Source organism: Cohnella sp. 56 (assembly GCF_037963805.1).
Lineage (GTDB): Bacteria > Bacillota > Bacilli > Paenibacillales > Paenibacillaceae > Cohnella.
The window spans coordinates 57,672-115,342 of sequence record NZ_JAZDQE010000020.1 but is presented as its reverse complement, the minus strand read 5'-3'; the positions used below and the strand labels follow the sequence as shown (position 1 = coordinate 115,342).

At 57.3% G+C, this 57,671-nt stretch carries 43 protein-coding genes and 1 tRNA gene (2 of these 44 cut by a window edge); 33 read left to right on the top strand and 11 right to left on the bottom strand.

All coding sequences use genetic code 11. The features are described 5' to 3' along the window. Positions 1–1,281 carry the 5' end (the start) of an S-layer homology domain-containing protein gene (locus VQ071_RS25885; protein WP_340517273.1) on the bottom strand. 2,589 nt of this gene lie to the left of the window's left edge, so the window shows 1,281 of its 3,870 coding nt (coding positions 1–1,281); the start codon lies at positions 1,279–1,281; the stop codon falls past the left edge of the window. 173 nt (positions 1,282–1,454) lie between these two features. Between VQ071_RS25885 and VQ071_RS25880 the strand changes: the two genes are divergently transcribed. Both VQ071_RS25880 and VQ071_RS25875 read left to right on the top strand, forming a co-directional pair. Further along, positions 1,455–2,627: a response regulator gene (locus tag VQ071_RS25880; protein ID WP_340517272.1), complete on the top strand. Its 1,173-nt coding sequence runs from the start codon at positions 1,455–1,457 to the stop codon at positions 2,625–2,627. Between the two features lie 161 nt (positions 2,628–2,788). Next, positions 2,789–5,719, top strand: coding sequence for a hybrid sensor histidine kinase/response regulator (locus tag VQ071_RS25875; RefSeq protein WP_340517271.1), 2,931 nt, complete (start codon positions 2,789–2,791; stop codon positions 5,717–5,719). Between the two features lie 85 nt (positions 5,720–5,804). Here VQ071_RS25875 and VQ071_RS25870 read toward each other — a convergent pair whose 3' ends face one another. The 10 genes from VQ071_RS25870 to VQ071_RS25825 form a co-directional block, all read right to left on the bottom strand. Continuing rightward, the gene (locus VQ071_RS25870) at positions 5,805–6,818 is read right to left on the bottom strand and encodes a LacI family DNA-binding transcriptional regulator (protein ID WP_340517270.1); all 1,014 of its coding nucleotides are present in this window, start codon (positions 6,816–6,818) and stop codon (positions 5,805–5,807) included. Positions 6,819–7,314: 496 nt separating this feature from the next. After that, on the bottom strand, positions 7,315–8,148 hold the full coding sequence (locus tag VQ071_RS25865; RefSeq protein ID WP_445293338.1) for a carbohydrate ABC transporter permease: 834 nt from the start codon (positions 8,146–8,148) through the stop codon (positions 7,315–7,317). Beyond that, positions 8,145–9,023, bottom strand: coding sequence for a carbohydrate ABC transporter permease (locus VQ071_RS25860; protein ID WP_340517267.1), 879 nt, complete (start codon positions 9,021–9,023; stop codon positions 8,145–8,147). Before VQ071_RS25860 ends, VQ071_RS25865 begins: the two co-directional genes overlap by 4 nt. Positions 9,024–9,090: 67 nt before the next feature. Further along, positions 9,091–10,383 (bottom strand): ABC transporter substrate-binding protein, encoded by a 1,293-nt coding sequence (locus tag VQ071_RS25855; protein WP_340517265.1) that lies wholly within the window; start codon positions 10,381–10,383, stop codon positions 9,091–9,093. Positions 10,384–10,489: 106 nt separating this feature from the next. Then, positions 10,490–11,584 carry a response regulator transcription factor gene (locus VQ071_RS25850; RefSeq protein WP_340517263.1) on the bottom strand — a complete coding sequence of 365 codons (1,095 nt, stop codon included), beginning with the start codon at positions 11,582–11,584 and terminating at the stop codon, positions 10,490–10,492. After that, the gene (locus VQ071_RS25845; RefSeq protein WP_340517261.1) at positions 11,581–13,452 is read right to left on the bottom strand and encodes a sensor histidine kinase; all 1,872 of its coding nucleotides are present in this window, start codon (positions 13,450–13,452) and stop codon (positions 11,581–11,583) included. Before VQ071_RS25845 ends, VQ071_RS25850 begins: the two co-directional genes overlap by 4 nt. Positions 13,453–13,559: 107 nt before the next feature. After that, complete coding sequence (locus tag VQ071_RS25840; protein WP_340517259.1) at positions 13,560–14,294, bottom strand: 6-phosphogluconolactonase; 735 nt, start codon at positions 14,292–14,294, stop codon at positions 13,560–13,562. A gap of 13 nt (positions 14,295–14,307) precedes the next feature. Then, the gene (locus VQ071_RS25835) at positions 14,308–15,612 is read right to left on the bottom strand and encodes a family 4 glycosyl hydrolase (protein ID WP_340517258.1); all 1,305 of its coding nucleotides are present in this window, start codon (positions 15,610–15,612) and stop codon (positions 14,308–14,310) included. A gap of 27 nt (positions 15,613–15,639) precedes the next feature. After that, entirely contained in the window at positions 15,640–16,626 is a 987-nt protein-coding gene (locus VQ071_RS25830) for an N-acetylglucosamine kinase (RefSeq protein WP_340517255.1), read from the bottom strand. Between the two features lie 98 nt (positions 16,627–16,724). Beyond that, positions 16,725–17,576, bottom strand: coding sequence for an AraC family transcriptional regulator (locus VQ071_RS25825; RefSeq protein WP_340517254.1), 852 nt, complete (start codon positions 17,574–17,576; stop codon positions 16,725–16,727). Positions 17,577–17,812: 236 nt separating this feature from the next. Here VQ071_RS25825 and VQ071_RS25820 point away from each other — a divergent pair. The 31 genes from VQ071_RS25820 to VQ071_RS25670 form a co-directional block, all read left to right on the top strand. Continuing rightward, positions 17,813–17,887, top strand: a tRNA-Arg gene (locus tag VQ071_RS25820). 297 nt (positions 17,888–18,184) lie between these two features. After that, entirely contained in the window at positions 18,185–19,519 is a 1,335-nt protein-coding gene (locus VQ071_RS25815) for a hypothetical protein (protein ID WP_340517252.1), read from the top strand. 167 nt (positions 19,520–19,686) lie between these two features. Beyond that, positions 19,687–20,394, top strand: coding sequence for a GntR family transcriptional regulator (locus VQ071_RS25810; protein ID WP_340517250.1), 708 nt, complete (start codon positions 19,687–19,689; stop codon positions 20,392–20,394). A gap of 218 nt (positions 20,395–20,612) precedes the next feature. Continuing rightward, on the top strand, positions 20,613–21,761 hold the full coding sequence (locus VQ071_RS25805) for an ABC transporter substrate-binding protein (protein ID WP_340517248.1): 1,149 nt from the start codon (positions 20,613–20,615) through the stop codon (positions 21,759–21,761). A 139-nt stretch (positions 21,762–21,900) separates the two neighbouring features. Further along, on the top strand, positions 21,901–23,544 hold the full coding sequence (locus VQ071_RS25800; RefSeq protein ID WP_340517246.1) for an ABC transporter permease: 1,644 nt from the start codon (positions 21,901–21,903) through the stop codon (positions 23,542–23,544). Continuing rightward, positions 23,541–24,728, top strand: a complete 1,188-nt coding sequence (locus tag VQ071_RS25795) for an ABC transporter ATP-binding protein (RefSeq protein ID WP_340517243.1) — start codon at positions 23,541–23,543, stop codon at positions 24,726–24,728. The genes VQ071_RS25800 and VQ071_RS25795 overlap by 4 nt, the downstream gene beginning before the upstream one ends. Before the next feature lie 22 nt (positions 24,729–24,750). After that, positions 24,751–25,719 carry a ComEC/Rec2 family competence protein gene (locus tag VQ071_RS25790; protein WP_340517241.1) on the top strand — a complete coding sequence of 323 codons (969 nt, stop codon included), beginning with the start codon at positions 24,751–24,753 and terminating at the stop codon, positions 25,717–25,719. A 30-nt stretch (positions 25,720–25,749) separates the two neighbouring features. Continuing rightward, positions 25,750–26,193, top strand: coding sequence for a DMT family transporter (locus VQ071_RS25785; RefSeq protein WP_340517239.1), 444 nt, complete (start codon positions 25,750–25,752; stop codon positions 26,191–26,193). 15 nt (positions 26,194–26,208) lie between these two features. After that, positions 26,209–27,033 carry an inositol monophosphatase family protein gene (locus VQ071_RS25780; protein WP_340517237.1) on the top strand — a complete coding sequence of 275 codons (825 nt, stop codon included), beginning with the start codon at positions 26,209–26,211 and terminating at the stop codon, positions 27,031–27,033. Between the two features lie 357 nt (positions 27,034–27,390). Then, on the top strand, positions 27,391–28,677 hold the full coding sequence (locus tag VQ071_RS25775) for a hypothetical protein (RefSeq protein ID WP_340517235.1): 1,287 nt from the start codon (positions 27,391–27,393) through the stop codon (positions 28,675–28,677). 443 nt (positions 28,678–29,120) lie between these two features. Next, entirely contained in the window at positions 29,121–36,536 is a 7,416-nt protein-coding gene (locus VQ071_RS25770) for an S-layer homology domain-containing protein (RefSeq protein ID WP_340517233.1), read from the top strand. Positions 36,537–36,574: 38 nt separating this feature from the next. Beyond that, positions 36,575–37,639 carry a hypothetical protein gene (locus tag VQ071_RS25765; protein ID WP_340517232.1) on the top strand — a complete coding sequence of 355 codons (1,065 nt, stop codon included), beginning with the start codon at positions 36,575–36,577 and terminating at the stop codon, positions 37,637–37,639. A 188-nt stretch (positions 37,640–37,827) separates the two neighbouring features. Beyond that, entirely contained in the window at positions 37,828–38,409 is a 582-nt protein-coding gene (locus VQ071_RS25760; RefSeq protein WP_340517230.1) for a TetR/AcrR family transcriptional regulator, read from the top strand. Positions 38,410–38,428: 19 nt separating this feature from the next. Then, positions 38,429–39,061 (top strand): VC0807 family protein, encoded by a 633-nt coding sequence (locus VQ071_RS25755; RefSeq protein ID WP_340517229.1) that lies wholly within the window; start codon positions 38,429–38,431, stop codon positions 39,059–39,061. Beyond that, a complete protein-coding gene (locus VQ071_RS25750; RefSeq protein WP_340517225.1) occupies positions 39,058–39,552 on the top strand; it encodes a GNAT family N-acetyltransferase in 495 nt (164 codons plus the stop codon). The genes VQ071_RS25755 and VQ071_RS25750 overlap by 4 nt, the downstream gene beginning before the upstream one ends. A 34-nt stretch (positions 39,553–39,586) precedes the next feature. Then, positions 39,587–40,246 carry a DUF2306 domain-containing protein gene (locus VQ071_RS25745; protein WP_340517223.1) on the top strand — a complete coding sequence of 220 codons (660 nt, stop codon included), beginning with the start codon at positions 39,587–39,589 and terminating at the stop codon, positions 40,244–40,246. Then, entirely contained in the window at positions 40,243–41,325 is a 1,083-nt protein-coding gene (locus tag VQ071_RS25740; RefSeq protein ID WP_340517221.1) for a YhgE/Pip domain-containing protein, read from the top strand. The genes VQ071_RS25745 and VQ071_RS25740 overlap by 4 nt, the downstream gene beginning before the upstream one ends. Positions 41,326–41,871: 546 nt before the next feature. Continuing rightward, positions 41,872–42,690, top strand: coding sequence for a phosphotransferase family protein (locus tag VQ071_RS25735; RefSeq protein ID WP_340517285.1), 819 nt, complete (start codon positions 41,872–41,874; stop codon positions 42,688–42,690). Between the two features lie 282 nt (positions 42,691–42,972). Continuing rightward, a complete protein-coding gene (locus VQ071_RS25730; protein WP_340517219.1) occupies positions 42,973–43,395 on the top strand; it encodes a hypothetical protein in 423 nt (140 codons plus the stop codon). Then, positions 43,392–43,982: a histidine phosphatase family protein gene (locus VQ071_RS25725; RefSeq protein WP_340517217.1), complete on the top strand. Its 591-nt coding sequence runs from the start codon at positions 43,392–43,394 to the stop codon at positions 43,980–43,982. The genes VQ071_RS25730 and VQ071_RS25725 overlap by 4 nt, the downstream gene beginning before the upstream one ends. Positions 43,983–44,158: 176 nt before the next feature. Continuing rightward, the gene (locus VQ071_RS25720; RefSeq protein ID WP_340517216.1) at positions 44,159–44,866 is read left to right on the top strand and encodes a hypothetical protein; all 708 of its coding nucleotides are present in this window, start codon (positions 44,159–44,161) and stop codon (positions 44,864–44,866) included. 333 nt (positions 44,867–45,199) lie between these two features. Further along, entirely contained in the window at positions 45,200–46,648 is a 1,449-nt protein-coding gene (locus tag VQ071_RS25715; protein ID WP_340517214.1) for a DNRLRE domain-containing protein, read from the top strand. 54 nt (positions 46,649–46,702) lie between these two features. Beyond that, positions 46,703–51,337 carry an RHS repeat domain-containing protein gene (locus tag VQ071_RS25710; RefSeq protein WP_340517212.1) on the top strand — a complete coding sequence of 1,545 codons (4,635 nt, stop codon included), beginning with the start codon at positions 46,703–46,705 and terminating at the stop codon, positions 51,335–51,337. Between the two features lie 5 nt (positions 51,338–51,342). Beyond that, positions 51,343–51,636 (top strand): hypothetical protein, encoded by a 294-nt coding sequence (locus VQ071_RS25705; RefSeq protein WP_340517210.1) that lies wholly within the window; start codon positions 51,343–51,345, stop codon positions 51,634–51,636. Between the two features lie 816 nt (positions 51,637–52,452). Then, positions 52,453–53,235: a tetratricopeptide repeat protein gene (locus VQ071_RS25700; protein ID WP_340517209.1), complete on the top strand. Its 783-nt coding sequence runs from the start codon at positions 52,453–52,455 to the stop codon at positions 53,233–53,235. 208 nt (positions 53,236–53,443) lie between these two features. Continuing rightward, the gene (locus VQ071_RS25695; protein ID WP_340517207.1) at positions 53,444–54,595 is read left to right on the top strand and encodes a hypothetical protein; all 1,152 of its coding nucleotides are present in this window, start codon (positions 53,444–53,446) and stop codon (positions 54,593–54,595) included. Positions 54,596–54,833: 238 nt separating this feature from the next. Continuing rightward, positions 54,834–55,643, top strand: a complete 810-nt coding sequence (locus VQ071_RS25690) for an Imm26 family immunity protein (RefSeq protein ID WP_340517205.1) — start codon at positions 54,834–54,836, stop codon at positions 55,641–55,643. A gap of 154 nt (positions 55,644–55,797) precedes the next feature. Continuing rightward, a complete protein-coding gene (locus VQ071_RS25685) occupies positions 55,798–56,274 on the top strand; it encodes a hypothetical protein (protein ID WP_340517203.1) in 477 nt (158 codons plus the stop codon). Between the two features lie 193 nt (positions 56,275–56,467). Then, positions 56,468–56,704: a hypothetical protein gene (locus VQ071_RS25680; protein WP_340517201.1), complete on the top strand. Its 237-nt coding sequence runs from the start codon at positions 56,468–56,470 to the stop codon at positions 56,702–56,704. Positions 56,705–56,809: 105 nt separating this feature from the next. Then, positions 56,810–57,343, top strand: coding sequence for a hypothetical protein (locus VQ071_RS25675; protein WP_340517199.1), 534 nt, complete (start codon positions 56,810–56,812; stop codon positions 57,341–57,343). Between the two features lie 39 nt (positions 57,344–57,382). Then, positions 57,383–57,671: the 5' portion of a DUF5412 family protein gene (locus VQ071_RS25670; protein WP_340517197.1), read on the top strand. 89 nt of this gene lie beyond the right edge of the window; only the first 289 of its 378 coding nucleotides appear in the window; the start codon lies at positions 57,383–57,385; its stop codon lies beyond the right edge, outside the window.

Here is a 57,671-nt window from a genome sequence, read left to right as displayed (position 1 = left end):
GGCTTGGCCTACGGTCTTCCATGCTTGTCCGTCGAATTTGCGTACGGTCAGCAGGTCGTCCGCTGACGCCGTATAAGCAATATAGGGATATCCGTCGCTGTCGAGCGCCAGCGAGACGCTGGACGCCTGCTCGTCGGACGCCTCCGCGCCAACGGACGTCCATGTCGCTCCCGTGAACTTTTTAACGACGATCTTGCCGGTCATTGCTTGGTCCACATAAGCGATATACGGAATGCCGTCCGCTCCGATGGCGAGCTCGGTGTCTCTCACCAGTTGGCCGCTGAAGCCCTGCTCGCCGACCAGACGCCAGCCGGGATCGCTCTTGGTCATCACAGTCGCGATATTGGAGAGGCCCCCTCTGTATCCGTCTTTGACGGCAAGGCGGAATTGATAGGAGGTCCCGGGCTTAAGTCCCTTTACGGTTGCGTCGTTGGAATATTTACTAAGCTCGTCCCCGTACGCAGATGTCCACGTGAGGCCGCCGTCTTCGGACTGCTCCAGCTTCACCTCGGTCGCATCTGCCGGACTGGTGAAGTGGAGCGATACTTGCGTATCGCTGGCCATGTATGCCGACAGATTGGTGATCGGCTCCGACAGCCAACCTCCCAGGGCAAACGGCACAATCTGCCCTTCCGTCCGTCCGGCTGCGCTCCAGTCGATCGACGCGATGTCGCCGCCTGCGCCTTGAACGCTGTAGATGACAAGGTCGCCCTCATCGATCTTGTCCCTGTCCCCGTACTTGACATTGGATGGCTGCGGGGCGTCATCGATGCCGACGAGCGCGGTGCGGCTGCCGTCAGCGTCCGTATTGCCGATGACGAGCCAATAACGCTGGTCTCTGTACAGCTTGACCGGACTGTCCAGCGAGAAGCTCCGGGCGCCGAAGTTATTGACGGCGCTGCCGCCGTCCAGGGCATCGGCCAACTGAATGGTTCCTTTGGCGCTGCCGACCAGCGTGCCCGGCTTGCCGCCGTTGTCGCTGTAAATGGCTGCCGACAGGGCTACGTCAGTATAGGTCGGACGCTGTGTGTTGTCATATTTTACGTTGATGAAGAGAACGTCGGATTCGGCATACGCGTTTTTCATCTCGAACGGCGTCGCAATATAAGAGGCCGGGGCAAGCGCCTTGAAGGGAGGCGTCTGAGGCTCGCTCCCCCAGCCCATCGTATCGTAGATTGCGCTGAGCTCGGCGTTGGCTGCGGGAAGGCGAATAAATGGCAATATGAGCGTTAAAGTCAGCAGCATCGCCAACGATCTTTTCAAGCTTGCGTTATTTCCCATGTTAAATATAGATGCCTCCTGTTAGATCAAATGTCGCACCCAAATTATATCAGCCGATTCTGGACATTCTCTGAACATTTTTCGACGAAATTCTTGATTAGCCGTCGAAAAGAGGGATTGAGTGTGGTAAAAAGAAGGTACGCATTTTTCTTTATGAATGGGGCTTTCACACAATGAGAGCGATAATTATAGACGATGAGCAGCCTGCGATCGATCTATTGAAAATACTGCTGGCTGAGGATGGGCGGACCGAGATCGTCGCCGCTTTTCGACGCCCGTCCGAAGCGCTGGAGCGGGTAGGCGAGCTGGCGCCGGATGCTGTATTTCTGGACGTCCATATGCCGGGCATGAGCGGCCTGGAGCTGGCCGAACGTCTGTACGAGCGATATCCCGGACTCGAAGCCGAGATCGTCTTCGTTACGGGCTACGAGCATTATGCCATTGAGGCGTTCCGCCTGAATGCAATCGATTATTTGCTCAAGCCGGCGGACGAGGACCGAGTCAGGCAGACGGTAGACCGCGTGCTAAGGCGCAAACCCGGCCTGTCCCGCAGCATGGGAAGCAGTCCCGCTCAAAAGCAATCGGCACAGGACCAGCAAGGCGAATGCGTAACGGTCAAAGGATTCGGGGGCTTCAGGATCACATCCGGGAACGTTCAGCAAATGAAGTGGCGGACGGTCAAATGCGAGGAGCTTGTTGCCTGTCTGGCTTTGAACAAAGATCAGCCGATGTCCAAGTGGGAGATTATCGAACAGCTGTGGCCGGGTCTTGACGCGGAACGGGCGCTGACGATGCTCCACACGACCGTATATCAGACGCGCAAGGCGCTCAGAGGCTCGGGGATGCATGTCGACCTCACGTTTTCCGCCGGCCGTTATCGTCTCGCGTGGTCCGGAGAGCCTGCGGACTTCACGCGCTTCGAGGATTATTTCGGGAAAAATGTCCGGGTCGACGACCGCAACGCCCGGCAATTCGACGTCATGCTCGCTATGTACGAAGGAGAGCTTTATGGCGATATGGACGCCCCCTGGTGCATCAACAAGCGGGAGAGTCTGCTCATGCTGTTCCTCGAGCGCTCCCGGCAATATTGCGGTTATCTGTTGAGCGCCGGCCACGAGAACCAGGCAGAGCAGCGGCTGAGAGCGCTGCTGCGGCAGTATCCGTTCGACGAAGGCCTGCATGAGTTGATGCTGCGCCTGCTGGAGGGACGGGGAGATCGCACCGGGTTCATCCAGCACTACCATCGCCTGACCGCGATTCTGGATCAGGAGTTCGGTCTGCAGCCGGGGGACGGGGTCAATCAGCTGTATCAACGTGTCCTGAACGCCGGCAAAGCCTCGCGCTGAAAATTTTTGTGCCCTCCGGGAGGTCGCCCATCATTAACTATACCTTGCGTGCCATTCGTGCCAACAAGCCCCGCCTTGTTTTTATAATGGCGGTGCTCGTTTATGCGGCTACTTTTATTATCCCCATCTATCAGCATCAGAAAGCCTACAAGCCGGTTGCCGTGGCAGGCTCGATCGATCTGCGGGATTGGGACTGCGCTTCCGACATCACGGTCCCGCTCAACGGGGAGTGGGCGTTCTACTGGTCCAGACTGCTGTCTCCCTCCGATCTGGCCCGGGGAGAGATACAGCCGGACACTTATATGAAGGTGCCCGGCCATTGGGACGGCCAGCGGATCGGAGCTGCCAAGCTGCCGATTAACGGCTATGCCACCTACCGTCTTCAGGCACAGCTGTCGTGCGGCCAAGGCACGCTCGCGCTCAAGACGTCCAACATCCGGGCGTCCAACCGGATCTTCGTCAACGGAGACGAGATCGGACACAGCGGATCGCCGGCCGCGACAGCCTCGACCATCATCCACCGCAATACGCCTTACGCCGGTTATTTTCAACTGCAAGGACGCCACGAGCTCGATATCCTCGTCCAGGTGGCGAGCTTCAAGAGCTTCAACTCCGGGATGGTGCAGACGATCACGCTCGGCAAGCAGGATGTTATTGCGCACCTGGGCGAGTACAACGTGCTGCTGGACGGGATTGTCTCTTCGGGCTTCCTGTTTATCGGGCTATACTTCTTTGTCTTGTATTTCCAGCGCAGCAACAGCAAGGAGCTCATCTACTTCGCGTTGGTCAGCTTCTTCGGCGGCATCTACCAGATGACCCATTCGGAGCGCCTGCTCATGAAGCTGGTGCCTTCGCTCGATGTCATGCCGCAGCTGTGGATCGAGAACTTGTCCGCTCTCGGGGTGCTGTTCTTCTTCTCCAGGTTCACCTACTATCTGTTGCCGGGCGTATTCTCACGCCGGGCGCTGCGGGTGCTGGAGATCATTCTGACGGTGTGCGCAGTGCTCGTGATCTTCACCAAAGCGACCTACTATGCGCCATATATTTATTCGATTCTGCCGATGTCCGCCTTTGTCATGGGGCTGAACGGCTATTACATGTACAAGGCTTCGCTCAGACGCAGACCCGGCGCCGTTTATCTGACGCTATCCGCCATCAGCTGCTTCATCATGATGTTCACCTCTGCGCTCAACACGCTGTGGCAGCTCGACGGACATTTTTTCTTGCCGATTGCCCAGCCGATTCTCGTCATCTCCCAGGCGCTGTACATGTCGCTGCAATTCACCAACGACTACAATCAAGTCAGGCGCTTGACCGACAAGCTGTCGGCGGCGGACAAGCTGAAGGATGAATTCCTGGCCAACACTTCGCATGAGTTCAAGTCGCCGCTCAACGGCATCATCAACATCTCGCAGTCCCTGATCGAAGGCGCACGCGGCCAGCTCAGCCGCGAACAGTCCGATGATCTCCAGCTGGTGAGGGACATCGGCCGCAGATTGACGATACTGGTCAATGACATCCTGGACTACTCGCGCATGAAGCATCGCGATCTCGTGCTGAATATCGCGCCGGTAGATCTGTCGGCGGTCGTGGGAGCGGTCATCGGCCTCTACAGCTATGCGATCAAGAGCAAGCCGCTGCTGCTCGACAATCGGATTGCCCCCGCAGAGTTCTATGTGCTGGCGGACGAGAACAGATTGTATCAGATCATCCGCAATCTGATCGACAATGCCATCAAGTATACAGACCGCGGCAGCGTCACCGTCTCTGCGCGCAGCACGGCCGGCCATGTCAAGATTACCGTCTCGGATACCGGCAGAGGAATCCCGCCGGACCGGCTGGAATCCGTCTTCATGTCCTATGAGCAAGCGGCGGGCGCGGATCCCCAGCTCTCCGGCGGTGTCGGTCTCGGCTTGTTCATCGCCCGGCAGTTAGCCGAGCTGCAGGGAGGAACGCTCGTCGCAGCTTCGGCGCCGGGCAACGGTACGCAGATGGAGCTGACCCTGCCGGCTACGCAGTCTCCGGCCGAAGCCGCATCTGCCGTCAAGGCAGAGCCGCCGGCGGAGCTGGATGTATTCTCCGCCACCGAAGGCTGCGGCCCCATGAACGTGCTGATCGTGGACGACGACTATAGCAATCTGCGTACTTTGCTGAATGTGCTCGCGCTGGACGGCTACACAGTGACGGCCGTAGGCAGCGGGGAAGAAGCGCTCCGCCAAATCGACGCGCAAGCCTACGAGCTGTGCATCATGGACATCATGATGCCGGGCATGAGCGGCTACGAGCTGTGCAGGAGGATCAGAGAACGCTACACGCTGCCCGAATTGCCTGTCCTGCTCGTGACTGCGGGCTCCAGCCGGGAAGGGATGGCATACGGCTTCGAGGCCGGCGCCAACGACTTCTTGTTTAAGCCTTATGATATGTCGGAGCTGCGCACCCGCGTCAGGACGCTCGTCTCCCTGAAGCAGACGATGGGGCAAGTCGTTCAGAAGGAATTGGCTTTTCTACAGGCCCAGATCAAGCCTCACTTTTTGTTCAACACGCTCAACACGATATTATCGTTAAGCCACACGGATCACGCCAAGTCGCGTACAGTGCTGCGGAACTTCAGCGTATATCTGCGCTACAGCTTCGAATTCAGAGGCGAAGCCGAGCTGTCCGAGGTGCGTCAGGAGCTGAATTTAATCAAGGCTTATGTGGATATCGAGCTGGCGCGGTTCGGCAGCGAGCTGCGGGTGGACTATAGCATCGATCCCGAAGCCAACACCTGCAATATGCCTCCGCTGATGCTCCAGCCGATCGTAGAGAACGCGATCCATCATGGCGTCATGTGCAGGGAGGAAGGCGGGACCGTCCGCATCTCTATCCGTCTGCGCAGCGGCCGGCTGCATGTGAACGTACAGGATGACGGCGTGGGCTTTTCCGCACACCCGATGACGGTCAACAGCGGCCGCAGAGCGAGTGTCGGTCTGGACAATATTCGAAAAAGGCTCAAGCACCTTTACAATGAGGAGCTGATCATTGAGAGCAGTCCGTCCACAGGCACATCCGTATCGTTTGCCATTCCGGCCAGAACCGATTCGCAAGGATGACAAATAACTGCATGTGACCCAAGGTCCCGTCTCCCGGCTGGCCGGCCGGCGAAGGCCGCCCCTCCGCGGACGCCGCCCGGCGGCCCTACCCGCCGTCCCGCGCCGGGCCCGTCGTCGCCCGCACGATCAGCTCCGTCGGCACGATGACGGCCGGGGCCGGACTGTCCGGCTCGGTGATGAGCCGGTCGAGCAGCTCGATCGCGCGGCGCCCGAGCAGCGGCATGTCCTGCCGCACCGTCGTCAGCGGCGGATGCACGACGCGCGCTTCGTCGATGTCGTCGAAGCCGACGATCGACAGCTCGTCCGGCACTGCGACGCCCGCCTCGCGGGCTGCCTGCAGGGCGCCGATCGCGCACTTGTCGGAGCTGCAGATGATGGCGGTCGGCCGCTCGGATAGCGCCAGCAGCCGATGCATCCCGCGATAGCCCGCCTCCTGCGTGAAGTCGCCGGCCACGATATCGTCCGGGCGCACGGACAAGCCTGCAGCGGTCATCGCCGCATGATAGCCCGCCATACGCCGCTCGCCGACGTAGGAGCCCGGCAGGCCGGCGAAGTAGGCGATTCGCCGATGCCCCAGCTCGTACAGGTAACGTACGGTGCCCTCTATCGCCTCCTTGTTGTCCGAGGAGATATAGCCCGCGCGCTTGCCCTTCAGGTTCAGATCGATGAACAGCGTCGGGATGCCCGATGCAACCAGCTTGTCCGCATCGAGCTCACCGAGCTGGAAGCCGAAGGCAAGCACGCCCTCGACGTTGCGGCTGCGGCAGTGCTGCACGAAGTTGTACTCGGGATGCGCGGACAGCTGCGCCAGATAGATGAGATCGTAGCCGCGCTCCTTGAGCGCTTCGTCGATGCCGCCGAGCAGATGCACGAAGAAGGGGTTCGACAGCCCCGCCGTGAGCAGGATGCCGATCGTCATCGAGCGCCGACCGACGAGCGACCTGGCCGCCTCGTTCGGCCGGAACTGCATCTCGGCCACGAGCGCGAGCACCTTCTCCCGCGTGGCCCGGCTGACCGTCGTATAGTCGTTGAGCACCTTCGACACCGTCGCGACCGACACCCCGGCCGCCTTTGCGATATCGCGTATTGTAGCAGTCATCGCGGGAACCCGCCTCCGTCTTGCCCGGCCGTGAGCGCCGGCGTTATATTGTTCCTACCATAACGCGAAGCGGGGCCGCATTGCAATGCGAGAGAAGCAGAACCCCGCGGGGACCGATCTGCCTGCCGTCCGATTCCCCTCTCTGTCGCGCCTCCGTCGTTATTCCGTCGTGCGCCGCATTGCCTGCAAATATACATCTCCTTTCGCCGCTGGCTATCCTTTTGAGAAGAAAAGATGCAAATGCGCAGGTATTTTCCTCCATCAGCCCCATTTCCGGATTATGCTTTGAATTTACCTGCACATTTGCAGGTATCTCATCAAATGTAGCGCGTCGGCAGAAAATACATGTACAAATACAGGTTTTTCAGCACGCCACCCATCCGAAAAACGTCTGCATGCCGAAAGCGCGCGCTCCCTTTCCCGCAATTCGCCGCTGCACGCAAAAAAAGGCACAACCCGCGAACAATCCGCGGCCTATGCCCTTTTCGACACCTTATTATCCCTTCAACGCACCGTCCGCCAGCCCCTGCAATATAAAGCGCTGGAAGGCGACGAAGAAGGCGACGACCGGCAGCGCCGTCAGGACGAGCGAGGCGAGGATGCTGCCCCAGTCCTTGGTGTACTGGCCGAAGAAGCTGTTGGTCGTCAGGATGAGCGTGTACTTCTTCACATCCGTCAGCACGAGCAGCGGCAGCAGGAAGTCGTTCCATATCCACAGAATATTGATGATGGCAAGCGTGACCGTGATCGGCTTGAGCAGCGGCAGAATGATGCGGAAGAATGTATAGATCTCCCCCGCCCCGTCGATCTTCGCCGCCTCCTCCAGCTCTCTGGGGATGCCTTTGACGAAGCCGTGGTAGAAAAAGACGACCATGTTCAGCCCCATGCCGATGTAGATCAGCCCGAGTCCGAGCGTCGAGCCCTGGAGCGACAGATGCTTGACCAGCTGCGTCAAGGTGATCATGATGACGTTGAACGGGATCATCATGGAGGCGAGGAACAGGAAGAATACGCTCCCGCTCAGCTTGCCCGGCGTCCGCGACAGCTTGTAGCCGGCCATGGCGCCGAGAATCAGCATGCCCGCGAGTCCGACGACCGTCACGATCAGGGAGTTGAAGAAGCTCTGGACGATGTCGACGTTGTGAATGACGTAGTCGTAGTTCTTGAAGCTGAAGCTCGTCGGCCACGAGAGCACGGAGTGGAAGATCTCCTTCTGGCTCTTGAACGAGTTGACGACGGCCATGTAGACCGGCAGCGCGAAGAAGACCGCCATGACGAGCAGGACGAGATTGGACAGCACGGACCGGGGTGCGGAGCTGCGCTCTATCATGCCTCGATCTCCCTCCTCTTCATGACCTTGACCTGGATCAGCGTGAAGATCAGCACGATCACGAACAGGATCATGGCCTTCGCATTGGCGAAGCCGAACCGGTAATTATAATTGAACGCTTCCTGGAAAATATGCATCGCCACGACCTCTGTCTTGCGCCCCGGACCGCCGCCGGTGAGGCCATAGACGACGTCGAACGTGTTGAACGCCGCGTTCAGCGTCAGGAAGATGCAGATCGTCAGCGCCTGCGTGATCATCGGCAGCGTGATCGAGCGGAACATCTGCCAGCCGTTCGCCCCGTCGATGCGGGCGGCCTCCTTCATATCCTGCGGCACGCCCTGGAGCGCGGCGACGTAGATGATCATCATGTAGCCGGCGCCCTGCCAGAGCGACACGATGATGATGGCGAAGAACGAGATCTTCGGATCGCTCGTCCACGCCTGATCGAGGAAGGGCAGCGACGCCTTCTCGGCGAGCTCCGGCAGCAGCTTCGTGAAGATAAACGTCCACATGAAGGCGCCGATGATCATACTCATCAGATTGGGCATGAAGAAGACCGTCCGGTAGGCGCCCTTCGCCCGTCTGCGCGACTCGATGAGCAGCGCCAGCCCGAGGGCGATGGCGTTCTGGAGCAGCACCATCAGCACGACATACTTGAGCGTGAACAGCAGCGCCTGCATGAACGCGGGGTCCCGCAGCGCCTCCGTATAGTTGGCGATGCCGATGAACGAATAGGTGCGGGCGAGCCCGTTCCAGTTGGTGAAGCTGTAGGCCGCGCCTCCGAGCATGGGGAGCAGGGTGAACACGGCGAAGAACAGCAGCGCCGGAGCGACGAAGATCGTGAACATGGTGTAATGGCGAAGCGCGCGCGGCATTTTAAATCACCCTCCCTTCAATCCGAAGGCAGCTTCGGATCGAAGCTGCCTTCTCGTGTGCTGCGGACTATTGCTTGTTCAGCGCGTTCGCGTCGGCCCAAGCCTTATCCAGCGCCTTGACGACGTCTTCCTTGGACGAGTCCTTGGCGTAGTAGCTCTGGAACAGCGTCTCGGATACGTTCTTGACGCCCGAGGGAATGCGGGGATCGTCGTAGGCTTTGCCGGCCTTCACGTATTCCGTCACGTCCGCGACCCACGGGTACGGGGTGAACGTATGGCTCTTGGCGACGGGATTGAACATCAGGCTCTCGTAGAACGCGCTCGAATCTTTGGCGTCGAGCATATAGTTGACGAGATCGAGGGCCACTTCCTTCACCTTGGAGTCCGGGGAGACCGCGATCGACGTCGAGGTCGACAGATTGAGCAGCGTCGAAGCCGGGTCGTCGTTGATCGGCATCGCCGCGACGCCGAGCTCGAACGACGGATCGTTCTTCAGGATCGCCTCCGCGAACCACGGACCCTGCGCCGGCCACATCGCGATGTTGCCCTCCGCGAATTGCGCGGTCGCCTGGTCGCCGTCCAGCTCGAACACCTTTTTGTCTCCGAACTCGCGCAGCATGTCCATCGCGTCCGTCAGGCCGTTCAGCTCCGCATACGACGCCTTGCCCTCGTCCATTCTTTCTACGAAGCCTTGGTTGGCCGAGCTGTTGAGCGCACCCGCGGCCAGCGTCGGGAAGCTCTCTGCCATCCACGATTCCTTGAGCGCGATCATGAACGGCTGAATGTTCTTCGCCTTGAGCGTGTCGCCCAGTTGCTTCATCTCCGACACCGTCTCCGGCAGCTTCAGGTTGTTTTCGCGGAAAATCTTCTTGTTGTACAGCATGCCCCAGCCGACGCTCTCAAGCGGTACTGCGAGGATCTTGTCGTCATAGGTGACGCCCGACTTGACGCCGTCCAGCAGCTCCGAGACGAACGGCTGGTCGCTCAGATCGGTCAGATAGCCGGCACGGTAAAAGCTCGGGATGTCGTTGACGGCATGCAGCGTGAACACGTCGGGGCTGTCGCCGCTGGCCATGCGCGACTTCAGGATCTGGTCGGCCGTATCGGAGCTCGGCATCTCCAGGCTGATGTTCACCTTGATGTTTTTGTCCGCCAGCTCTTTCTTCTTGAACTGCTCGAAGTAGCTCTCGAACTGGGTCTTGAATCTCGGCAGGCTGACGAACACCTTGAGATTGACGGTCTTCGCGGCTGCGCCGGTGCCGCCCGCGTCCGCGCCGGATGTATCGTTATCGGACCCGCAGGCGGCGAGCGCGCCGCCCAGCAATGTCAACGTCAGCAATGCAGGAATTTTCTTGTTCATAGGGGCCTGTCCCTCCTGATGGATATCGATCGATCGTCTGCACTCAGTATAGCAAGCGCTGCCACGGCCGGGATCAGACGATATTGGCTCCTGGGATAGGACAATATTAAGGTGCCGGCCGCTCCCGCATCCGCCCCGGCGTCTCGCCGAACTGCTGCTTGAACAGCCGGTTGAAGTAGGTCACGTCCTCGTACCCGACGGACAGGGCGATATCCTTGATCTTCAGCTCGCTGCCGCATACCAGGCTCCGGGCCTTGTCCATCCGCAGCCGGATGACGTATTCGGTCAGATTGACGCCGGTCTGCGCCTTGAACGCCTTGCTGAGATATTCCTTGGTCACATAAAAAGCCTCCGCCACCGACTCCAGGCTGATCTGGCGTTCGTAATTGCGGTCGATGTAGCTCTTGATCTCGCCCATGTCGAGCTTCTCCTTGTTTTTGCGCTTGGCGGCGATATGGCCGATGGCCGCGCCGTACAGCTCGGACAGGCCGTCGACCAGCGCCTCGGGAGATGCCGCCGCGCCGGACGGCCGGGACACGCTCGGCCCCTCGGTCCGCTCCGCGATGTCCTGCATGGAGCCGTCCGACCGGACGACGAAGTCCTCCAGCAGCAGGTACAGCTCCATATACAGCTTGCGCAAGCCGGCCTCGCTCGCATAGGCCCGCTGCGTCAGCGCCGACGCCAGATGGCCGAGCGTCCGCTGGACTCCCTGCCGGTCCAGACCGTGCAGGTACCGCGTCAGATCGCGCTTGGTCTCCGCCGTCAGCGCCTGCAGCGCTTCGTCCGTGTAGTGGACGGACCGCAGCTCCCGCTCGCGCTGCGTCCGCGCCAGGCGCAGCTCGCGCACGCAGCGCTCCAGCGCGCCGTTCAGCTCGTCCTCGTCGATCGGCTTCAGAATATAGGTCGACGCCTTGTAGTCGATCGCATGCTTCGTATACTGAAAGTCCGCATGCCCGCTGACGACGATCACCTTGGCTTCGTTGCCCTGCTCGTTCAGCCTGCGGATGAGCTCGGTTCCCTCCATGCCCGGCATCCGCATGTCGAGCAGCACGATATCCGGATGCGCAGCCGCGATCAGCGCCAGGCCGTCGTAGCCGTTCTCCGCTTCCCCGGCGATCTCGATGCCGAGCGCGTCCCAGCGGCCGAGGCTGCGGATCATCCGCCGGCTCCAGATCTCGTCGTCGATGATGACAGCCTTCATGCGTCTTCTCCCTCCCTCTCTCCCGGGGGCTCGGTACCCGCCGGCAGATGAATCTCGATCACGGTGCCGGCCCCCTCCGCGCTGTCGATGCGAAGGCCGTAGGCCGCGCCGAAGCGCAGCTTGATCCGCGCGTCCACATTACGAAGGCCCAGGCTCTCCGAATCCCGGTACAGCGCTCCGTTGGCGTCCAGCGTCCGGCGCAGCTCCGCCAGCCGCTGCGGCGCGATGCCATCCCCGTTGTCCGCGATGCGGATGACGGCGACGCCGTCCCGCAGCTCCGCTCCGATCGCGATGCGCCAATCCGCCAGCTTGTGCTGGAAGCCGTGCTCGAAGGCGTTCTCCACGATCGGCTGCAGCGTCAGCAGCGGGATCGGCAGCGATTCGAATTCGGCCGGCAGCCGCTCGTCCACCGTCACCTTATTCGGGAACCGCATCTCCTGGATATACAGGTAATTGCGCATATGCTGCCAATCCTCGCGGAGCGTCGCCGCGTCGGGCAGGCTGCGGATGCTGTAGCGGAACATCCCGCCGATCGCCTTGACGACCCGGTGAATCTCCGGCACGTCCTTCTCCAGCGCCATGCCGCTGATGAGCTGCAGCGTATTGTGCAGAAAATGCGGGTTGATCTGCGCCTGCAGCGCCTTGACCTCCGCCGTGCGCCTGGCGATCGTCGCCTCGTACTCGAACTGGATCAGGCCTTTGATATTGTTCACCATAAGCTCGAAGCTGTTCTCCAGCAGGCCGATCTCGTCCTGGCGGTTGCGGCTGGCGACGTAGTCGGTCTTGATCCAGTCGAGCTTGCGCATATAGCGCACCAGATTCGTGATCGGCTTGGTCATCATGTAGGCCAGCAGGACGGACAGCCCGATACAGACGAAGACGACACCCGCGCCGATCCAGAAGCTGCTGCGGATGATGTCCTCGCTGCTGCGGTCGATCAGGTCGCTCGGCACGAGCTTCGCGACGGAGAAAAACGTGTAGGGCACCTCGCTGCGGAAAAGGTACGTGTCTCCCACCTTCTCGTACGACGCTTGCTCGCCGGGGCGCGGCTTCAACGCGAGCAGGAGCGCTTCGGACTCCGGCTCCTGCTCGCCCGCCTGCGGCGAATACAGAATGCTGCCATCGGCGCCGACGAGATAGACGCGGGCGCCCTCGTCCTGCCGGAGCGCGCTTAGCATGCGGTCCATCAGACTCCACTTCACGTCGAGCGCGGCCGCGCCGAGCAGCTTGCGGTCCTCGAACCGGTTGATGGGGCGCATGAGCATGAAGCTCTGCCGGTCCGCATGGTTGGCGTAGCTCAGCCGGCTGTGCGCCAGATCGAAGCCGGCCCAGTTCACCGAGGCGAGCGGCGAGGCGTTCCTGATGCTCTCCTCGTAGCCGCTGACGACATACGTCTTGCCGATGTTGGCCACCTCGAGCATGACGCTGTTCAGCACGCTCTGATTGGCATAATAGATCGAGGAGAGCTTGTTGTTGATATAGTCGTTGGCCCTGTAGAACTGCGTGATGTCGTCGTTGTCCAGCCGCCCCATCCGGTCCGAGATCTTGTCGTCGATGATGATGGAGTTCAGCATCTCGTCGAGCTGGCTGAGCTTCTCCGACATGTACTCGCTGACGGTGGAGAGCTGGGAGCCGTTGAATTGGATCATCTCCCGCTCCATCGCCTGCGACGATCGCGCGATCGCCATCGCGGTCACCGCCGTGATGGGCAGAATGGAGAGCAGCAGCATGAAGAGCAGCAGCTTGTTGCGGAGACGGCTGCGGAACGGATCGAGCAGGCGGGCGCGCCAGCCGCCGCGGCCGCCCGGCGGGCGGGTCCCCGGGGGCCGTCGGCGGCGCGCGCCGGATTCGGAAGATGAGGCAGCCATACGGCGTTCAAGCCTCCTTGGCTTCGAGAATGACGAGAGGCATCCCCCGATCTCGCGATTGGGGGATGCCTGTCGAACTTAATATGCGTGACGATTGGAATCCGTTCTTAAGCCTCGTCGCCCGGCCAGGCCGCCTTGTCGGCGATGACCGTCACATCGGCATGCCGCTGCAGGAAGCTCGACGGCACGAGCTCGGTGATCTCGCCGCGCAGCGTCCGGCGCAGGATGTCGCGCTTGCCTTCGCCCGAGGCGAGCAGCAGCACCTGCTTCGAGCCGAGCAGCACGTCCATGCCGGCCGTGAGGCTGTGGCGCGGCACCCGGTCGAGGCCGCCCCAGTAGACGGCGTTGCTGTGCAGGCTCCGCTCGGTCAGCGGCACGGCGCGGGTCGGCGCATCCGCCGGGGACGGCGGCTCGTTGAAGCCCAGATGTCCGTTCGGGCCGAGACCCAGCACCGTCGCGTCGAAGCCGCCGGCCTCGCGCACCTTGGCGTCGTATTCCCTCGCGGTCGCCTCCGGGTCGGACGTATTCTCGTCGAGCAGCACGAGCTGGTCCTCGCGCAGTCCCCACGGCTCGGCGACCGAGCGGCGCAGCCAGCCTTCGAGCGAGCGCGGGTCCTCGCGGGTGATGCCGAGGTAGCCGTCCAGCTGGAACGCCCGGATGCTCTCGAAGCTGACCTCTCCGCGCTCTCTCATCTCCGTGAGCGCTCCGTACATGCCCATCGGCGTATTGCCCATCGCCAGCACGACGGAGGCGGCGGGCTTGTCCTGCACGATGGCCTGCAGCCACTTGGCCGCCTCGCGGCTCATCGCTTCATAATTATCCGCAACGATTAAATTTATCATGAGTGCGTCCTCCTCACTTCAGCAGGCGCTCGGGCAGATATGCCCGGTGCGCATGCGCCATCTCGTCGTACAGCCGCTCTGCCCGGTCGATCGAGTAGACGAGCGGATGGCTCGCCAGCGCGCGGATGCCGTCGATGCGGGAGCCGCTCCAGCCGGCTTCGGCCGTCAGCGCCTGGTATTCGCCCAGCATCTTCACGAGGCCGGACACCTGCTGCGGCATATGGCCCTGTGCGATCGGGGCGATGCCGTTGCGGTCGACGAAGCACGGCACCTCGACGACGCGGTCCGCCGGGAAGTCGGCGATGGCGCCGTTGTTGCGCACGTTGCAGTGCCACACTTCCTTGCGGTCGTTGAAGACGGCGTCCATGACGTCGAAGGCCAGCTCCAGCTCGTGGATGCCGCCGCGGCTGCGGTTCGGATCGAGCACGGGATCGGCGCTCTCCGCCTGCTCGGTATAATGTTTCCAGTAGTCCGGCACCTTAGCAATAATATCCTGCGCACGCGTCGTCGGCTTCGCCTGCAGCTGCTCCAGCACTTCTTCTTTATAGTAGAAGTATTGGAAGTAATCCGCCGGGATGGCGCCCATCGTCACCGCGAGCTTCAGCATGCGGATCTGGTGGCGGCTGACGGACGGATCGTCCTTCAGGCGCTCATAGGCGTCGGCGAGCAGCGGCATCATGTCCTGCCCCTTGTACAGATGGCGGTTCGACCAGCAGTTGTGGTTGAGGCCGATCATCGTGACATCGATCTCGTCGGGGTCGAGGCCTGCGGTCTTGGCGATCCACTGCGGGAAAATAATCGGACCTTCGCACAGCGACACGACCTTGATCGGGCTGTGATGCGTGATCGCCTCGGACACGATATTGACGGGGTTCGTATAGTTGAACAGCCACGCGTTCGGGCAGATCTCCTCCATGTCGCGCACGATCTCCTTGATGACGTGCAGCGAGCGCATCGCCATGAAGAAGCCGCCGGCGCCTTGGGTCTCCTGCCCGATGAAGCCGTGCTTCAGCGGGATGCTCTCGTCGAGATAACGGGCCTCGAAGCCGCCGGGACGGAAGCTCGTCAGTACGGCGTCCGCACCCTGCAGGGCGGCGCGGCGGTCCGTCGTCGTCGTGATCTTGATGTCCGCGCCGAGCCGGTCGGACATCTGCTGCGACATCTTGCGCACGATCTCGAGCCGCTCCTCGTTCAGATCGACGAGCACGACCTCCGAGCCCTTGAAGTTGGCGCCCTCGCCTTGATGGATGAAGCTGGCCACCGTTCCCGCGGCGCGGGTACTGCCGCCGCCGATATATACCATTTTGATCGCTGCCATGCCGTATCTCTCCTCTGAGGTTGAATGCTATTCGGTCGTTCGGAATAAACCAAGCGCGGCGACGGATGCCGCCAGCGGCTGTCCTTGCATCGGGTAAGGCCGCCCCGTCTCGCGGTCGAGCGCCATCAGCACCGCGCCGACGACCGGCTCGTATGCGGCCTCCGCGACGCGAAGGCCGGGATGCGCGGCCGTCAGGCTGTCCGCCACCGCCTCCGTCAAGATCGCGGGCCGCGCCTTGAACAGGCTGCCCGACAGGATGACGACGGCTTCGTCCGCCCGGATGCCGAATCTGGCGAGGCCCGCTTCGACATACCGCGCGTTGCGCCGGCCGAAGTCCCGGACGAGCCGGACGGCCGCCTCGTCGCCGGCGCCCGCCGCCTCGAACACGAGCGGCGCCAGATGCTTCTTGGAGCCGAGCTTGCCTTGAACCCAATGCTCCATCAGTGCGTCGGCGTCCGCGAGCCCGTAGTGGGCGAGGATCAGCGGCTTGAGCTGCGTCACCGGCCCGAGGCCGACGTCCGCGTCGAGCGCCGCCCGCAGCGCCAGGCTGCCGAGCGATTCGCCGCCCGAGTCGTCGTCGCGCACATGATAGCCGTAGACGAACGGCTCCGCGCCCGGCCGCAGGATCGCCGCATTGGTGCCGGTGCCGATGCAGAGCACCGCGCCCGTAGGCGACGACGTGCCGCCGCGGTAAGCGATGATGCAATCGTTGACGACCGTCACATCCGCGACGCCGGTCGCGCTCCGCAGCGCATTGCGCAGCAGCGAATATTCATAGGGGAAGTCCGCGCCGGTCATTCCGGCGTGCACGCTCGCGATCTCGCCCGCTTCGGCTCCCGCCCGGGCCAGCGCATCGGCCACGGCTTCCTTTACGCGATCCATGCTGTGGTCCATGCCGAGTATGCTGTGACAGCTCCCGCCCGCGTATCCTGCGGACAATATGCGTCCGGACGGGTCGGCGAGCGCGGCGATCGTCTTCGTGCCTCCTTGGTCGAGCCCCAACATATACTTCATGTCTGACACCTACTAAGTCGTATTGGCTTGCCGTGTACCTATCGTACACCGCCCGGATGCCGCGCTCTCCGTCAATACGACTGAGGACTAATGCAATCTTATTGCGCGCCGCGCACCTGGCTCGGCGTCCGGCCGACATGCTGGACGAAGACGCGGTTGAAGTTGGACAGGTTGCGGAATCCGCATTCGGCGGCGATATCGATGATCTTGCGGTCGGTCGTCTCCAGCAGGTGCACGGCCTGCCCGAGCCGAATCTCGATGCAATAGTTCAGGGGAGACAGTCCCACGATCTGCTTGAAAATCGCGCTGAAGCGCGAGGGGCTGAGGTGGATGAGGTCGGCCAGCTCCTGCAGCGTCCAGGCGCGGGCAGGGTCCCGGTGGATCTCCTCCAGCACGCTGCGCACGAGCGGCTGCTTGCTGCGGACGTCGATCGAAGCCTGCGTCGCCGACTTGGAGAAATGCCGGTTCACATAGGCGAGGAAACGGGCCATCTGCGCCCGGATGATCGTCCGGTACGAGGCGGACTTCGCGTCGTGCTCGGCCTGCATGTCCAGCAGGATGGCGCGCAGCTCGCGCATCTTCGGATGCGTGCGGTCCAGCACATTGTCGAAGCGCAGACCCATCTCCACGAACGGCGCCAGCAGCTCGGGATCGTAGCGCTGGTCCGCCGCGAGCAGCGCCGGATCGAATACCGTCACCTGGAGCACCAGGCCGCCCTTGTCGAATGCCCGATGGAGATCGCTCGGACCGAGCAGGACGATATCGCCCTCCTGGAGCGCGTAGGTCGTGCCGTTGATGAGATAAGCGCCCGCGCCGCGCTTGACATAGTTGATCTCCAGACTGTCGTGCCAATGCAGCCGGTTGAAGTCCGGGAAGACACCTTCGGTGTCTGCGATATCGAACGGGAATGCCTTGGCCAGATCCAGCCAGTCGCGTGCTACCGTGCCCATCGTGATCTCCCCCTTCCGCGTGCGGATGAATAGGTAATCCGGGATAGTGCTTTGCGTTTTATGATAGCACTGTGGGGGGGGGAAAACGAATAAAGCGCGCTGCGGGGCGCTGGAGCGGTGAGCCGATGCGGGGGTGTGAGGCGGCGTAAGGCGGCGATGTGGCGTAGGGCGGCGCGATCAAATGCAGCACAAGCATTTGTTTGCGAATCATTATGTGTTATAATATTCCTCGCTGCGGCTCCGTAGCTCAACGGATAGAGTAACCCTCTCCTAAAGGGTAGATGCCAGTTCGATTCTGGCCGGGGCCGCCATTAAGATCAACCATTTTAGAATCGTGTGGGTGCACGGTTCTTTTTTGTATTCTGGCTATACCGCGATATTACGGACCGCAAGCAAGTCGAATAGGCGTCGATAGCCGCTAACCGGAAGCAGCCACGCTGCATCCGGTTATTTCTTTGCTCGCGTTATCGATAAATTAATCGTTCTTCCCGCATTTAATCAAAACGTTACAAAACATTTAACGAACCGTGTATTGATGGCAGAATGGACACCTCATTACAATATAGATGTCAGACAGCATCGCCATTTCATTTATGGAGGGATTATTTATGAAAAAAGTCGCAAGTCTGTTGACCCTGCCGGTCGCGGCCGTCGGATTGTTCGCGGGTACCGGTACCAGCCAGGCAGCCGTCAATTACGCGGATTTGGCCGCTCACTGGGCACCGCAAATTTATCAGGACGTCAATGCGGACCTGAACGTGAGGGCGGACTTCATTACGAACTTCAACTATGACGGGGACTATCTGGCGCGCAACAACTGGAACAATCTCGACAAGTTCAATCAGAACGCCTACGTTTACTACAAGGTTTCGGAGACAGCAACCGATTATTTTATCGAATACGACCTGTTCCATGCCAGAGACGACGCGTATACGCGCCCGCTTGACGCGCACGAGAACGATTTTGAAGGCTTGATTCTGGTCATCAAAAAGGATGGCTCGACGTATGGGAAATTCCGGTTAATGGAGACGATGGCGCACAATCAATGGTATGACTATACCAACGATCCTACGATTACATCGGGTTCCGACAACGTGGACGGAGGCGTGCTTTTTAACGGCAGCCATCCTATGGTATTTTGCCAGGCCAACGGACAGAGCCCCAGCGGAGGACACGGCGTCAAGGCTTACGACGGTTCGTCTGCGCCGGGCGGAGATGGAATCGTCTACGATTATACGGGCCAAGCCACGTTCCCGACCAATACGTCCGGCAGCTACGCCAACCATTACGGCTATGCGCTGATCGAATGGGGCGATCTGTGGAACCGGCGCAACGATCCCAATATTTTCTCCTCCTGGGGCACGATTGCAGGCGACGACTATACCTCGAATTCCGCCAAGGCGCCATGGGGCTGGGACGACAGCGACGACGGTCCCGCACTTCAAGGCATGAACTGGTCCGATCCAGCGCACCAGGTGGACGTCCATCTGGACGGACTCGGCTCTTTTTCGCACAGCTACGTCTACAATCCTTATTATTCGCACAAGATCACGCTGTCCAGTGCGCAGAGCCTGGCAGACCGCGATCCTTTCGGCGGCAAGAGCGATATTTACATCAAAGCCTACGTAAACGGACAGGGCCAGACCGACGCCCGGTTCTGGAAGAAAAACGATGCCCCGATCGGCCAGAACTACAATATCGTCTTCGGCGCCAACGAGGCGGAGTTCGGTCCGCACTTCTCGGAAAGCTATAATACGGTGTACGTGGCCAAGCCTGCGAATACGAATGTCGAGCTTCATGTCTACGACTCGGACGGCACATCCGGCGATGACGACATGGGTTATGTCTCGGCAGTCGTCGCACCGGGTACGGTCATGACCTGGACGAATGCAACGACAAGCAACGGGCAGGCGAGGCTAACGGCCACGGTCGAGGCAAAGTAGTCGAACGGGCGCACGAAAAAAATACGGTTAACGCCGGGTCCGCCGCGGATCCGGCTTTTTAATTGGGGCCTTGAAGAGGCGGCGGCAAGCAAGAGGAGGCTGGCAGTACAGCCCTATTTTTGATAGTCTGAAGGGACAGGCAAGTCAAATGCGAGAGGAATCGGACCATGGACAATAAGCCGCTGTATATTCGAATCAAGGAAGAGATTGAGCAGAAAATTCTGTCGGGCGAGATGAAGCCCGGCGAAAAGCTCATCTCGGAGCCTGCGCTGGCCAAGGCGTTCGAGGTCAGCAGGCCGACGCTGCGCGAGGCGCTCAAGATGCTTCAGCGCGAAGGCACGCTTATTAGTAAAAACGGCGTAGGCACGTATGTCAACGAGCGCTCGCCTTTTATATCCAACCCCTTGAACAAGCTTCGCAGTCTGGGCGAGATGATCAAGAACGTAGGTTATAAAGAAAGCGAGACGGGTGTCAAGGTTTACGGGCAGGATGCGGAATCCGACTGGCAAGAAAAGCTGCAGACGGAAGGTCCTGTCGTCGTGCTCGAACGAACGCGTACGGCGGACGACCAGAAGGTCGCCTTTTACTATAATATATTTCCGCAGCATATCGCGGGCGATCATTTCGCGCAGGGTTTCAGCGGCGCGATTTTCGATTTTCTCCGCAGCAAGCTGGGCATCCGCATCTCCTACGCGATGACAGAGATATGCGCAGTGGGGACGACCGACAAGCGCGATCTTGTCGCGGCGGACATTCTCGGTTCCGAGCTGCTGCTGCTTAAGCAGCTCCACTACGACCAGGATGACCGGCCTGTATTTTACTCGTTAGACTACCTTAAGAGCAGCACCTTCAAGCTGTTCGTGCGCAGGGATTGACGAAGGATCCGCCGGGGCCGCGTATCGCCGTCCGCGTTGTTCCTCTGCCCCAATGCTTTCTGAGCAAGTCAAGGAAACCGCACAAGCCCTGTGCGGTTTTTTTTGCGCTTGATCTCACAATTAATGAATCTTTAACCAAGCCTTGACGCTCGGGTAACACAGGTCCTGTACCTTTATAGATGTCAGACAGCTTGGACATTATGAGGAGGATCGCTATGTTGGGGAGTTGGAGAAAACGAGGAAAAAGCGGGCTGTTCGCCGCAATGGTACTAACGGCTTCGCTGTCGCTTTTGGCCGCGTGCGGCCAAAACAACAATGCCGGAGGGAACGCATCCGCGGGCCAATCGGAAAATGCCGCGGCGGGCGCCGCAACGCTTGCGGCGCAAGCGACCGGCAGCGCCGGCGCTTCGGCCGCAGAGCCGGCATCCAAGAAGCTTGTCGTATACTCCGCGATGAACGAGGACGACATCATTCAAATGCAAAAGAAGTTTAAAGAAGATACCGGCATCGAGCTGGAATACCTGAATCTGGGCAGCGCCGGCGAGGCAAGCACGCGAGTACAGGCGGAAAAAGACGCCCCTCAGGCAGACATCCTCGTCGGCGGCTCCGTGGAATTTTATCAACCGCTCGCCGATCATGGCCTGCTGGAGTCCTATACGTCACCCAATGCCGCGGAGATCGACGCGAAGTTCGGCGATCCGAACGGTTACTGGCAGGGCTGGTACATGGGCGTGCTCGGCATCGTGCTGAACACGGAACGTTTCGAAAAAGAATTCGCATCCAAGGGCGTTCAAGAACCGAAAACCTGGGATGACTTGCTGGATCCAAGCTACAAGGGCAAATTCGTGACCTCCAATCCTGCGACCGCGGGCGGGGGCTACATCTTCATCGCGGATCAGCTGTTCCGCCTGGGAGATGAAAAGGGCTGGGATTACCTGAAGAAGCTGAATGAAAACGTTCATCACTACACGGCGAAGGCGGGGGACGGCATTAATCTGACCGCCACAGGCGAGTTTGCAGCCGGCATGTCCTGGGCGCATGACATCGTCAAGTCGGCCAAGCAGGGTTATCCGATTAAAGTCATCGTACCGGATCAGACTGCGGCCGAGATCGGCGGCGTCGGCATCGTCAAGGGAGGAGAGAACGCCCAGAATGCCAAGAAATTCGTGGACTGGCTGCTTACCAAGCCTGTGCAAGAAATGAACGCGAACAGCTCCAACCGCTACTCCGTCCGCAACGATGTCGAACCGCCCCAAGGCATGATCAAGCTGGCGGACGTGCATTTGGTCGATTATGACCGGACGAAAGCGTCTGCCATGAAGGCCGACGTCGTCAAAAAGTTCACGGATATGATCGGCAGCAAATAACGCGGGATTATAGGCAGCAAGGAAAGCCGGTCGCCTCGCAGCGCCCCTGGATGGCGCCCAAAAGGCGGGCCGGCGTTCCGTGCGTATCGGCAGCACGTAAGAAAAAGAAGAAGAGAAATAGAAGGAGAAGGTGATCCCGATGACTGTGTCCGCCCTCCGAAGCGCATGGACGGACATCAAAAAGCTTCGGCACGAGCCATGGCTTGCGGTCGCCATCGCTGTCGCCGTGACGCTCACCGGATTTTTCGTATTGTGGCCGGTTGCCAAAGTCGTAAGTCTGCCGCATGCCGCCGATTACGTGCAGCTATGGACGAATGCGCGCTGGTTTCGCGCAGGACTGAACAGCCTTTTCATGACCGCGATATCCACTGTTTCTTGTACGGCCGTCGCCTTTTTGTTCGCCTACACGCTGGCCAGACTGGATGTTCCTTTCAAAGGGCTGTTCAGGTTCGTCACGCTGCTTCCCATCGTATCTCCCCCATTTATCGTGGCATTATCTTACATTTTGCTTTTCGGCAGACAAGGCTTGATCACGAAGCAGCTGCTTCATATGAATGTCGATATCTACGGCTGGCATGGGTTATGGCTCGTACAGACGATTACTTTTTTTCCTTACGCCTATACGGTGCTATATGGCGTTATGAAGTCTTCGGCCGTACATCTCGAGTATGCCGCCTATAATTTGGGGGCGACGCGCTGGCAGGCTTTCAGGCACGTCTTCCTGCCGCTATGTCGTCCCGGCATCGCGGGCGGCGCGTTAATCGCGGCGATGAACGTGCTTGCCGACTTTGGCAACCCGATTATCATCGCCGGCAATTTTACGCTGCTGCCCACCGAAGCTTATATGCAGATGTCAGGCTGGTTTGACCTTGCTTCCGCCGCGATGCTGTCCACCGCCTTGCTGGCGCCGGCGCTCTTGCTGTTTCTCGCCAACCGGCGCTGGGTGGGCAACCGCTCTTATGTGACCGTAACGGGCAAAGGCTCGGGCTTGCGGCCTTATCCGCTGCCGAACGCCGTCAAATGGAGTCTATTCGGGGGCTGCCTGCTGATCTCCCTGTTTATTCTTGCGGTTTACGGCGTGCTATTCTACGGTGCGTTTACGAAAACGTGGGGTTACGACTGGAGCTTCACGCTCGGCAACCTGAAGTACGTTTCGGCCAAGGGCTCGGAGCTGTACAACAGCATCCGCTTCGCCTTCTGGTCGTCGGCAGCAGCATCCGTCTTTGGACTGGCGCTCGCCTATCTGGTCCAACGCAGACGGATCGGCGTCAACCGGCTGCTCGACTTGCTGGCCATTCTGCCTGGCGCCGTCCCCGGCGTATTCCTCGGGCTCGGCTTCGCGATCGCCTTCAACAAAGCACCGTTCGAGCTTGGCGGCACGTCCGCGATCATGATTATCGCCTTGGCGCTATGGAATCTGCCGACCTGCTACAGCGCTTGCCTGGCAGGCTTCCAGCAGATCGGACCTTCGCTGGAGGAAGCGTCGCTCAATATGGGCGCGGGCAGCTTCGCCACCTTCCGCAAGGTGCTGCTGCCGCTGGTAAGAGGACCGATGCTGTCCGGATTGGCGGTATCATTCCTGCGATCGGTCACCTGTCTTAGCGTCATCGTCTTCATTTATTCCGTTCATACGTCCGTCGGCACCGTATCCATACTGAGTCTCGTCCAGAGCGGCGTCTGGGGAGGCGCTGCCGCATTTACCGTTGTTTTGATTGCCATCGCCTTCGCCGTGCTGGCTTTATCCCGTTTAATTCCGTCCCTACAAGATCGGAGGTATCTATGAATACGACCGTAGCGCCGCAGCCGCAGCCGCATATTCGCATCGCGGGCGTCTCCAAATCGTTCAGCGCGTACGCCGCGCTCCGCGACGTCTCGCTCGACATTCCTGAAGGGAGCTTCACGACGCTGCTCGGACCGAGCGGCTGCGGCAAGACCACGCTGCTGAGGCTGATCGCCGGCTTTGACGAGCCGGACAGCGGAGACATTGCGATCGGCGGCGTCCGCATGAACGGTCTCCCGCCGTTCAAGCGCCGTACGCCGCTTGTCTTCCAGGAATATGCGTTATTTCCTCATATGACGGTTGCCGAAAATATCGCGTACGGCCTGAAGCTGCAGAAGGATTCCCGCGCCGACATCCGCCGCAAAGTCGGCGAAATGCTCGACATGTTCGGACTGAAAGGACTTGGCGAACGTCTGCCCCGGCAGCTTAGCGGCGGCCAGCAGCAGCGCGTGGCATTCGCGCGGGCGCTCGTGACGGGCCACCGGGTGCTGCTGATGGACGAGCCTCTCAGCAATCTCGACGCCAAGATGCGGGTGGAAGTCAGAGACGAGCTTCGAGACCTGCAGCGTCGTACCGGCATTACCGCCGTATTCGTAACGCACGATCAGGAAGAAGCGCTGTCGCTCTCCGACAGGATCGCCGTATTCGATCAGGGCTGCATACGACAGGTAGGCACGCCCTGGGAGGTCTACTACAAGCCGAGCGATGTTTTTGTGGCGGACTTCGTCGGGACGGCGAACTTTGTGCCCGGCGAGGTGGCGGCTACGGACGGGGGAAAGCTGCAGGTCCGCTGCGGTGATGCCTTTTTCAGTGTTCCTGGAGCGGCGGGTCCATCATGCAAGATCGGAGACGCGGTCACGCTCGTCGTCCGGCCCGAGTGTCTCGCCATCGTCGGGGAGGACGAGGCGGGGGCGGCAGGGCCGGAGTGGACGGGAGAGATTTCGAACAGCCGATTTTTGGGACGGCTGGTACGCTATGAAGTGCTTAGCGGCGGCATGACATTCGCGGTGGACGTCTCCGATCCCGGATACGGCGGTGTGCGCAGCGGACGCGTCCGCCTGCGGGCCGATCCGGATAAATTGCATGTGCTGCCCGGCCGGCGGGAAGGGACAAGCGTGCAGCCAGACAGCAAGCGCCCGGAACGTCTGGCGCTTGCTGGCGCCGCCGTTCAAACCGCGCAATTTTAAAAAGGAAGGAGCGCTTCCCGAGATGCGCGCAATCGTCAACTTTTTGAATGTCGGCTGGGGGGACGCCCATCTGATCAGACGCGCTTCCCGCGAATGGACGCTGATCGACGGAGGGGACGGCCGGCGCGGACCGGAGAGGGATCATCCGCTGGATTGGATGGAGCGCCGTGGCGCCGACCGGTTGGATTGGATGATTCTGACGCATATCCATGAGGATCATCTGAACGGACTGATCGACATCGCGCGCAGCCGTGAGGTCAAGCGCGCGGTGCTCCCCTATCCGCTTCCCAAGCATCTGTCGGCCGTCATGCAGACTGTAGCCGGAGTATTGACGTCCCTCTCCGGCAGAGTCGTCGGCATGCTGAAGAATTATGAGCGCTTGATCGACCTGCTGCGCGGCCAAGGAACGGATATCCGCTGGCGATCCGAATTCGGCGCGGATGAGAGCAAGACGCTGTGGGTGGCGGAGGGGGTGGCTCTGGACCACCTGTATCCATGGCAAGGCGACCCGCTGCCCGGACTCGACGTATTGAAAAAGCTGGCTGATGAAGCTTCACGCGACCGGACGCCTCGGGCGGACGAAATGAACGCAGCCTGCGAAGCGTTTTTCTCCGCTTCCAACGACGATAGCTCCGTATATCGGCTCTCCAGCGAGACGGATCCTACTGCAGGCGTTTTGTTCGGCGGCGATCTGACGGAATCAGGCTGGAGACGGCTCGCGGCGCGGACGGGCCTGCAGAGCGCGGTCTGGAAAATACCGCATCATGGGATGGCGGACGCCTTCGGGGAGGCTTCGCTCCGTGCGGTCGATCCTAGAATCTGCGTCGTTCCGATCGATTCGGCAGGCGCTATCCCGCTGCGCGAGCGCTGGGAGCGGCTTTGTTCGCTGTCCGGCCCGATCCTTCGCTTGACAGGGGCGATACAGCCGGGAACCGGACTACGTTTGACCGAAGGACCGATCGAATCATGGATTGGCGATGACGACGGCTGAAGGACGCCGTTTAATTAGAGGAGCGAAGAGATGAGAGAGCTCGGCGTCAGCGTGGCGATCGCCTTCGCGACAGGACTGCTGTCCGTCGCGCAGGGAACGATCAACGCTTCGATCGGCAAGGCGCAAGGACAGTACGTCATGATCGTCGGCGTATCGCTTTTTCAGATCGCCATTTCGCTTGCGATGCTGCGTCTGGGCGGGTCTGCGCCGCGCGCGGCAGGCTTCGATCCGTGGATGATCGTCTCGGGGTTCCTTGGGGTCGGCATCATGTTCGGCATCGCCAGAGCGACAGGGACGGCAGGAGCGCTGCCGGTGTTCGTGACCGCCGTGTTCGGCCAGCTCGTCGCTTCTGCGATCGTAGACCATTGGGGTCTCGGCGGACTGCCGCGATCTCCGATCACGCTGCAGAAGCTAGGGAGCCTCGCGACGATCGCGGCAGGCGTGTACTGGCTGTTGAAAGGCCAATCTAACTAAACCAGAGGAGCAAGCATGAACGAAAATATAGATTGCAGAGACGCCGTGCTGGCGTCCGCCATTCGTTACGCGCAGGACGCAGGCGATCAAATCGTCAAACGAATGAGCGACGCCTACGGCATCAGCGGAAAATTGAACCTGTCGGATCTCGTGACCGACGTCGATCTGCAAAGCGAGGGCCTGATTCGCGGCTGGATCGCGCGAGACTACCCGGCGCATTGGCTGTTGTCCGAAGAGTCGGACGGCGCAGGCGATCCGTTCGCGCTGATGCGGCAGCCGCCGCCTGGCTATGGCTGGATCGTGGACCCGATCGACGGCACGATCAACTTCGTGCAAGGCATCCCGCACTTCGCGATATCCATCGGAATAATGGAAAACGGCGAATTGCTGCACGGCGTCGTCTATAATCCGCTGACCCGCGAGTTATACCAGGCGACTGCAGGCAAAGGCGCCAGCTTGAACGGCAAGCGCCTGCAGACAAGCGAACAGGACGACATCGGCTGCGCAGTGCTGGCTACCGGATTCCAAGCCGCGGACTGGCGTCCGGAGTCCGTGACGCTGGCTCGTATGGGCCGAGTCGTCGGCATCTCGCGGAACGTGCGGATTCAGGGTGCCGCGAGCCTCGATCTGTGCTGGGTAGCCAGCGGACGACTGACCGGGTTCTGGCACGACGGGTTATATCCTTGGGACGTCGCCGCAGGCGTGCTGCTCGTCCGGGAAGCCGGAGGTGCCGTGACCAATGCCGAGGGCCAGCCTTACAAGCTGCACGATGTCCGGCTGGTTGCATCGAATCCGGGACTTCAAGCCGCTTTGCTGGCGCTTGTCGGACCGGAGCGCTAACCGCACCCGGAAGGGACGGTATGACCGTCATTGAAAGTACTTACTTTGGATATCGTGACAACAGCATGACAACAGCGTATATATATACATATACGAAAAACAAGAAGCCCTTCCCTTCGTTCCCATTCGACCGTGTCAGGGAAAGGCTTGAATCATTTGGATATTACAGAAAAATGGTTCCATGAATGCCCGCTTCCTTAACGTGGTGTCGGATGTTCGAGTCATCTCGGGGCCGCCCTCTTTCAGCCCCCCAGAACCGTGTGACTATATTTGTGCTGAGGCACCACACCCATCCTAACACCCTAGAGCCCGATGCTGATTATTAATGGCATCGGGCTTTAATTAAGGAGACAGAGCATGAGCCAAAGTTCAGGTTTAATACTCGTCCATTCCGCCACATTCCCTTCAATTAAAAATTGGATCTTGGAGTCCAAACTCCAAGCCTTTGTATTTCCAGCCAATGAAGAATGGTATGCACTTGCATTAAAAAATGGTTTAACTATATCCTCTAAACGTGCTCAGCGCTTATCCGAATCATTAGATGCAGTCGCAATTGATATTAAATATTATGAAGACTATCAATTGGAGCTTTGTGTGTTTATAACTGGAAAGAAAATAGCTCGATATATTTGGCAGGTGGATGAAAACCAATCAAACCGAACCAAGAGCATTGACTTAGATGTTTTAAAGTCATATGCATTGTATCCCGAAGCAATCGATCACATTGAGCCGACAATGGCCCACACTGAAGTACTCAAGGTTTTAAAACAAGCGTTTGATTGGGGCGATTCCTTAGAACTTTTTGAATTCAATTTTTTTATACACGCCGATGAAAAAACGCTTCTCGGTTATAAAGCAGAATTAGTGTCGAATAAACAGCCGATTAGGGTGAGCAATATCATCAGGAATGTATGCGCATCGGCTCTAGAACTTAGTGGGTTCATTGAAGATCCCGATACCTCCGCCCAGCATGGTGCAAATAACAATTTGTATTTTAAAAGAAAATATGACGCATTTTACTATTTTATTGCCTTTCACTATGGAGAACGTGATTTCCAAGTCGGTTATAAATATCCCACTAGCCAGCATCCCGAGGAATACTTTAAGCAAGTAAATGCTGGTCTTAAAGATTCGTATGTTTATAACTCAGAAAAGAAACTGGTGACACAATTAAAGCTTGCTCTTCCTATTATTTTAGAAAAGGGCATTTCATTTTTAGAATCACAAAGATATGACGTCTTTAATATCAACGAGACGTTAGAAGAATCTGCAGACCTCTACTATAAGGAAACTGGTTTTAGCCGGGAGCCTGTCGATTTAACAAACTGGGCTTCTACTGGGGCCGAATTTTCTTATACGAAACAGCATTTACAAATCATCTATAAGCTTGAAGCGAACCGATGTATGTTAAACATTGTTCTTGATCACAACGGAGTAAGAAAAAATTTGTCCGGCGTTCTTGACGAGATGCTAGGGCAAGGTGAACTGTCCGATTATTTTCATAATTTTTCAGATATGAAATTAAAATGCTACTTCCTAAGTTTCCACAACAAAAAACAATTCGTAGCTCGGTTGGAGGATACTTATCAATACATAGAGATCGCGCAGAATTATTTAGTTCGGCAAGATCGGCACTCTGGTTGAACGTCATGATTGCCCGCTTCCTTAACGTTTTGTCGGATGTTCGAGTCATCTCGGGGCCGCCATTTTCATAACCTTTCTGAACCGCGCTGCTGCGCGGTTCTTTTTATTTTGCCGGTATGTCGACATTTCGCCCCCCTTTCCGCAGCTTCCTCCTATGACTTTTATGACATGAAGCCATGACCGAGTCACATGGAGTTTGGGTATGCCGCTCCTGACGTGTGTCGTGTCGTTCATGAGATGATTTTATGAATACTGCGATACGACTGGTATCCGACAAGGAGGAGGAATACTCAATGGCACGGGCATGGAAAAGGATGAAGACCCTTGCGTCCGTTGTATTTGCATTATCGCTTCTATTAAATGGAAATTTGGTTCAATTGTCGGCGGCTCCGGAGGAGCTGAAGTCGGAAGGTTCGGCGTTCGATCCGTCAGAAATATTGCGCATGGCAAACTTGGCAGACGAACCGGTCACCCATACGGTGAAGGTAGCTGAGCTGCAGGAGCCGACAGGCGGTGGCAGCCAGCCGACCGACGACGCGAATCCGGCGCCTGGCGCCACTTCCGTCGTCGCTGCCGTATATGATTGGACGAGAGGCGAAGTCAAATATCACTGGCAATTGATAGGCTACGACGAGATCGAGGTGCGCTGGGATGCGCTCACGGTGCCCGATCCCCAGAACCAGCGTCAGCAGATTCCCGCCCAGGGCGTCGACCACTATGAGCTGCAATGGAAAGTTGGAGGTAAGTGGGAGACACTGAAGACAACTTCGGAGCCAAGTGACTTTTATTTCCTGCACACGAACTTGTCCGAAGCCAGATTCGTAGACTATCGAATTAATGTTTACGGCGTGGCGGGCGAAAGAACGGATTTCTTGTTCGGAGCCGCGACGAATCACATGAGCGAACGACTGATCGTTGCCGGCCCCGAGATCAGCTTGTACGACGAGACGATCAGCGCGGACGGCCAGACGGTTGTCTTTATGGCGGACGGCCATGACGACCAGCTCCCCGGCTCCGTCGACGGCAAGACCGGGCTGTATCTGTATCGCGCCGCGGAGGGCGGGAGCATCGTCCGACTGGACGACGCCGCATCCCATCTCGGGGCTGCGGGTTCGAAGCTTGCGATCAGCGGCGACGGCAGATATGTCGCTTATCCGAAGGGAAATTACTCCGATGGATACGGACTGTACCGCTTCGACACGATGACCGGCACCAGCCAGCTGGTCGCTTTTCCGGGCCCGACCGGCTACGACACCGTCGCCATGAGCAGTGACGGCAGCAAGCTGGTGTTCGACTCCTCCTCCAACGATCTGGTACCTGGAGATACGAACGAAGTGAAGGATGTGTTCCTGTACGACTTCAAACCGCCCGAGGCCGAGCGGCTGCGCCGTATCAGTCTTGCCCCGAGCGGCGAGCAGGCGCAGGACGATAGCATTCAGCCGACGATCAGCGGGGACGGGAAGTACGTCGCATTCGTCTCCGAGGCGTGGGAGTACGTTCCGGGGAAGGAGGAAACGGGAGAAGACCGCGGCCGCATTTACCTTTATGACATGCAAACCTTGAAGCATCTGGAGATCGTGGACGAAGATGAAGACGGGGCCTCGTTTGACTCGCCTTCATTGTCCTTCGACGGCAGTAAAGTCGGCTATATCAGCAAATACAACAACCGAAAAGTATACATCGGTGTGTACGACCGCAGCAAATCGGAGGAGATCTGGCATCTGGGCTCCATCTACAATATTACGATGGATGCTCTAAAGCTGACGAGCGACGGGAATTATGTGTACCTCAAGCTGCACAATGCCGACATTTATTCCCCGGCGGAGCCTTACCGATCGCGCGGTTACGTACGTTACGATATCCGCAAGGAGAACGACTACCGCTACGTCGGCAGGCTGTTGATCAACAGCTCGCTCAGTCTGGCCGGTGACGGCACCAGAGGCGTTTTCTCCTATAACCGCTATGATGATCCGGATGAGGGTGAACAGACGAACGAACCCGAAGGCGCTTACCTCCGGTATGTGTGCCTGGCCTCCTGCCCGGACACGCCGCCGCCGCAGGATATGGTGACCAAAGCAAGCATCGATCTGCCGTATCAGGTGAACGGGGCCGTGCCGATGAACGGAGCTGTCGTCATTCGCGCGGTGGCGCAGCCGAATTTGTCGTTGCAGGCGGACATTGTCTACAAAAGGGTGGGACAGGACGACAGCCTGACCGCCACCGTGCCGCTGGCTGCCGCCTCAGGCGAACCGCGTGCCTATCGTGCGGATTGGACGGTGCCGGATGGCGCGCGCGAGATTGTATCCGTGCGTGTGCAGCCGAAGGATAAGCCCGATGCGGGCAAGGATGCCGGCGGCGTGCCGATAGCGGTCGCCGGCGCGCTGAAGGTGAAGCTGACCACGGCGGATGCCAGCTTGCTGCAGGGCGCACGTGCGAGTCTATGGAGTCCGGCCGCCAAGCTGGGCGGATCGTCGGCATTCCCCGAATCGCTGGACACCGTGATCGCGGCCAGAGCGGCGGCCGACTATACACTGCGCATCGTCGACGCAGACGGCCGGCTGCTGAAGGAGACCGCCGGTATCGAAGTGAAGGCGGGGGAGCAAAGCGAACTGTCCGTCGCTGTCCAGCCTGTCGCGCAGCTTGTCGTGACGACGGTCGACGAGCGAGGAAGATTGGTTGCGGATGTGCGGGTAGACATCCGCGACCCTGCCGGAGGGGAACTGCTCTACGGCGGCAAAACAGCCGGTGACGGACGGCTCGCGATTGCGGGCAGCTATTTCGCCGGACAGCAGGTCGAGATTCAGTTATCCGCTCCCGCTCCCTATCAATCGCCGGCCCCGCAGGTCGTGACGCTGAAGGCGGGAAGCCAGGAGCAGGAGATCAAGCTGATCAACCTTGATTTTGGCACATTGGAAGGTACCGCGGTCAGCGGCGGCAAGGCGATTGCCGGCGTGACGGTCAAGCTGCTGGCAGAGTATGGCGGCGTAGTCGGCAAGGCCGTGACGGATGCGCAAGGCCATTATGTGCTGCGCGCGCCTGCGGGCAAATATGCGGCGGTAGGCGAACGCACGGAAGCGCCGCCACTGTATGTGAGCAAAAATCTGCCGGTGACGCTTAAAGAAGGAAAGACGGAAACGCTTGAGATCCCGCTTAGCAATCAAGGCCGCGGCCGGATCAAGCTGGATGCCAAGGTGCGGCATGTGGACGGCAGCATGGAGGCTGCCGCGATTACGGACTGGAGATCGGCCGTTCACTACCGATTGCAGATGAGTGCCGTCAACGCCGCCCAAGGCTATCGCTTGGAGGATGTCGACGAACGCGGCATTCCCGTATATGGGACGCCGGGCGATATTTACAAAGTGTGCGCCAATGGCGTAGAGGCAGGATTAAGCGACGCTTGCGCCGAGGTCACGTTGAACGACGCCCGGGAAGCCGTGGCGACGCTTGTGATGAAGGAAGCGGCGAGACTGTCGGGCAAAGTCGCCAATGCCACGACGACTACCCTCGGCACCCTCCTGTATCGGGAGGACAAAGATGCCGCATGGGGTTTCAGTCGCAGCTTGTCCATCGGCAGCGACGGCGGGTTTACTGTGTCTATGCCCACAGCCGGATATTATCGTCTCACGATATACGACAGCGGGAAGACGTATGCGGCGGAAGGCAGTATCGCACAAGATCAATGGCTGCGCCTCCCTCCCATCACGCTGACCGCCGAGACATTGCGGTTCGCGGGGAAGCCCGGCAACGGCTATGCGCAGAGCGATCTCCGCGCAGCGCCCGGCGGTACGGCGTCCTTGCAGGCCGTCTACCGGCTTGACGGCACTGTGGCGGTCGACGATGCCGTGCTGATCGTCACCGTCCCGGCCGGCGCCTCCTTGATGACGGACAGCGTGATGCTGAACCAGTCTCAGGTCGCCGTGGCCGATGAGGGCGGCGGGGAGTATGCGATCAAGCTCGGCCAGCTTAAGCCGGGGGCCCAAGGTTCTCTGTCCTATCGCGTCGCGCTCGACGAAGCAGCAGCGGACGATACGCTGCATCAAGTGTCCATCCGCTACAGCAAGCCGCAGGGCGGCGGTACGAACAAGGAAACGTTCGGATCGGCCTATGTCCGCACGGCCGACATCACGCTGGAGGCGCCGGAGACGGCAAGTCAGCCTTCGTTCACGGTCAGCGGGCGGGCGCCGGCGGGCAAGCAGGTGCTCGTGTATGCCGATCGATCGCTTGTCGGCAGCGCCCAGGCAACTGCCGGGGGTCTGTGGACTGCCCGGATCGAGCTGCCCGGCAGGTCTTCCGATCTGGTGTGGCAGAAGCAAGCTGTATACCGTCTGACCGCCAAGGTCGAGGGGGAGACCGGATATGTGGAATCCCGTCCGGCGCTCGTCACGCTTGATTCCGAGGCGCCCGCCATTGGCGAGATGTCGATGCGTCAGGATGGAGGACGCGAGGCTGTGTTCAATCCGGCGGACGGTGTTGCCCGTTTTCCGTTCGTCATCGTTCCCGGCCAGTCGATCTTCGTCAACGTGCACATCTCGCATGCCGACAGGATCAGCAATCCGACCGTCTCGATCGGCAAGAAGAAGGCTAAGCTGACGGAAGCGGAGCCCGGGCAATTCCAGGCGGTCGTTTTTCCCGATTATAATATGGGCACCGGCGTATATGTCAGCTACGACACGGCGCCCGTACAACCCCAGGCGAGAACGGCGGACCCGACCAAGGAACAGTGGGAGGCCCAACAAGCCGCCCAGGCCGCCGATCTGGGGCCGGTCGAGGGCAGCGTCTACGATCCGAGTATGAAGGGTCCCGATCCAAGCGCGGCGTATACGCCGACATTCAAGGTCGTGTTCCCGGACAAGAACCATACCGAAGCGCTTGTCCGAATGAGCATCAAAGACGAACGTCTTGGCGGAGATCCCGTGCCTTATCGCGGATTCGTTCCGACCTTTGACCCTAATACAGGCGCCATTGTCGTGAAGGGCAGCATCTCCCGAAAGGCGTTCTCTCCGCAGCAATTGCAGAAGCTCGCGGCGCTTGCGCCCGGGCTGCAGGCCCAGGCAGGGGACCAGATATCGACAGATTACCTTGGTATCACGTTCTCGGTCGCATTTCCTAAAGCGGAAAACTTCAACAAGGCATACGCACTGGCCAACAGTCTGAAGGCTTATGTCAGCGACGCCATGGATTTTATGGACTACGCCGATCAACTGCTGGAATTCCAGGATTACGTTATTCAGAACGAATGCAACACGCAGAGCGTCAACTACTTTCTCAGGATGACTGATCTGCTGTACGATCAAGCCTCCTCGAGTCTGGTCGTCAAAAATGCCATTACCGGACTTGGACTTATTGCGAGCTATCTGGATTTTGGCGAAGATGCGCCGGTAAAAACATTGGGCGGAATCGCGCTGGCCTTGACCGGGCTTAACGACGGAATCTTGAGCAGTTGGGGCGACAATCTCAATTCATTAAAGAAAGAATTCGAGGAAAATAAAGAGTGGCGCGACAAAATGGCGGCGGCCGGCGCAATCGAACGCTGCAACGAGCGGCCCAAAGATGAGGAAGATGAGCCTAAGAAAAAGCTGGCCGATCCGGTATGGATCTGGGACCCGAGCGGCTATGTCTATGAAGCCGTGACCGGCAACCGGATCGAAGGCGTGAAGGCGACGCTGCTGCAGGAAGACCCGGCGCATCCGGGCGAATGGAGACAATGGGATGCCGACTGGTACGGCCAGGCCAACCCGCTGATCAGCGACGAGCTGGGCAGATACGGCTGGGATGTGCCGGAGGGTAAATGGCGAGTCTTGTTCTCGAAGGACGGTTATCTGCCTGCCCGGAGCGAGGATCTGACCGTGCTTCCGCCTCATTTTGACGTCAACATCGCGATGGTGTCGCTGGCGCCTGCGGTGCCGGCAGCGGGTCAAGCGGCCGCAGGCAAACCGATCGGTCTCGCGTTCAGCAAGTATATGGTCGCAAGTACGGTCGTGTCCGGCGGCGTGATCGTGGAAAATGCCGCTGGCGAGCAGGTGGCCGGCCATGTGGAAGCCGTCGATCCGCAGCAGGACGAAGCCGGTCAGACGGTTGCCCGCAGCTACCGCTTCGTGCCCGACGAGCCTACGGTCGCCGGGGAGAAGTATAAGCTGCGCGTGCTGTCGCATGTCCAAACGTACGCGCATGTCGGGATGACCGCGGAGATGGCGTTCGATCTGACCGTCCTGCCTGCCGATGCCCCCGTCCGGGAAGCGGCGAGCGGCTTGAAGGCAATCGCCGGCCAGCAAGGACTGCTGGCTGAATGGAGCAAGCTAAGCGACGCGGATGCCAAGCTGTATCGGCTGACCGCCACGCCGCAAGGCCGCGCCGGCTGCGAGCCGGTGACGGCGGAGATCGGCCTGGACCGCAGCAGCGCCTCGCTCACCGGACTGTGTCCGGGGACGGAGTATGCGCTGCGGCTGACCACGGTGGACATGAACGGCACGGAATCGGCCGGCATCGCCGCGACCGTGCGGACGGAGGACGTAGAGGCGCTGGTGGCCGATACGACGCCTCCGGGAGAGCCTGCGAACGCCTCGGCCGAGTGGGAGAACGATCAGCTGATCGTGACCTGGAAGGACCCCGCCGACGCGGATCTGCATCATATGGAGGTATCCTACAGGCTCAAAGGTACGGCCGACTATAGCAAGGCGTATTATGCAGCCAAAGGCGAACAGGAGGTTCGCTTGCCGGGGCTTGCCGCCGGCAAATCGTATGAGATTATGCTGCGCTCGTTCGACCAGCGGCTGAACGGCTCAACCGGCGTTGTCATCGCCGGCCAGACCTTGGAGCCGGGGCCGGGAGGCAATCCCGGCGGCAATCCCGGCGGCGATCCGAAGGACCCGCTTGTGGCGGAGATCAACCTGGACGCTGCCAAGGGCGAGCACTCGCTGTTCGACGGGGCGCTGGGGCTCACCTACCCGGCAGGCGCTTACAAGGATTCGCACAAGCTGACGCTCCGGCAGCTGCCGAACGGTCCACTTCCGCACGCATCGGGCTTTATCCCGCTCAGTCAGGCGTTCTCGCTGACGCCGGATCAAGCCGCCAAGCCTGCCAAGTCGACCGTGCTGAAGCTCAAGTACGATCCCGCGCTGCTGAAGGGTCAGGATGCGCGCAAATTGGGACTGTACCGTCAGGACCCGGCCGATCCGGACAACTGGATCTACGTCGGCGGCATTGTCAAGACGAGCGCTTCTACAGTTCGGACGGAAGTGTCCGAATGGGGCGTATACGCCGTCTTCCTCCGCGATATCACGTTCGAGGATGTGCTGAAGCACTGGAGCCGTCCGGAGGTGGAGGTGCTGGCGAGCCGCGGCCTGGTATCGGGCGTCGCACCGGGCAAGTTCGAGCCGAACCGCCAATTGACGCGGGCGGAAGCAGTGAAGCTGCTGCTCTCGCTGCTGCGGGCTTCCGGCAAGCTGCCGGAATCGCAGGCAGGCGCAGCCGGCATGGCGTTCGCGGATGTAAGGGACGACGCCTGGTATGCGGCCGACGTCAAGCTGGCCAGCCTGCTCGGCCTCGTTCAAGGCGCGGCGGGCCGCTTCCGCCCGAACGATCCGATGACCCGCGAAGAGCTGGCCACCATCGTGTATCGGGCCGCGATCTGGCGCTCCGAGGAAGAATTGGCGAACGACGCCTGGAAGTCGGGCTACAAGGATGCCGATGCCGTCGCCGCGTGGGCGATTCCGGGCCTGCGGTCGGCGATCGGCGCAGGCTGGCTCAAGGGGCGCACCGCCTCTACGCTCGCCCCCAAAGCCAATATCACACGCGCCGAAGCCGTCGTCATCCTGTATCGCCTGTTGGACGGGATCGGCTTGATCGAAGACAAAGCTTAACCGACTTACCGCGCAGGCGCGCTCTTGCGGCAAATAAGATGCTGACGCATCCTTATTTACCGCACGGGCGCGCTTTTTCAGTACATAAGACGCTGGCGCATCCTTATTTACCGTACGAGCACACTTCTCCCGCACATAAGACGCTGGCGCATCCTTATTTACCGTTCGAGCACACTTTTCCCGCATATAAGACGCTGGCGCATCCTTATTTACCGTACGAGCACACTTTTCCCGCATATAAGACGCTGGCGCATCCTTATTTACCGAACGAGCACACTTTTCCCGCATATAAGACGCTGGCACATTCTTATTTACCGTTCGAACACGCTTCTCCCGCATATAAGACGCTGGCGCATCCTTATTTACCGTACGAGCACACTTTTCCCGCATATAAGACGCTCACGCATCCTTATTTACCGTACGAGCACACTTTTCCCGCATATAAGACGCTGGCGCATCCTTATTTACCATTCGAGCACACTCCTCCCGCACATAAGACGCTGGCGCATCCTTATTTACCATTCGAGCACACTCCTCCCGCACATAAGACGCTGGCGCATCCTTATTTACCGTACGAACACACTTCTCCCGCATATAAGACGCTGGCGCATTCTTATTTACCGTACGAACACACTTCTCCCGCATATAAGACGCTGACGCATCCTTATTTACCGTTCGAGCACACTTTTCCCGCATATAAGACGCTGGCACATTCTTATTTACCGTTCGAACACGCTTCTCCCGCATATAAGACGCTGGCGCATCCTTATTTACCGTTCGAGCACACTCCTCCCGCACATAAGACGCTGGCGCATCCTTATTTACCGTTCGAGCACACTTTTCCCGCATATAAGACGCTGGCGCATCCTTATTTACCGTACGAGCACAATTTTCCCGCATATAAGACGCTGGCACATTCTTATTTACCGTTCGAGCACACTTCTCCCGCACATAAGACGCTGGCGCATCCTTATTTACCGTACGAGCACACTTTTCCCGCATATAAGACGCTCACGCATCCTTATTTACCGTCCCCACCGCCCCCGCTCCCTTCTTCCCGACAAGCCACCCTCAGGGAGATCGCACCGGCTGGCCCACCCTAACCGCAGTGTCGGATGCTCGCCTCGCCCCCCGTGCCACCGCCGATTCGTACGAGTGATGCGGTTTTATTTTCTCGCCCAAAAAGTAAATAAACACTTTACAGACCGACGGTCGGTATTGTATGATGAATTCACAACAGACCGGCGGTCGGTATGCACATACAAAATGAACGAGAAAGCGAGCGATAGAAATGGAACAGATGTCCAGCTTCCAGACGATCCTGCAGGCGACGGAAGCTCTGATTCACGAGAAGGGCTGCAGACAAACGACGCTGCAAGACATTTTGAAAAAGACGGGGTTGTCCAAAGGCGCGATCTACCACTATGTGACGGGGAAAGACGAACTGCTGGGACTCGTGCTCAAGTCTCGAATCGAGCAAATGAACGAGCGGTTCATGAATCTGGTGAACGATCCGGCCACGATCGGTCTGGAAAATCCGCTTCAGCTGATCGCAACGGGATTCGTGAGAACTTCGCAGCCCGAGGATGTGACGAACAAGATTTTCATTTACTTGCTCAGCCAGATGGACAACGCCGCAGTCGCCGTCATCATGCACGACGTCTACGAATATACGCGCGGCGTATGCGAACGCTGGATCGAGGTCGGCCAACAGAGCGGCGTCATCCCCCTCTCTATCGATCGACGCCGCGTCGCGACCCGCCTGCTCACGTACATGTACGGCATGCGGATGTACAATACGATCCGACCGGCCCCCGACGACGGTCAGATAGAAGAGGTTATGGCTTTCATGATGCAAGCACTGCGATCCTAATCGGAAAGGAAAATCGAACATGTCCAAACGACGCGAGGTTATCCTCACACTGCTTTTTAATGGTATCGTACCGTGGCTGCTCTACATATGGCTCTCCGGCCAGATGTCGAGCCTCGCCGCCTTGTCGATCGCGACGGCCGTGCCGCTGATCGAGAATGTATGGCATCTGGCGAGACATCGCAAGTTCGACGCCTTCGGCGCCCTGATGCTGTTCACGTTCGTACTGACGCTGGTGCTGGTCGCTTGCGGCGGCAGCGAGAAGATGCTGCTCGTGCGCGAATCGATGGTGACCGGCTCCGTCGGCCTGCTGTTCCTCGCCTCGGTCGGCTTCCGACAGCCCTTGATGTTCCATCTCGCCGGCCGGTTCATCTCCAATCCCGAGTTCAAGGGCAACTGGCAATACGCCTACTTCCGCTTCGTGATGCGGCTGATGAGCGCCGTATGGGGCATCCTGCTCCTGTCCGAGGCGGCGGTGCGCACGTATATGGCGTTCGAGCTCTCGACTGCACAGTTCCTCGCGCTGTCCAACTTCGTATTGTACGGCTTCATCGGAGCTGCGATCGTCTGGACGGCCGCCTATCGCAAGCATTCGGCCAGACGGCTGGCCGCAATCAAGCAGACGGCGGCCATGGCGGAGGCGGCAACGGCATGACGATCATTCAGCCCGCCCCGAGCGATAGACGGGAGATACTGGCGCTGTTCCGCGACATCAGGCTCTCCCTGGCTCTGCAGGGCATCCGTCAGTGGGACCGGTGGTATCCGAACCGATGGGTGATCGGCCGCGATCTGAATTGTCGCAATGTTCACGCAATTATGGATGATGGACGGATCGCCGGCGTCGTCACGCTGAACACGCGCCAGAGTTCCAGATACGCCGATATTGCTTGGCACGGCGATAGCTATGCCTGCATTCACCGACTGGCCGTACTGCCTGCTTGTCAGGGCCGGGGAATCGGCGGACGCCTGCTGAAGCATGCCGAAGACACGGCCAGAGCGCGCGGATATGCCAGCATCCGGCTCGATGTCTGCTCCGCCAATCCGGGCGCGGCGAACATGTACTTGCGCGCAGGCTATACGATCCTCGGCTCGATCCGCTATCCCTTCCGGCCCGCCCCCTACCTCTGCTGCGAGAAAATGCTTTAAGAAACGCCATCCTCCCCCTTACAGGTGATCCCTTATGAGATTGCGTAAAACAAAATACTCGCTGGTCTTCGTACCGGCACTTTTGGTATGCGCCTATGCCTTCATTCAATACGGACTATACCCGCCGCAGCTGGCCAGCTTGGTCCAGTTCAAGCTTCAGAGCCCCGACTTCCATCTGCGGCCCTGGGTGTACTTCCTCTACGTCCACATCGCGGCGAGCAGCGTGGCACTGCTGATCGGACCGGTCCAGCTCTTCCGCCGGGCGCGAACCCCGCGGGCTGTCCGCCTGCACCGGACGCTCGGCAAGATCTATGCCGTGAGCATCGTCCTGAGCGCGCTCGTCAGCATCCAGCTGTCGCTGTCGGCAAGCGGCGGATGGATAGCACGAACCGGCTTCCTCGCCATGGATCTGGCCTGGCTGTATACGACCTGTACAGGGGTGCGCCAAGCGATGCGCGGGAATATCGCCTCCCATAGCCGATGGATGCTGCGCAGCTACGCGATCACGTTCGCCGCGGTCACGCTCCGGCTATATCAGCTGCCGCTCATGCTATTGTTCGACGCATTCGAGCCCGCCTACCGCCTGTCGGCCTGGCTGTGCTGGACCGTGAACCTGGTCGTCGTCGAGTGGCTGCTCTACAGGAAGAAAACGAAAAATCAACTATCCCAACAGAAAAGAGTGATGGAATCATGAAACAAGCATTCCTGACGTATATCAAAAAACCGCAAACGATCGTGGCGATCGTCGTGGCGCTTATGGCCCAAATCATCTTCATCGTCTGCTGGATGACTTCCTACGACGGCGTGCTGGACCGGACGTCGCATCTGCGCATCGCTGTCGTCAATGAGGACGGCGCCGCCGGGGAAGCGATCGTCGCCCAGCTGAAGAAGATGCCGTTCGAGATGGTGACGCCTTCCAAGACAGAAGCCCTCAAGCAGCTGGACGAACGCACGACGCATCTGATCGTCACCATTCCGGCGCAGTTCGCCGAATCGCTCGGTTCGGCGGACGCGAAGACAGCGATCCAGTTCACGGTGAACCAAGCGAACCCGCAAGTGACCAAGGGCGTCGTCGACAGCGTCGTCGCCAAGCTGTCCGCGCAGTTGAATCAGATGGCCTCGCCGAATGCCGCTCCGATCGGCGCAGAGACGACAGTCATACACCCGGTCGACGGCATGAACAACCAGATGGTCCCGATGATGATCGTGCTCGCCTCCTTCGTCGGCGCCATGCTGATGGCGATGAACGTGCACCAGGTCTCGATGTCCATCGGCCAATCGATCTCCTTCAAGCAGCACTTTGCAGCCCGTGCGCTCCTCATCCTCTGCGGCGCGCTGCTCATCTCGATCGCAGGCTCCTCGCTCATGCTGGCGCTCGGCGGTCAGATGGAGAGCGGGTTCGGCGCATTCTGGCTGTTCCACTTCCTGATCCTGCTCACCTTCATGTTTTTCGCGCAGATGTTCCTCATCGCGCTGGGCATGGCGGGCATGTTCGCCAACATGGCCATGCTGTCCCTGCAGCTCGTCACCTCGGGCACGATCGTGCCGAGGCAGATGCTGAGCGCCTTCTACCAGTCGCTCGGGCATTATCTCCCCGCCACATACGCAGTCGAGGGGCTGATGGATCTGGGCTTCGGCGTACCGTTCCTCGCACAGGACGTCCTGGCGCTGGGCGCGATCCTGCTGGCCAGCGCGGGCATCAGCTGGGCGGTGCTCTGGGCGAAGTCACGGCGTACCGGTCAGGCCGCGAACGCCGGTCTGGCTGCCGCGTAGGTTCGTAAGCCGGGTGATCCGGATAAGGGGGGCGGGATAAACCCAATGTTGTCAGGTTAACTGCAAATATACAGTTAATCTCCGTGGTGGCGGCATTTATCGGAGCGATAGCTGCGAATATACAGTTAATCTCGCGAAAATCGACCGTCATCCGGCTCAGACTCGAAAATAACTGTATAAATGCAGTTATCGCCGCCAGATGTCCTGGCGCAGGAGAAAATAACTGCGGTTTGGCAGTTATCTCCCCTTTCAAGGCTGTGTTGCACGAACGGTTTGGGGAAGAACTTCAACGTAGCCGCATCCCTGTCGTCCAGGATCGCTCGTTCATACGCAACAAACAGACCAAGCACAATTTATTCATGAAGACCACGCGCCGGGGAGCGGCAGGGTTCTTAACCTGACAACATTGGGGATAAACCTGCCCTCTTCAGGCGGAGCTGCCGTTGCGGATTGCATGCGTATCGTCTCCTCGGCAACGAACTTGTTGACGAAAGCCTGAAAATATTATCCAATGGTAAATATGTAAAAATCTAAGGAGGCGCTTGTATCAACGACAATCGGATCGCTTCGGGCCGGACGGCCGAAGTTTACGACTACGGGCAGGGACAGGTGCTGAAGCTCTTCTATGAGGGATTGCCCGAGCATCAGATCGAAGCGGAGTACCAGGCCGGCCTCATCGTCCGGTGCGCCGGCATACCCGCACCTGCGCCGATCGCGCGCATCCGGCATGGGGAGCGTCTGGGAATTGTGTACGAGAAAGTATCCGGCACGACGATGCTCGCCGCACTGGCGCAGCGCCCCGGCGAGGTCGCGGACCGGGCGGGACAGATGGCGGCGCTGCATGCGCATATGCACAGCCAGTCGGCGCCTGGCTTGCCCGCCCAGAAGACGCTGCTCGGCGAGCGAATCGGGCAGGCGAGTCTGCTGAACGATGAGGAAAAGGCGCGTATTCTGGCCCTGCTGGACCGGCTGCCCGACGGAGACCGGCTCTGTCACGGCGACTATCACCCGGACAACATCGTACTGGGGACGGAGGATGCGCAGACGTGGATCATCGACTGGATGACGGGCATGAGCGGCCATCCGGCCGGAGACGCCGCACGGACCGCGCTGCTGCTGCAATACGGCACCGTCCCGGACGGAGCGTCTGAGGAAGTCGTCGAGTGGCTGGCCCGGATGCGGGCGGAGCTGCTTGAGGGATACCTGCGCACCTATACGCAGCATACCGGCACGACGCGGGAATATATTGAGCAATGGATGGTACCCGTCGCCGCCGCGCGCCTGTGCGAGTGGATTCCCGACGCGGAAAAGCAAGCGCTCGCAGCGTTTATCCGGCAATCCATAGCTGCCGAGTCAAACGAATGACTGCGCGCGCATGGCTCATCGGCGCAGGAGTCGCGATTGCATCTCCGGTATTGGTTCATCTGCTGCTCTACGCTGCATCGCACTGGGCGGACAGTGGAGAGCCCGCCGATTTTGCCTACCATGACACTTTTTTCACAGCGTATCATATCGGTTGGGCGGGCGACGTCTCGCTGGGTCTCGGCGCATTGGTCCTATACGTCCTGGCGCGCAGCCTCTATCGGAAGACAAGGCCCAGGAAGCCAAGGTAAACCATACGATCTATGATGGAGGGAAGCACTCTCTATGCCGAAGCTATTTAAAATGATGGTGTCCCTGTCGCTGCTGCTCGCCATCCTCGTACAGCCGACGTATGCCGCAGAGAAAAACGTCAAGATTAAGGTAACGGTCGTGGAGATCAAGCTGGTCGAGAACAATCACGTGGGGAACGAATGGTACACCGCCGCTTCGGTCAACGGCAAGGAAGTATCGGCGGGCTCGTCCGTGACGTTGACGCTCAAACCTTCCGCCATGATTCAACTGAAAGCCTACGCCCAGGAGCAGGACAAGATACCGGAGGACGATACTGCGACCGCATCCGTAAAGGCAAGCTCGATCACCAAGACGACAACAAAGGCATTAAGCGTAGTCGTGACGGAAAATAGAGGCCGATACTCCGGCAATACGGCGACCTGGAAATTCACTTACAAGCTGCAGAAGGCATCGTGACGATCGAGAGGCACGCTGCTGTGGCCGCCTCGACCACCACCTTGTACTTTGTCCGCCATGCGGATTCTCCCTACCTGCCCGGCCAGGAACGCACACGCGGGCTATCCGAACGCGGCAGCTCGGATGCGCTGCGCGTCTGCCGGGCTCTCATGGACGTTCGGGTCGACACCTTCGTCTCCAGTCCCTACGAACGAGCGATTCGGACGATCGGGCCGCTCGCAGGAGACCGGGAGCTCGCCATTATCGAAGACCTGCGGGAACGCGACATCGGCGTCCTCTCCGATACGGACTTTCAGGCTGCCAAAGCTAAAGTGTATGAAGACTTCGACTTCGCTTATCCCGGCGGGGAATCTTCCCGATCGGCGCAGCGGCGGGCGGTACGCGCCGTCCTGGACCTGCTCCGCGTCTTCCAGGGCGGCCATGTCCTCCTCGGCACCCACGGTGATATCATGACGCTCATTTTTAATTACTTCGATCCGTCCGTGCACTACGCGTTCTGGCAATCCACTACAATGCCGGATATATACAAGCTTGAATTCGAGGGCGAACGGCTTGTGACGAGGAGCAGGCTTTGGCGCACGGACTAGCGCGACATCTGCTTCTCAGCCCCGTCAGTATCGCGCCCCCTCAGGAACGCCAATATTCAGCTCAGCCGCCAATTGTCCGCGCGTTTCGTCTTATATCCCCTTCTGCAGGCAGAACACGAATGAACCCCGCCCCGCTTTCCAATAATACCAATTATAACCGGAAGGAGGGGCGTCAGGTGAAACGTATGCTGTCGACGCTGCTGTTATGCGGAGCCGTATGGGGGTCATGCGCCGCCGCAGCCGCAGCCCAAACTGTCGTTGATAAAGATCAGAACGCCGTGCTGCGGCGCCTGTCCGCGGAGAGCGGCGGCCGTCTCGAAGTCCGCTGGCATGCGGAGACGGGGACGCCGTCTCTGCTGCTCGGCAAGCTGTCGCCGCCGTCGGCGCATTCGCCCGCATGGATTGCCGGCGAGTTCGTGACCAAGACCCGCAGGCTGTACGGCATCCGGAATCCGCATTCCCACTTGAAAATCGTACATGTGGAAAAGCTGCCCGAAGAATCCGCTTACCGGGTTCATCTACAGCATTATCTGTATAAAACGCCTGTCTGGGGAGACGAGCTGCGCATCGAGATCGGCGGCAACGGTGTCGTCGAACGCGTGGAGGGTCGAATCTATCCCGATCTGGCTAAGGCGATCTCCAACCGCCCGCGCCGCGCCACCGTCAGCCAGGCCGAGGCGATCCGCATCGCAGCCGCAGCAGCAGCAGGCGCAGCCGGGCCGGGCGCAGGGGATGCGCCGTTGGACACCGCCCAGGCCCTCCCGTACTACCTCCCCTCGCGAACCGGCATTCCGCTCGTTTACGCCGTAACTTTGTATCCCCCCGACCAGCCGCCCGTATCTGTCATGGTTCATGCCCTGACCGGCAGGACCATCGCCCACTGAAAAAGAACGGAGCCCTGCAGCAGCCGGACTGCGACAGGAATCCGTTCTTTTTATTGCCCGCCCGCCTCATATCATCATACCGATGAGCAGACTAATGCTGTGTCGAACTTAGGGCAATGCCCCAGGTTTTATTTCTACTGGGAAAATAAAATTATTTTAATATTATGTGATTTAAAAGGATAAATATGGGGTTAAAAGAGAAGGAACTAGGCGCATTTTACCACCCTACATAAAAAGTCCCGATATTGCGCCTGCAAATTTAGCGGAAAGGAGGACATTTATCTTAGTCCGGCAAGCCTATTTCATGATATAGAGACGGAGGCAATCTAGCATATGACGAACTGTAAACGCTATTCATCCATCCTGCTCATCGCGGCCGTGGGACTGACCCTGATGCCGCTGTCGTCGCTCGCCGCCGCCAAACCCGTGCCTGCGAAGCCCGCCGTCATCGTCAAGGAATTGACCGACAGCCGGAGCGCCTACAGCAAGACATATCTATATTCCGACGGCAGCTACGAGGCCGTCCTGTATGCCAAGCCGATTCATGCGCCGGACGGCGCGGGGAATTGGCAGGAGATACATCCCGCATGGCAGGCGGAGGCGGATGGGACAGGCTACCAGTCGATCGGCGCTCCCTATGAAGCCGAGCTGCCGCAAGCCTACGAGCAGGGGTACGGATTGGGGCAGGGAGCGGATATGCGGTCATTCCTTCCGGTAGACGCTGCTCCGAGCCAGGGTATTCTTAGTGCCGGCAATGCCGTCCGCTATGCCGACGCGTGGCCCGATACCGATTCTACCTTTACCTTAACCGATCGGGGCTTGATAGAAACGTTGACCCTGCGCTCCGACGCGGCGCCCGGCACGTTCGTCTATGAGACGTCGGGCGAGTCGGGTGAGGGAGCAGCGGAGCTGCCCGCAGCGCTGCTGCAGGATGCGCAGGGACAAGTCCAAGCCGTCCCGCAGACCGTGCGCCGCGACGACGGCAAAATCTATGTCGACCTCACCCCGGACCTGACCGGTCTGGTCTATCCGATCTCGATCCGACGAGCGGTTGAGATCCGGACGGAGCCAGCGCCGCCCGCCGCGGAGCTGTCCGTCGCCGGAGCCGCCTACGGCGCGCCCGACAACGGAGGCGGCGCACAGCTCGCAATCGGACATGTTGGGGATACGGCCGCATACGCGCATCTGCAATTCGATCTGTCCGTCGTGCCGGCCAAGGCGGCGCTGAGGGACGCCTACCTGTCGCTCAACGTGACGGATGCGGGCACGGGCGGCACAGCTGCCATACAAGCGCTTCGTCATGCGCAAGCCTGGAGCCCGGCCGGTCCTGACGGTGCGGATGCGCCTGAGAGCCTGATCCCGCTCGATGCGAGGGGCGCTGCCTACGGCTCGCTCTCCGTGAACAGCCCGGGACTGAAACGGCTCCCGCTCGCGGGTCTCGCGGCCGAGTGGCTGACCGCCGCCCAGCCGAACTTCGGGCTCGCGCTGGGCTCGGACAGCCCCGGCCTGCTGACGATCGCTTCCTCCGATGACCCGGATGCCGCGCTTCGTCCTCAACTTCATATCCGCTACGAGACCGCGGACGGCAAGCTGAAGCGCTCGCTTCAGGCGCTGACGGGCCTGCAGCTTTTTACGTACACCTACGACGCACAGAACCGGCTGCAGACGATTCAGATGCCGGGCGGCCATATCCAATTCACCTACGACTACAACGGCAATCTGACACGGCGCGAGTTCATACCGGATGCGGCCGCCTTGTCCGAGGAGACGGGGCAGGAATAGCCCCCCCCCTTCCCCCATACATCCCCATCATAAATCAGCGAGGAGAATTAATCGGTGAATAAAAATCGCTTCGTACGGCTGCTCAATATTATGCTCGTCCTATGTCTCGCCATCGTGGTCGTCCCCCCACGGGCCTTCGCCAGTGACAGCGTCGACAACTCCGCCATCCTGAACGGCATCGAGACGCCGAAGTCCATCTACGAGATGGACGCCAATTCGCCTGCCGCAGGCGTCGTCGAAGGCGAACGGATATCCGACGTCTCCGGCTCGCTCAAGTACGGCGTCACCGACTTCACGCTGCCCGGACGGGGCGGGCTGGACGTCACGGTCAGCCGGATCTATCAGAGCAACGCGGCGATCGTATGGAGTCCCACGGCCGTCCCGAAGAGCGTCGCCGGCGGCTACGAATACGAGAACCAGAGGGAAGGCACGACCTATGAAGAGCGCACGTCGAACCTGGGCGTCGGCTGGTCATTCGCCTTCCCGTCGCTTGAGATTCGCGGCACGACGCTGCTCGCGCATCTGTCGGACGGCACCGTCTACGAAGTGGCTGCGGGTGGTAACGGCTTTGTCGATCGTCCGCTCCAGGATCTCGCCTTCGCGCCGTCTACCGAGACGCTGACGACGAACGATGCGGCCGGCACGCCGGTATCGGCCACCGCCGCCTACAAGATGACGAATACGCTCGGCACGAGCGTCTACTTCAACAGCGCCGGCAATTGGATCGGCACCAAGGACGCCTACGGCAACGTCATTCTCGTCCAGTATGCGAACCAGCCGATTCTCGAGGGAACGGCCTATCCCCTCATCAGCAAGATTATCGACACGCTGAATCGGGAGATTACGTTCACGTACGCGCCGAAGGTCGTCACCGTCACCTACGCGCCGGGCAAACAATTCGTTTACAACAAGACACTCATCACCAACGAAGGCAAGAAGCGCAACCTGACTTCAGTAGAGAACGAAATGGGCGAGACGACGGCTTATACGTACAAAAAAGGAGAGGTATACTTCGACTATGATTCGTTGTCGGGCCCCAATGGCGTCGATACGCTGTATTCCAATCTGGAGCGGATCACCTACCCGACCGGCTCCGCCACCTTTTATGAGTATACGACCAGCCTGGTGACCAAGCGCCTGGGGGACAATGGCTATATCGGCTATTACCGCGTAGCCGCCCGCTACGACCAGGCCAAGGACAAGAAGTACAACTACACGGCTTTCGACTATACGAATAACGCCGACTTCACGAATCCGGCACAGACGAGCTACTCGACCAAGCGCACCATTATCAGCAATCCGAATGCCGCATCTCATATCCCGCGTGTCGAGAAGATATCACTGACGACAAACCTGAACGGTCAGCATCTGGTGACGAGCACGGTAACCGAGAAGGCGGGCGAGTATAAGAGCGAGACCGGCTATGCCTACGACACCGCCAAGAAACTGCCGACATCGATCACCCGGACGAGCCACGACTATACGCAGACACCCGCAACTTCGGGGATCGAGACAACCTCTTACACTTACGATAACTACGGCAATGTGCTCACCGCGACGAATGCGGTCGGCCACGTCAGTACGTACACCTACGATACGCAATATCCGGGCCTCGCGACGCATGTACAGACGACCGTCTCCGGCGTCCTGACGGACGACGTCGTCCATACGGTCGACAGCGCCAAGCCGCAGATCAATGCGACGACGCAAAACTATATGGACGACAACGGCCAGCCGGCCAGCATCTCGTGGAGCTATCAGTATGACGGCTATGGCAACGCGACCCGTGTGACGCAGGCGCTCGAAGAAGGCAAGAGCCAGCGTACGGACATCGCCTACGACGCTGCCTACAAGGGCGCATATCCGACGAGCATCAAACAATACGTGACGGGCGATACGGGCACCAAGACACTTGAAGAGCGCTATGTCTACGACCTGCCGACCGGCCGCGTCACCGAGCACTACGACGGCAATGCCGTAGCGGCAGGCGCACCGGCAGGCAGCGAGGAATCGTACAGCTACGATCCGGTCGGACGCCTGACCCAGATCACGAACAAGAAGGTTGCGGGTGAAACGGCTGCGGGGACACGTACTTATGCCTACGTTTACGACACGAACGCGCAGATGTTCTATCAGACCGCGACCGACGAGGAAGGCAAGAAAACCGCCTGGGTCTACGACGGCCTCGGCCGCCTGTACAAAGTTCAGAAGGAGAAGCTGAACAACTACAATTCACGTGTCTCCTACGATCTGCTGACCAACTATTACAATGAGATCGGCGAGTTGGCGTACACGGTCGACGGCGCGGGCCACCGGACCGACTACAGCTACGATGCGGCAGGCCGCCAAGTGTCTGCGACTTCGGGCGAAGGCCGCGTACTGGGCTACGCCTTCAACGATCTGCTGCACCAGTCGACGACGACCAGCGATTATGGCGCGGCCGTCACGCAGACGACCGATGCGATCGGCCGTTCGACCGGCACGCAGATTCAGGGCGACAGCGGCGGCACGAGTCCGCTGACGACGAGCACTTCCTATGAAGTCGGCGGCGATCCGTTCAAGACGCAGACGACCGACGCGATGGGCGGCATCAGCAGCCTCAAGGCCAACGGACGCCATCTGCTCGGGGGCGTGACGCAGGCTGCGGACCCGACCGCGCCTGTGACGACTTCCTACAAGTACAATCAGCTAGGCAGTCTGGCGGAGAAAGTATTCCCGGATCTGTCGTCCATCGCATACAACTACGACGAACTCGGACGCCGCCTGTCCAAGACCGACTCCGTCGCAGGCTCCGAGAGCTACACGTACGACGACAACAGCAACCTGACCGGCGGCACGACGCGCAAAGGAACGGCCGTCACCAATGAATACGACGAGCTGAACCGGCTTAAAGGCTGGACGAGCGGCGCGAAGAACGGCAGCTACACATATTACAAGAACGGCCTGCGCAAGACGATGACCGACGAGACGGGCACGACGCAGTATTTCTACCGGCTGGACAATCAGTTGGAGAAGGTCATCTACCCGGACGGCAAGTTTATTCAATACGCTTACTACGACAACGGCCAGGTGAGCGCCATCACCGATCCGTTCGGCAAAGTCATCAGCTACGAATACAACCAGGACGATCAGATCAAAAAAGTGACCGTAGACGGTGCGGTGCAGGGCGATTACGTCTACCGCGACAATCTGGCAACCACCGATCCGAGCTACAAAAAGTCCTCGCAACTGTATCAATTGAAGCTGGCGGGCGGCAGCCTGCTGGAAACGTACACGCACGACGGCTACGGCCGCTTGACGAAGCTGGCGCAGTCCGGCACGGGGTTCAGCCAGGACTTCGATTACACGTACGACAACAACGGTAATATTCTGACCCGCAGCGACGGTGCGACGAACGGGACGTTCACGTACGACGGCCTGAACCAGATCCTGACCAACTCCGAAGGCGACGAGACGTACACCTACGACGCCAAGGGCAACCGTCTGACGCTGGAATCGAGCGCACAAAGTCCGACGACGGACACGATCGACTACACGTACGATGATGCCGAGCAGCTCAGCACGGTCGCACGGAACGGCGACACCGTCAGCTACAAGTACAACGGCGACGGCCTCATGACCGAGCGCACCCAGACCGTCGGCGGCGTCAGCACGACGACACGCTACTACTACGACGGAGCCAATATCATTGCCGAAGGCACGGTGTCCGGCGGCACAGTGACCTTCAAGGCTCGTTATGTGCGCGGTGCGCAACTGCTGTACCGCGAGGACGCTGCGGGTAATAAAGCTTACTACCTGCACAACGGCCACGGCGACGTCACCGCTCTGCGCCAGACGAACGGTACGCTGCTGAACGAGTACAGCTACGACATCTGGGGCAACCCGCTCGTCGCCAATGAGACGATCGACAACCCGTTCGGCTATTCCGGCGAGTACTGGGATGAAGTCACGACGCTGCAATACCTGCGCGCGCGCTGGTACGATCCGGGGCTGGGGCGGTTTATTTCGGAGGATACGTACGAGGGGCGGGTGAATAGTCCGCAGAGTCTGAATGCGTATGTGTATGTGGAAAATAATCCGCTTCGATATAGCGATCCTACCGGATTTTATCCAGATTACAACGAAAATTGGTCGCCACCTCGAATTGCACCAAAAGCTAAAGAAAGAGCGGATCAAGAACAAGGAATGAAAGGCATAGAGAACTATGTTAGGAAGGAGATTTTAGGGCAAAAGAGAATCTATTCAGGCAGGACAATGTACGGAATGCCTGAGGAGGACTTTGTTAGCACTCCTCCTGCAATAAAAGCTTCTATACAAGCGACGACCAACCTGGATGGAAGTTTAAGGAATCCCAATCGAAGTATAATTTCTACTGGGGCCAACGATATTTTTAAGTATAATTTGATGAAGAAAGACTTAAAGTATACTGAACGATACGGGACTGATTCAAAAGTAACTCTTTCTGATGGAAGAATTCGTTACTATGGAGATGTAGAAAAAGCCAGTAAGCCAGGTGAAATGGCTGGTCGTCGTTTGGTTCAGGAGTTAAATCCGAAAACTGGTGGTGTAAGATCTTGGCATGAAACTTTGGATACAGAAGGAAATGTAAGACAAGTGAGGCCTCAACTAGGACCTGAAAAGATTCATTATAGATTCGATAAATACGGAAATTATATCGGGAGCTGGTAAGGGTTATGTTAAAGCCTACTGTTAATGATATTGTAAGTAAATTAACCAGTGTATTAGAAGGTAAATTGACCCGAGAAGAGGTTTCTCATTGGGCAGAAAATTGGTCTAAATTCATTAGTAACGAGTCTGGATTAAGTGAAAGTGATTTATTATTGTGGAGGTATATGGATACGATTTCCGGTGTTGATTTGAAGGATTCCCCGCTGGAGTATTTACACAATGAGGAGGATATACAAGATTGGATTAATAGAATAAACAATTATAGTTCTCACATTTCGCATGTCAATGATCAAAAGTGAAATATTATAACCACCCGATGTGGCCTCGTACAAAGCTGTCTTGAGCTGAGAGTGAGAATGGGCGCCTATAACTGACAACATTCCTTCATATTCGACAATGGACCATCCTGTAATGGCCGTATTGCTCTTGCAGCTTGTGATTTCGTCAGCATTCGCGGTGTAAATGGTCATGTCATACTGTCAGCGCTCACGTACTTTGTCGGTGTCGCGATCACCTTTATTGACGTGAGCGCTTGTACATCTAGCACGTCAGCAACCTGAGAAGTCTATCGTAAACCATAGTGGGGGCGAAAAACGGCGGCCATCCCGCCGTTCCCCGTTGCCGGTCTATGTCCGCCAGTACGCGACCAATCTGCGCTTCTTCAATCACCTCGGCGTGCTTGGCTGCAGATATGGTTAACCACCCGTGGAATCCCCTAGCTTGCTGCATACAGCATCTGCACCACACTCTCGGCAAACACCCGCCACATCAGCTTTGCCTCCTCTACATGGTGCTTAACATACGCCGTCGTTTCCTCTGGGCTCATGCCGCTTAAGTGGTACTGGATTCCAATGAGGTCAGCGAACTGGCATACACAATCGACGTTGCCTGCCACCGGACCGACTACAGCTACGATGCGGCAGGACGTCAAGTGTCCGCGACTTCGGGCGAAGGCCGCGTGCTCGGCTTTGCATTCAACGACCTGGCACATTTCTGGATCCATGTAAGTAAAGTAACATCTAGTGTAGATGCTGAATTATTATTTATTGGATTATCTCAGAGGGTACAAGATTATTTCCGCTCAACAAAATTAATATCTGGAAGGCGAGAGATTCATGACAAATTATAATGAATTGTTTGAACAAGCTGAAGGGTTTTATGAAGAGGGCAATTATCAAGCTGCTCTCGAACTTTTTGAGAGAGTGTTGACTATAAGTTATACGGATGATTGTATGAATTATATCGCTTGTTGCTATTTAAATTTGGGTGACTTAATTAAAGCAAGAAATATATTACAAGACTTGATCAGGACGAATCGGACTTGGGAGAGACCATTTATTACTCTTGGAAGGGTGAATTTAAAACTAGGGAATACCGAAGAAGCTTTGAAGTCATTAGAATCTGCTGTGAAAATTCAACCTGATAGCGAGGATGCTTACTTTTATCTTGGATTATTCTATTTCCAGCAAGGGAACTATGAAGAATCCATAAATTGCTATGAAAAATCGTTATCTATTGATAGTGAGCAATCTGAAACTCATTTAAATCTAGGATTATGTTATCTTAGATTGCACGCGTTTGATAAAGCTTTATTAGAATTTAACCAGGCATACTTATTCGACCCTAAGTGCATAAATGCAATTTATAATCAAGGAATAACATACTATGCAATGGGTCACTATAGGAAAGCACTAGAAAAATACTTAGACGCATACAAGTATATGACTAATGATACAGAAGTCATGTATGATATTGCTCATTGTTATTATAGACTAAACGATTTGGAACAATCTATCGAGTGGGGACAGAAAGTTCTGAATATCAATCCAGAACATTCTTATGCAAACAAATTAGTTTCAAATATTAAAGTTTTAATAAAGGAAAAAAAGGGTGGGTAGAGATCTAATTATTCAAGCTACATGCGAGTGTAACATCTCGCGTGTAGTTTTCTTTTTTTGTGCGCAGTCCCGCCCAGTGCAAATGAATCGGGCGGTTAATTGTTGAAGTTTAAAAAGCAATATGGAAACATTAGACCTTAGAGTAATTAATCTTGATTTGGCTCCATGCCTTTCGAGGTTTCTTTTTTGGAGAGATGTTTGGTTCCGAATGATCCTATGGTCAACCCAACACGTATACGCCCCGTCTAAGACTACGACGACTTCCTACAAGTACAACCAGCTCGGCAGTCTGGCGGAGAAAGTGTTCCCGGACCTGTCGTCTATCGCGTACAACTACGACGAACTCGGACGCCGCCTGTCCAAGACCGACTCCGTCGCAGGCTCCGAGAGCTACACGTACTACGACAACAGCACCCTGACCGGCGGCACGACGCGCCAAGGAACGGCCGTCACCAACGAGTACGACGAGCTGAACCGGCTTAAAGGCTGGACGAGCGGCGCGAAGAACGGCAGCTACACATACTACAAGAACGGCCTGCGCAAGACGATGACCGACGAGACGGGCACGACGCAGTACTTCTACCGGCTGGACAATCAGTTGGAGAAGGTCATCTACCCGGACGGCAAGTTTATTCAATACGCTTACTACGACAACGGCCAGGTGAGCGCCATCACCGATCCGTTCGGCAAAGTCATCAGCTACGAATACAACCAGGACGATCAGATCAAAAAAGTAACCGTAGACGGTGCGGTGCAGGGCGAATACGTCTACCGCGACAATCTGGCGACCACCGATCCGAGCTACAAAAAGTCCTCGCAACTGTACCAATTGAAGCTGGCGAGCGGCAGCTTGCTGGAAACGTACACGCACGACGGCTACGGCCGCTTGACGAAGCTGGCGCAGTCCGGCACGGGGTTCAGCCAGGACTTCGACTACACGTACGACAACAACGGTAATATTCTGACCCGCAGCGACGGCGCGATGACCGGGACGTTCACGTACGACGGACTGAACCAGATCCTGACCAACTCCGAAGGCGACGAGACGTACACCTACGACGCCAAGGGCAACCGTCTGACGCTGGAATCGAGCGCGCAGAGTCCGACGACGGACACGATCGACTACACGTACGACGATGCCGAGCAGCTCAGCACGGTCGCACGGAACGGCGACACTGTCAGCTACAAGTACAACGGCGACGGCCTCATGACCGAGCGCACCCAGACCGTCGGCGGCGTGAGCTCGACGAACCGCTACTACTTACGATGGTGCAAACATCATCGCCGAAAGCACGGTATCCGGTGGCACCGTGACCTTGAAGGCTCGTTACGTGCGTGGCGCGCAACTGCTGTATCGTGAGGACGCCGCGGGTAATAAAGCTTATTATTTGCACAACAACCCCGGCGATGTCACAGCCCTGCGCCAGACTAACGGCACGCTGCTGAACGAGTATAGCTACGACATCTTGGGCAACCTCTCATTGCGAACGGGACCATATACAACTCGTTCGGCTATTCCGGCGAGTACTGGAACGAAGAAGCAAATATATCACAGAAACCGAAGAACACTTAAAAATTCCCCATAATAAGGAGTGCACATGAAAATCAACCCGGGTCAAATTGTTGAAATTAACCTTACTGCAGATGGGCATAAGGGATATGGTAGGATTATCAAGAAAAAGGGATTTGAAATATTAATTGAGCTTTATAGAATTATTGCAGAAAGAACGATAACAATTAGCGAGCTGAAAAACTTAGAGCCGCTATCTTATGTCTGGACAGTAACCCATCCAATTTTAGAGGGCAGATGGCCTATCATCTATAGTTTGGATTTGCCTGAAAAATTTAAAATGCCAGTTTTATGGCAACCCGACTATCTTGATGAAAGATTTATTTACCTTTTTGTGGGCGATGAACAGACTCGAGTGCCAAGAGAGAAAAGAGGCAATGCTTCTCCAAATGGAACCTTCTTTGAAGGTGCTCTAAAAATTCACTACTTAACTGAATTACAAAAACAAGGACTATATTCGGGAGATATACCGGAAGATTCACTCGCCCCTGCTTTAACAGCTAAAATAGAGGATGACGAACTTGTTCGAGAAATTTACTTATTATACAACAAATTTCGTGGACGACAGAACTCTACTCCTGAAACGGTGACTGCCAGACTTCTTAAGGATTACAACCGTTATTTGGAGGATGAAGACGATCAAATAACGGTTTACTTGGGTATTGCGCTGGCGCAGCTTAAACATGGTGAATTGCTAGCGGAAATTAAAGAAAAAGCATTACTAATAACAAAAGAAGGACTCGGGCTGAATTTATGGTCCACTTTAAGTCCTGAAATATTTGAAGAAAGAAAAAACGAATATGCTCTTCTTGAGGAGAAGTTACGCAGTTGGAATTAAAGCTCTAAATACATTACGCATATTTTTAAAGGCCCCTCTCGCTCGCGTGACGATAGGGGCTTTGCTTTTTACAATTGAGTAGCTCTTTTGCAAATGGGTATTGATCAAAGATGGACACCGTAGCTACAAGATGCCATTAAAAGTGGAGGAGGGCATGAAAATCCATAATTTTTATATAGGTCTCTGCTATCGGATCTTCTTATTAATAAGAGCAGATATCAGGTCATCACAAAATAGCTACTTACTGGTGGTTCTTATAGAAATTCTGAGGAAACTTAAGAACGGAGAACGTTTGGATCGGGATGACATCGTTAAGGAAATAAATCAAATAACCAAGCGAATATTGTTAGACGATATTGAAAGCAGTGGAGTAGATTATTCAAATCCCCCTTCTCTAATTCATTTGAAGGTGCTTAATGAAATTCTTGAAGAGGCTCTATTCTTACTCAATCAAAAGGAATTTCAGAGAGCTTATGATTTAATTGATGCAGTTCATTTCCTTCCGGAAATAATGATAACGGAAGATTGGATTGAAAAAGAGTACTGGGATAATTTTATCATTCCGTACAGAAACAAATGGAATGATCATTTTTTAAAAGACTTAGAACCTCAGATCAGGATATCCAGGTAAGGGTAAGGAATCTAATTACCAATCCTTTGACGAATAAGGGGTGAAAAATGAAATTCATAAAAAACTACACGGCTCTTCAAAAAATTCCAGTCCCCTTCCATGAAAATGACTTTAGCCTTGTTTCAAGCATTCGTTATTAATTGATTATAACGAACATTTTGAAGAAGTATCTTTTTTAGAGGTTGGATATATCGTGGAACCAAAGGCGGCGAATAAGTCATATCAAGTGTTATTAGGTTTTAGCGAAGTTAATTCTCTAAAACTATCGAATTTTGGTGGTGCGTTTAATCAAATAACAGGCTTCAAAATAACCGATATGAAGGATCACGGCTGGGAAAGAAGTCTGAGATATTACGTTCATGATTATGAAAACGATGCCATGAGTTTCTATTGTCGCTCGATTGAAGTTTTATCTGTAGAAGAAAGATAAGAATTTTTACCGCTTTGATTGGACTTTGCCTTTCAAGGTTTTCTTTTATGCAGAACTCATGAAGATAAAACTGCAAGGTAAATGCTATAGGAGCGCGATAGTAGCATGGACTCCCGACAATTAAACAGCCTGATTGGACAAATAAGTAAAGTGTTGATAGCTATTGAGCTGGATTTACGGCCTTCGATATTAATTGATAATGAAAAACTCAATGATCTCCAAGAAAAGCTTAACCGTATTATCCCGCACTTAATAAACCATCAGATCCCCAAGAAACTATTATATGAATTAAATTATTGCTATCTTTCTTTGATTACTGAGATCAATTATGCGGATGATTTAACGAATACACCGCTCCGCGGGGCTATAGCTAAATATGAACAAATAGTATTTGATTTTCTCAACAGCGGTATAGCAATTCATTCGAAGCTACCAGGAAACGAAAAAGATATAGATTCAACAATTTGTATTATTGAAGAAAACGTAAGACATGAGACTACGGTCAGCCAGCAGAATGCGTACAAACTATTTAAACTTCAATGTGATTATGTTAGAAATAACTGGAGTGCAGAAAATAAGTCAACTTGGTTAGCTAACTTTGAAAGAATATATTATCAAGTAGAAAACGTGTATAAGTAATTTAAATTACTTCCCCTAATCTTATAAGGTGGACTTGGGATGCAAAGAAAAGGGATTCTAATATCAATAAGTTTGTTATTTATAGCTTTACTTATTACTGCTGGTACTGTAAAAGCTATAAACTTCTTTAAGATTGACATCAATCATCTCCCCAAAGGCACTCTTATCAAGGAAGTACAATCTCCTGACAAAAAGCATTCAATAAAAATTTATTTGGTTAATGGGGGTGCAACTGTAGACTTTGCAGTACGTGGGGAACTGATTTTTAATTCTAAACACAAAAAAAAGAAAAATATTTATTGGGTATACCATCGAGATGATGCGGAGG

Excerpts from the sequence above, each read along its gene's own strand:
- VQ071_RS25870 (WP_340517270.1), bottom strand. The coding sequence starts at position 6,818 with ATGACTGCTACAATACGCGATATCGCAAAGGCGGCCGGGGTGTCGGTC.
- VQ071_RS25810 (WP_340517250.1), top strand. The coding sequence starts at position 19,687 with ATGGACAATAAGCCGCTGTATATTCGAATCAAGGAAGAGATTGAGCAG.
- VQ071_RS25815 (WP_340517252.1), top strand. The coding sequence starts at position 18,185 with ATGAAAAAAGTCGCAAGTCTGTTGACCCTGCCGGTCGCGGCCGTCGGA.
- VQ071_RS25685 (WP_340517203.1), top strand. The coding sequence starts at position 55,798 with ATGAAAATCCATAATTTTTATATAGGTCTCTGCTATCGGATCTTCTTA.
- VQ071_RS25845 (WP_340517261.1), bottom strand. The coding sequence starts at position 13,452 with ATGGCTGCCTCATCTTCCGAATCCGGCGCGCGCCGCCGACGGCCCCCG.
- VQ071_RS25745 (WP_340517223.1), top strand. The coding sequence starts at position 39,587 with ATGAGATTGCGTAAAACAAAATACTCGCTGGTCTTCGTACCGGCACTT.
- VQ071_RS25855 (WP_340517265.1), bottom strand. The coding sequence starts at position 10,383 with ATGAACAAGAAAATTCCTGCATTGCTGACGTTGACATTGCTGGGCGGC.
- VQ071_RS25675 (WP_340517199.1), top strand. The coding sequence starts at position 56,810 with ATGGACTCCCGACAATTAAACAGCCTGATTGGACAAATAAGTAAAGTG.
- VQ071_RS25790 (WP_340517241.1), top strand. The coding sequence starts at position 24,751 with ATGCGCGCAATCGTCAACTTTTTGAATGTCGGCTGGGGGGACGCCCAT.
- VQ071_RS25835 (WP_340517258.1), bottom strand. The coding sequence starts at position 15,612 with ATGGCAGCGATCAAAATGGTATATATCGGCGGCGGCAGTACCCGCGCC.
- VQ071_RS25770 (WP_340517233.1), top strand. The coding sequence starts at position 29,121 with ATGGCAAACTTGGCAGACGAACCGGTCACCCATACGGTGAAGGTAGCT.
- VQ071_RS25690 (WP_340517205.1), top strand. The coding sequence starts at position 54,834 with ATGAAAATCAACCCGGGTCAAATTGTTGAAATTAACCTTACTGCAGAT.
- VQ071_RS25880 (WP_340517272.1), top strand. The coding sequence starts at position 1,455 with ATGAGAGCGATAATTATAGACGATGAGCAGCCTGCGATCGATCTATTG.
- VQ071_RS25740 (WP_340517221.1), top strand. The coding sequence starts at position 40,243 with ATGAAACAAGCATTCCTGACGTATATCAAAAAACCGCAAACGATCGTG.
- VQ071_RS25785 (WP_340517239.1), top strand. The coding sequence starts at position 25,750 with ATGAGAGAGCTCGGCGTCAGCGTGGCGATCGCCTTCGCGACAGGACTG.
- VQ071_RS25850 (WP_340517263.1), bottom strand. The coding sequence starts at position 11,584 with ATGAAGGCTGTCATCATCGACGACGAGATCTGGAGCCGGCGGATGATC.
- VQ071_RS25840 (WP_340517259.1), bottom strand. The coding sequence starts at position 14,294 with ATGATAAATTTAATCGTTGCGGATAATTATGAAGCGATGAGCCGCGAG.
- VQ071_RS25730 (WP_340517219.1), top strand. The coding sequence starts at position 42,973 with ATGCCGAAGCTATTTAAAATGATGGTGTCCCTGTCGCTGCTGCTCGCC.
- VQ071_RS25830 (WP_340517255.1), bottom strand. The coding sequence starts at position 16,626 with ATGAAGTATATGTTGGGGCTCGACCAAGGAGGCACGAAGACGATCGCC.
- VQ071_RS25825 (WP_340517254.1), bottom strand. The coding sequence starts at position 17,576 with ATGGGCACGGTAGCACGCGACTGGCTGGATCTGGCCAAGGCATTCCCG.
- VQ071_RS25860 (WP_340517267.1), bottom strand. The coding sequence starts at position 9,023 with ATGCCGCGCGCGCTTCGCCATTACACCATGTTCACGATCTTCGTCGCT.
- VQ071_RS25760 (WP_340517230.1), top strand. The coding sequence starts at position 37,828 with ATGGAACAGATGTCCAGCTTCCAGACGATCCTGCAGGCGACGGAAGCT.
- VQ071_RS25865 (WP_445293338.1), bottom strand. The coding sequence starts at position 8,148 with ATGATAGAGCGCAGCTCCGCACCCCGGTCCGTGCTGTCCAATCTCGTC.
- VQ071_RS25775 (WP_340517235.1), top strand. The coding sequence starts at position 27,391 with ATGAGCCAAAGTTCAGGTTTAATACTCGTCCATTCCGCCACATTCCCT.
- VQ071_RS25800 (WP_340517246.1), top strand. The coding sequence starts at position 21,901 with ATGACTGTGTCCGCCCTCCGAAGCGCATGGACGGACATCAAAAAGCTT.
- VQ071_RS25750 (WP_340517225.1), top strand. The coding sequence starts at position 39,058 with ATGACGATCATTCAGCCCGCCCCGAGCGATAGACGGGAGATACTGGCG.
- VQ071_RS25795 (WP_340517243.1), top strand. The coding sequence starts at position 23,541 with ATGAATACGACCGTAGCGCCGCAGCCGCAGCCGCATATTCGCATCGCG.
- VQ071_RS25705 (WP_340517210.1), top strand. The coding sequence starts at position 51,343 with ATGTTAAAGCCTACTGTTAATGATATTGTAAGTAAATTAACCAGTGTA.
- VQ071_RS25765 (WP_340517232.1), top strand. The coding sequence starts at position 36,575 with ATGCTGACGCATCCTTATTTACCGCACGGGCGCGCTTTTTCAGTACAT.
- VQ071_RS25695 (WP_340517207.1), top strand. The coding sequence starts at position 53,444 with ATGATCCTATGGTCAACCCAACACGTATACGCCCCGTCTAAGACTACG.
- VQ071_RS25780 (WP_340517237.1), top strand. The coding sequence starts at position 26,209 with ATGAACGAAAATATAGATTGCAGAGACGCCGTGCTGGCGTCCGCCATT.
- VQ071_RS25715 (WP_340517214.1), top strand. The coding sequence starts at position 45,200 with ATGACGAACTGTAAACGCTATTCATCCATCCTGCTCATCGCGGCCGTG.
- VQ071_RS25755 (WP_340517229.1), top strand. The coding sequence starts at position 38,429 with ATGTCCAAACGACGCGAGGTTATCCTCACACTGCTTTTTAATGGTATC.
- VQ071_RS25700 (WP_340517209.1), top strand. The coding sequence starts at position 52,453 with ATGACAAATTATAATGAATTGTTTGAACAAGCTGAAGGGTTTTATGAA.